38 protein-coding genes are annotated in these 43,472 nt (G+C 71.4%); 21 read left to right on the top strand and 17 right to left on the bottom strand.

The genetic code is table 11. From position 1 onward, the window contains the following. The coding region (locus HG543_RS16865; RefSeq protein ID WP_169345805.1) for a CHASE2 domain-containing protein at positions 1 to 525 on the bottom strand (525 nt) is incomplete at its 3' end. 402 nt (positions 526 to 927) lie between these two features. Between HG543_RS16865 and HG543_RS16860 the strand changes: the two genes are divergently transcribed. After that, complete coding sequence (locus HG543_RS16860) at positions 928 to 2,133, top strand: hypothetical protein (RefSeq protein WP_169345804.1); 1,206 nt, start codon at positions 928 to 930, stop codon at positions 2,131 to 2,133. Between the two features lies 1 nt (position 2,134). After that, positions 2,135 to 2,914, top strand: coding sequence for a ferritin-like domain-containing protein (locus tag HG543_RS16855; RefSeq protein ID WP_169345803.1), 780 nt, complete (start codon positions 2,135 to 2,137; stop codon positions 2,912 to 2,914). Positions 2,915 to 2,919: 5 nt separating this feature from the next. Here the strand turns inward: HG543_RS16855 and HG543_RS16850 are convergent, their stop codons facing one another. Beyond that, positions 2,920 to 3,483, bottom strand: coding sequence for a DUF924 family protein (locus HG543_RS16850; RefSeq protein WP_169345802.1), 564 nt, complete (start codon positions 3,481 to 3,483; stop codon positions 2,920 to 2,922). A 127-nt stretch (positions 3,484 to 3,610) separates the two neighbouring features. On the opposite strand from HG543_RS16850, the gene HG543_RS16845 reads away from it, so the two are divergent. From HG543_RS16845 to HG543_RS16830, 4 genes are all read left to right on the top strand, one after another. Beyond that, complete coding sequence (locus tag HG543_RS16845) at positions 3,611 to 4,159, top strand: TspO/MBR family protein (protein ID WP_169345801.1); 549 nt, start codon at positions 3,611 to 3,613, stop codon at positions 4,157 to 4,159. A 183-nt stretch (positions 4,160 to 4,342) separates the two neighbouring features. Further along, positions 4,343 to 4,903, top strand: coding sequence for an RNA polymerase sigma factor (locus HG543_RS16840; RefSeq protein ID WP_343073380.1), 561 nt, complete (start codon positions 4,343 to 4,345; stop codon positions 4,901 to 4,903). Continuing rightward, positions 4,900 to 7,938: a CHAT domain-containing protein gene (locus HG543_RS16835; protein WP_169345799.1), complete on the top strand. Its 3,039-nt coding sequence runs from the start codon at positions 4,900 to 4,902 to the stop codon at positions 7,936 to 7,938. Before HG543_RS16840 ends, HG543_RS16835 begins: the two co-directional genes overlap by 4 nt. 96 nt (positions 7,939 to 8,034) lie before the next feature. After that, complete coding sequence (locus HG543_RS16830) at positions 8,035 to 8,619, top strand: hypothetical protein (protein ID WP_169345798.1); 585 nt, start codon at positions 8,035 to 8,037, stop codon at positions 8,617 to 8,619. Positions 8,620 to 8,720: 101 nt separating this feature from the next. Here the strand turns inward: HG543_RS16830 and HG543_RS16825 are convergent, their stop codons facing one another. After that, positions 8,721 to 10,085: an alginate export family protein gene (locus tag HG543_RS16825; RefSeq protein ID WP_169345797.1), complete on the bottom strand. Its 1,365-nt coding sequence runs from the start codon at positions 10,083 to 10,085 to the stop codon at positions 8,721 to 8,723. 210 nt (positions 10,086 to 10,295) lie between these two features. On the opposite strand from HG543_RS16825, the gene HG543_RS16820 reads away from it, so the two are divergent. Both HG543_RS16820 and HG543_RS16815 read left to right on the top strand, forming a co-directional pair. Further along, the gene (locus tag HG543_RS16820) at positions 10,296 to 11,105 is read left to right on the top strand and encodes a hydrolase (RefSeq protein ID WP_246357084.1); all 810 of its coding nucleotides are present in this window, start codon (positions 10,296 to 10,298) and stop codon (positions 11,103 to 11,105) included. A gap of 40 nt (positions 11,106 to 11,145) precedes the next feature. Further along, entirely contained in the window at positions 11,146 to 13,038 is a 1,893-nt protein-coding gene (locus HG543_RS16815) for an amidohydrolase (RefSeq protein WP_169345796.1), read from the top strand. Here the strand turns inward: HG543_RS16815 and HG543_RS16810 are convergent. The 4 genes from HG543_RS16810 to HG543_RS16795 all read right to left on the bottom strand — a co-directional run bounded on the left by HG543_RS16810 (position 12,993) and on the right by HG543_RS16795 (position 19,200). Next, positions 12,993 to 14,069, bottom strand: a complete 1,077-nt coding sequence (locus HG543_RS16810) for a DUF3616 domain-containing protein (protein WP_169345795.1) — start codon at positions 14,067 to 14,069, stop codon at positions 12,993 to 12,995. The genes HG543_RS16815 and HG543_RS16810 overlap by 46 nt on opposite strands. 4 nt (positions 14,070 to 14,073) lie before the next feature. Next, positions 14,074 to 14,247 carry a hypothetical protein gene (locus HG543_RS16805; protein ID WP_246357083.1) on the bottom strand — a complete coding sequence of 58 codons (174 nt, stop codon included), beginning with the start codon at positions 14,245 to 14,247 and terminating at the stop codon, positions 14,074 to 14,076. Between the two features lie 196 nt (positions 14,248 to 14,443). Next, on the bottom strand, positions 14,444 to 16,390 hold the full coding sequence (locus HG543_RS16800; protein ID WP_169345793.1) for a PAS domain-containing sensor histidine kinase: 1,947 nt from the start codon (positions 16,388 to 16,390) through the stop codon (positions 14,444 to 14,446). Positions 16,391 to 16,590: 200 nt separating this feature from the next. After that, positions 16,591 to 19,200 (bottom strand): M1 family aminopeptidase, encoded by a 2,610-nt coding sequence (locus tag HG543_RS16795; RefSeq protein ID WP_169345792.1) that lies wholly within the window; start codon positions 19,198 to 19,200, stop codon positions 16,591 to 16,593. A 162-nt stretch (positions 19,201 to 19,362) separates the two neighbouring features. On the opposite strand from HG543_RS16795, the gene HG543_RS16790 reads away from it, so the two are divergent. Next, entirely contained in the window at positions 19,363 to 19,878 is a 516-nt protein-coding gene (locus HG543_RS16790) for a DUF421 domain-containing protein (protein ID WP_169345791.1), read from the top strand. 7 nt (positions 19,879 to 19,885) lie between these two features. Here HG543_RS16790 and HG543_RS16785 read toward each other — a convergent pair whose 3' ends face one another. The 3 genes from HG543_RS16785 to HG543_RS16775 all read right to left on the bottom strand — a co-directional run bounded on the left by HG543_RS16785 (position 19,886) and on the right by HG543_RS16775 (position 22,155). Beyond that, complete coding sequence (locus HG543_RS16785; RefSeq protein ID WP_169345790.1) at positions 19,886 to 20,866, bottom strand: endonuclease/exonuclease/phosphatase family protein; 981 nt, start codon at positions 20,864 to 20,866, stop codon at positions 19,886 to 19,888. Between the two features lie 115 nt (positions 20,867 to 20,981). After that, on the bottom strand, positions 20,982 to 21,392 hold the full coding sequence (locus HG543_RS16780) for a DUF3037 domain-containing protein (protein ID WP_169345789.1): 411 nt from the start codon (positions 21,390 to 21,392) through the stop codon (positions 20,982 to 20,984). Next, positions 21,370 to 22,155, bottom strand: coding sequence for a HipA family kinase (locus HG543_RS16775; protein WP_169345788.1), 786 nt, complete (start codon positions 22,153 to 22,155; stop codon positions 21,370 to 21,372). Before HG543_RS16775 ends, HG543_RS16780 begins: the two co-directional genes overlap by 23 nt. A 130-nt stretch (positions 22,156 to 22,285) precedes the next feature. Here HG543_RS16775 and HG543_RS16770 point away from each other — a divergent pair, with 130 nt between their 5' ends. The 3 genes from HG543_RS16770 to HG543_RS16760 all read left to right on the top strand — a co-directional run bounded on the left by HG543_RS16770 (position 22,286) and on the right by HG543_RS16760 (position 24,048). Further along, a complete protein-coding gene (locus tag HG543_RS16770; protein ID WP_371876487.1) occupies positions 22,286 to 22,762 on the top strand; it encodes a MarR family winged helix-turn-helix transcriptional regulator in 477 nt (158 codons plus the stop codon). Positions 22,763 to 22,781: 19 nt separating this feature from the next. After that, positions 22,782 to 23,222, top strand: a complete 441-nt coding sequence (locus HG543_RS16765; protein ID WP_169345787.1) for an organic hydroperoxide resistance protein — start codon at positions 22,782 to 22,784, stop codon at positions 23,220 to 23,222. Between the two features lie 271 nt (positions 23,223 to 23,493). Next, positions 23,494 to 24,048, top strand: a complete 555-nt coding sequence (locus tag HG543_RS16760) for a GNAT family N-acetyltransferase (RefSeq protein ID WP_169345786.1) — start codon at positions 23,494 to 23,496, stop codon at positions 24,046 to 24,048. A 59-nt stretch (positions 24,049 to 24,107) separates the two neighbouring features. Here HG543_RS16760 and HG543_RS16755 read toward each other — a convergent pair whose 3' ends face one another. After that, entirely contained in the window at positions 24,108 to 24,428 is a 321-nt protein-coding gene (locus HG543_RS16755; protein WP_169345785.1) for a DUF4286 family protein, read from the bottom strand. Further along, entirely contained in the window at positions 24,425 to 25,678 is a 1,254-nt protein-coding gene (locus HG543_RS16750; RefSeq protein ID WP_246357082.1) for a DUF6068 family protein, read from the bottom strand. The genes HG543_RS16755 and HG543_RS16750 overlap by 4 nt, the downstream gene beginning before the upstream one ends. 102 nt (positions 25,679 to 25,780) lie before the next feature. On the opposite strand from HG543_RS16750, the gene HG543_RS16745 reads away from it, so the two are divergent. Both HG543_RS16745 and HG543_RS16740 read left to right on the top strand, forming a co-directional pair. Beyond that, positions 25,781 to 27,775: a hypothetical protein gene (locus HG543_RS16745; RefSeq protein WP_169345784.1), complete on the top strand. Its 1,995-nt coding sequence runs from the start codon at positions 25,781 to 25,783 to the stop codon at positions 27,773 to 27,775. 103 nt (positions 27,776 to 27,878) lie between these two features. Beyond that, positions 27,879 to 28,913: a C45 family autoproteolytic acyltransferase/hydrolase gene (locus HG543_RS16740; RefSeq protein WP_169345783.1), complete on the top strand. Its 1,035-nt coding sequence runs from the start codon at positions 27,879 to 27,881 to the stop codon at positions 28,911 to 28,913. A gap of 16 nt (positions 28,914 to 28,929) precedes the next feature. Here HG543_RS16740 and HG543_RS16735 read toward each other — a convergent pair whose 3' ends face one another. The 4 genes from HG543_RS16735 to HG543_RS16720 form a co-directional block, all read right to left on the bottom strand. Next, entirely contained in the window at positions 28,930 to 29,727 is a 798-nt protein-coding gene (locus HG543_RS16735; RefSeq protein ID WP_169345782.1) for a hypothetical protein, read from the bottom strand. A 210-nt stretch (positions 29,728 to 29,937) separates the two neighbouring features. Then, positions 29,938 to 30,495 carry a hypothetical protein gene (locus tag HG543_RS16730; protein WP_246357081.1) on the bottom strand — a complete coding sequence of 186 codons (558 nt, stop codon included), beginning with the start codon at positions 30,493 to 30,495 and terminating at the stop codon, positions 29,938 to 29,940. Positions 30,496 to 30,686: 191 nt separating this feature from the next. Beyond that, positions 30,687 to 32,387, bottom strand: a complete 1,701-nt coding sequence (locus HG543_RS16725) for an amidohydrolase (protein ID WP_171817779.1) — start codon at positions 32,385 to 32,387, stop codon at positions 30,687 to 30,689. A 164-nt stretch (positions 32,388 to 32,551) separates the two neighbouring features. Further along, on the bottom strand, positions 32,552 to 33,322 hold the full coding sequence (locus tag HG543_RS16720) for a rhomboid family intramembrane serine protease (protein WP_169345780.1): 771 nt from the start codon (positions 33,320 to 33,322) through the stop codon (positions 32,552 to 32,554). 132 nt (positions 33,323 to 33,454) lie between these two features. Here HG543_RS16720 and HG543_RS16715 point away from each other — a divergent pair, with 132 nt between their 5' ends. Further along, positions 33,455 to 34,366, top strand: a complete 912-nt coding sequence (locus tag HG543_RS16715; RefSeq protein ID WP_169345779.1) for an alpha/beta fold hydrolase — start codon at positions 33,455 to 33,457, stop codon at positions 34,364 to 34,366. Between the two features lie 112 nt (positions 34,367 to 34,478). Continuing rightward, entirely contained in the window at positions 34,479 to 35,003 is a 525-nt protein-coding gene (locus HG543_RS16710; protein ID WP_169345778.1) for a hypothetical protein, read from the top strand. Between the two features lie 3 nt (positions 35,004 to 35,006). On the opposite strand, the gene rnz is transcribed toward HG543_RS16710, so the two are convergent. Next, a complete protein-coding gene (rnz, locus tag HG543_RS16705) occupies positions 35,007 to 35,930 on the bottom strand; it encodes a ribonuclease Z (protein WP_169345777.1) in 924 nt (307 codons plus the stop codon). 135 nt (positions 35,931 to 36,065) lie between these two features. Between rnz and HG543_RS16700 the strand changes: the two genes are divergently transcribed. From HG543_RS16700 to HG543_RS16680, 5 genes are all read left to right on the top strand, one after another. Next, on the top strand, positions 36,066 to 36,767 hold the full coding sequence (locus tag HG543_RS16700; RefSeq protein ID WP_169345776.1) for a DUF2293 domain-containing protein: 702 nt from the start codon (positions 36,066 to 36,068) through the stop codon (positions 36,765 to 36,767). A gap of 300 nt (positions 36,768 to 37,067) precedes the next feature. Further along, complete coding sequence (locus HG543_RS16695; protein WP_169345775.1) at positions 37,068 to 37,880, top strand: M57 family metalloprotease; 813 nt, start codon at positions 37,068 to 37,070, stop codon at positions 37,878 to 37,880. A 262-nt stretch (positions 37,881 to 38,142) separates the two neighbouring features. Beyond that, entirely contained in the window at positions 38,143 to 38,883 is a 741-nt protein-coding gene (locus HG543_RS56345) for a TetR/AcrR family transcriptional regulator (RefSeq protein WP_343073379.1), read from the top strand. After that, positions 38,880 to 39,986, top strand: a complete 1,107-nt coding sequence (locus HG543_RS16685; protein WP_169345773.1) for an efflux RND transporter periplasmic adaptor subunit — start codon at positions 38,880 to 38,882, stop codon at positions 39,984 to 39,986. Before HG543_RS56345 ends, HG543_RS16685 begins: the two co-directional genes overlap by 4 nt. Before the next feature lie 36 nt (positions 39,987 to 40,022). After that, entirely contained in the window at positions 40,023 to 43,148 is a 3,126-nt protein-coding gene (locus HG543_RS16680; RefSeq protein ID WP_169345772.1) for an efflux RND transporter permease subunit, read from the top strand. Positions 43,149 to 43,472 lie beyond the last annotated feature (324 nt).

The following is a 43,472-nucleotide window of genomic DNA, read 5'->3' as shown; positions in this document are numbered from 1 at the left end:
GCCGGGGGCCGCGGGAGGCGGGGCGCTCCAGTCCACGCGGGGCAGGGACTCGGCCGCCGCGTGCGTGGACACGCCCAGGAAGAAGGGCACGGGTGAGTCCCGCAGCGCCTGCGCGAAGGCCAGGTCCATGGCGGGGTCCGTGGAGCGCTCGTCCATCACCGCGTCGAAGACGATGGCGCGCGCGCCCTCGGCCTCGAGCTGCTCCACCACGCGCGCCCACAGGTTGCGGCTGTACGGCCAGTTGCCGAAGTTGCGCGCGTAGCTGGGGTTGGCGCGGATGGCATCCAGGCTGGGCTGGTCGATGGTCAGCACCACCACCTGGGACGACTTGCCGCGACCGTCCGTGAAGGTGGTGACCATCGTGTCGTAGGCGCCGCGCTCGGCCTCCCCCAGCCAGCCGCCCAGCGAGTCCCCCAGCACCTGACACACGGCGGCCAGCGCCGTGGCCAGCACCGCCACGCCCAGCATCTGCCGCCAGTGGTTGCTCCACCTCGACCGGATGAGTTTCCAGCGCTCCGACGCCACGGCCCCCCTCTTGTGAAGCGTGAGATGCGGCACACTACCGCACTCCCCACCCGGCCCGGCAGACGTGCCTCCCGCGAGCGCCATCCACCACCGGAACCTCCCGTAAAACCACGAATCCCCGCTGCCCCCCCACCAGCCGGGCAGGCGTACCCCGTCGCACGTGCAGACAATCGCCGTTCCCCTCGCGCCACCCGTGGCGGCGGAGCGCTCCGAACGGTCCGAGGCCCGCCCGCCGCCAGTGTCGCGAGAGCAGGCGGACAGACGAGCCGCCGCAACCCCTGGCGACACCCTGGCGGCGGCGCATCCGCGGTTTGCCGGCCTCGGCGTGCGACCGGACCTTAAGCGCCGATGCGGAAGGCAGGGCGCCTTCCTCAGAGATTGCCCCGCGCAAAGGAGTCAGACGTGGCCCTGGATATCTTCCAAGAAAAAGGAGTCCCACTCGACCGGCAGGTCTTCACATGGAAGGACCTCGTCCGACGTCCGTACAGCAAGCTGGATGATGACGCCTTCACCCGCGTGTGCGTCATCTACATGAACGGCATCATGGCGGACGCGCTGCGCACCAAGCACGCCATCGCCCGCATGAACCGCGGCCTGCGCGAGCAGCTCGCCATCGTCCGCCGCATCGAGCAGTTCGAGCAGACGCTCATCAACTGGCTGAACCCGGCCGACCAGACGCCGCTGGAGACCACGCTCGGCTTCGAGCAGGTCGCCATCGAGGTCACGGCCAGCGTCGCCCTGCGCGAGCCGGACCCGTACCTCGCCCAGACGTACCGCTTCGGCCTGCTCGAGGACTTCGACCACCTGTACCGCTACGGGGCGCTCTACGACCGGCTCGAGGGCAAGGACCCCAACAACATCACCCAGTCCTATACGGACATCATCCCGGGCCGCCCCACGTCGGTGGAGCACCGCTACCCGGTGGATGACCTGCGCCGTCCGTACGACAAGCGCACCGCGCACCCGCTCACCAAGATTCACGCGATGAGCATCACCGCGGCGGAGAACCAGACGCACGACTACTACATGACGGTCGGCCCGTTCTTCCCGGACCCGGCGGCGCGCCAGCTCTACGCGGAGATCGCCGCCATCGAGGAGCAGCACACGTCCATGTACGAGTCGCTGCTGGACCCGGACGAGAGCATCCTGGAGAAGCTCGTCCTCCACGAGGCGATGCAGGTCTACAACTTCTACTCGTGCCTGGCGTACGAGAAGAACCCGCGCATCAAGGAGATCTGGCAGCGCTTCACGGACTACGAGCTGGGCCAGCTCCACCACGTGATTCAGCTCTTCCAGGCCGCGGAGGGCCGTGACGCGCGGGAAATCCTGCCCGCCACGCTGCCGGACCCCATCGGCTTCAAGGAGCACCGTGAGTTCGTCCGCAAGACGCTGAACCAGGAGGAGGACCTCGCCTCCAACGGTCCGGACTACGTGCGCATGTCCGAGCTGCCGCGCGACCACCGCTCGTTCGTGTACCGCGACCAGCTCAACTCCGAGGGCTCGCCTTCCGAGACGGTGGCGGCCGGTTACCAATGGACGCCGGGGACGGAGCTCGCCGCGCGCGCGCAGCGCATGGGCTCGGTGCTCGCGGGAAAGAAGGTTCACTGACATGAAGAAGACGACCAGCGACATCGGCATGAACAAGACGGGCATCGGCACCTCGCCCATCGACAGCGCGGACATCACCAAGGCGGCCCAGGAGCGGCAACCCAGCCACCTGGGTGACGACACGCTCATCCTCAAGGTCCGCCAACAGTACGCGCTGGAGTCGGGCGGCGTCGGCAGCGTGCCGCCGCCCTCCAGCCTCAAGGGCGTGGCGAAGACGGCGGTGGACATGCTCAAGGGCTCCAAGCCCACCGTCTTCATCGACAAGCTCGGTGAGCGCGCCGCCTTCGAGCGCACGGGCACCCGGCTCTACCAGGGCGCGCTCGCCAAGTTCGAGGTGCTCGGCAGCTGGGAGGGTGGCCCCACCCGCGAGGGGCTGGAGCGCATCCTCAACGACGAGCTGTCCCACTTCGGCCTGGTGACGGAAGCCCTGGTGAAGCTGGGCGCGGACCCCACGGCGATGACGCCCTGCGCGGACGTCGCGGCGGTGTCGTCCATGGGCCTGCCCGCCGTCGTCAGCGACCCGCGCATGAACCTGCGCGACACGCTGCACGCGCTGCTCGTCGCGGAGCTGACGGACAACGCCGGCTGGGAGATGCTCATCGAGCTGGCGCGCGGCCTGGGCCATGACGAGCTCGCCGACCGCTTCCAGATGGCCCTGGACGCGGAGGCGCAGCACCTGGCCATGGTGCGCGGCTGGCTGTCCGCCGGCGTCACCCTGGAGGCCCGCGCCAACCCGGTGCCCCAGGCCGAGGCCACCAACGCGCCCACGCCGTTGGTGTAGCCCGCTCAGAAGGACGAGCCCGGCTCCTGGAGGAAGCGCTCTTCCTCCGGGGTGGACGGGCGCCCCAGCGCGACGTTGCGGTGGGGGAAGCGGCCGAAGCGCTCGATGACGTCCCGGTGCCGCCGGGCATAGTCGAGCGACTCGAGGCTGTCCGGATGGTACAGCGCGAGCATCTCGAAGAGGGCCACGGCCAGACGCTGGTCGTGTGCCTCCTCGCTGTGCTCGAAGGGCAGGTACATGAACCACCGCCACACGGGCGGCAGCGTCACGTCCAGCCCCCGCGCCAGCGCGTGACGCGCCACCTCGCGCGCGAGCGCGTCCGTGGCGAAGGCCCTGGGCGTGCCCCGGAAGAGGTTGCGCGGAATCTGGTCCAACAGCAGCAGCAGCGCCACGCAGCTTCGCGGCTCGTCGCGCCAGTCGCGCAGCCGTCCGGCCGCGGCGTCCTCGTGCGCGGCCAGGAAGCGGCGCCGGCACTCCTCGTCGAAGGCCTCGCCGCCCATGAACCACTTCTCCTGGGGCTGGTCGCTGTCGCCGAACCAGAACCCGAGGACTTCCTCCGCGCTCGCCATGACTCGCCTCCGGGGCCGTGTGAGTGAGCTTTCTTCTACCTCGCCGCCGCGTGGACTGGCCGCTGGGCGGAGCAGGCACCACCTTCCAGCGGACAGTGGCGGGGGTGTGGGCCACGGGAGGATTCGCATGGAGACGACGACGCTGGAGCCGACGACGCGGACGGTGCCGGGCCCGGTGAAGCGCACGGCGCTCAACCCCACGCTGCGCACCGAGTCCGTGGTGGCGCTGGGCACCTTCGGCGCGCTCACCCTGGGCGCGGCGACGCTGGGCGCGCGGCAGAGCTCCGCGGACCAGCTCTGGTACCGGCGCCTGCGCAAGCCTTCCTTCCAGCCGCCGCCCAAGGTGTTCGGCCCGGTGTGGACGGTGCTGTATGGCCTCATCGCCGTGTCCGGCTGGCGCGTGTGGACGGCCCCCGCCGGACCCGCGCGCTCCAAGGCGCTGGGCTGGTGGGGCGTGCAGCTGGGCCTCAACGCCGCCTGGTCCTGGCTCTTCTTCAACCGGCACCAGCCGCGCCGCGCGCTCGCGGACAACGTGGCCCTGCTGGCCAGCATCGGCGCCTACGTCGCCAGCACCCGGAAGGTGGACCGGCCCGCCGCCTGGCTGGTGGCCCCGTATCTGGCGTGGGTGGGCTTCGCCAACGTGCTCAATGCCGAAATCGTCCGCCGCAACGGCTAACCCCCTGAAAGCAGGGGCGGAATAATCCCCCCGGAAATTCGCCGGGAAGATGGGCGGGGCGGGTCGTTGTGAGGAGCGACCGCCATGAATGCTTTCGCCCTGCAACCATCCTCCCTGTTCACCAGCTCCCTGCGGACGGGGAGCTTGACGGGCCAGGACCGGCCGGGTCAGCCTGCACCCCGAGTGGAAAGCAGGCCCCTTTCAACCCCCCCGACCCTGGACAGCCGGTGGTTCGCGGCGTTCGCCCGGGAGCACGAGGCGGCGCTGCATGCCACCGCGATGCGCCTGTGCGGCAACGCCACGGACGCGAGAGACCTCGTCCAGGACACCTTCGAGCGCGGTCTTCGCAACCTGGCCCGGTACAAGCCCGGGACGGACGGGCGCGCGTGGCTCCTCACCATCCTCCACCACCTGTTCATCGACCGGTGCCGCTCGCGCACGCGGGAGCGCCGCGCGGACGTGTCCGCCGAGGACGTGGAGGAGCGCATCGCCGCGCCCGAGGTCGAGGCCGCTCCCGCGTGGGCGTCCATCAGCCCCGAGCAGCTGCGCGAGGCGCTGGAGAAGATTCCCGAGGAGTTCCGCACGGTGTACCGGATGCACTCGCTGGAGGGCCGCTCGTACATCGAAATCGCGGAGAAGCTGGGCATCCCCAAGGCCACGGTGGGCACGCGCCTCATCCGCGCGCGCCGCCGGCTGAAGGAGCTGCTCATGCCCCAGCCCCCGGGTGAGGCGGAGGGCACATGAGCGCGCCCGACCCCATGGACCTGCACGACCAGGTACAGGCCTTCGCCGACGGCGAGCTGTCCCAGGAAGAGGCGGACACCTTCCGCGAGCACCTCGCCACGTGCGCGCAGTGCCAGGCGGACCTGGACGACATCCTCCAGCTCCAGGCGCTCTCGGGGCGGCTGGTGGACCTGGAGGCCAAGGAGGCCGCCGACGCGTCCGAGACGCCCGTCGCGGCTCCGCCCATTCCGCTGGCGCCGGCGCGGCGCGCGCATGTGCCGGAGCCGGGCCGTGACGCCGATGGCTCGCGCTCCTTTCGTCCGGCCTGGAGTCAGCGGCGTGGCCGGGTGGCCGCCGCCGTGCTGGCGGGCGCGCTCGCGGCTGTGTTCGCGCTGGTGGCCATCCGCGCTCCCGTTGGGGTGTCGGACTCCGGTTCGGAAGCCCTGGCCCTGGCGCCCACGCGCTCGCTGGAAGCGCGGCTGAGCTGGTCCGGCGCCAGCGCGCACCGGCCGTACGGCGTGCTGCGCTCGGGCGAGGAGCGCCCGAAGGAGCTGGTGCCGCTGAAGGAGCTGGCGAAGCTGGAGGAGGCGGGGGACCTCCACGGGCTGGCCACCGGGCACCTGCTGCGCGGCGAGCGCGAGCAGGCCGCGGAGTACCTCCAGCGCGCGCCGTCCACGCCGGACGTGGACAGCGACCGCGCGGTGGTGGCGCTGGCGAAGGGCGAGCTGGAGTCGGCCCTCATCCTGCTGGACGGCGTGCTGGAGAAGGCCCCCCAGCACCCGCAGGCCCTGTGGAACCGGGCGCTGGTGCTGCGCGAGCTGGGCCTGGACGCGCTGGCGGCCGAGGCCTTCGACACGGTGTCCTCCCTGCGCGAGCCGGGCTGGGCCGAGGAGGCGAAGGAGCGCGCCGCGGCCCTGCGCCGTGGGCTGGACGGCCGGCGTGGCACGTGGGACGAGGCGCAGAAGGCGGGCAAGGCGCTGGCGCTGCAGGGCACGCCCTTCCCGGACGCGCTGGCGCGCGCGGTGCCGGGCTCGGCGCGCAAGTGGCACAACCTCGCCGTGTGGGCGGCGCCGGACGCCGAGCGCGTGAAGGCGCTCCTGCCGCTGGCGCGCCTGTTGGACGCGCACTACGGCGGGGACACGCTGGAGCGCTACACCACCCGCGTGGCCGGCCTGGACTTCAAGCGCCGCGCGCCGCTGGCCGCGCGCTTCCGTCAGGTGCTGGAGGGCACCTTCGACGCCTCGGGCCTGGACGCGTACGTGCGCGAGCTGGAGGGCTCGGAGAACCAGGACCTGCTGCTGGGCGTGCTGCCCCTGATGGGCGTGCACCCCACGCGTCTGGACACCTACGAGAAGGCCGCGAAGGCGCTGGGCGACCCGTGGGTGCTGCTCAACTCGGAGCGCGAGCGCGCGCTGAGCGAGTACCGGAGCGGCGACCTGGCCGGCGCCGAGGCGCGGCTGTTGCGCGCGGTGGCCGAGTGCAACCGCGTGAAGGCGGACGTGCGCTGCGGGCAGCTCGAGCACCTGCTGGCGCACATCTACAAGGACGAGCACCGGCTGGTGGAGTCGCGCGAGCACGTGCTGGCCGGCTTCCAGTGGGCGCAGCGCACGCAGGAGTGGGAGCTACAGACGGACCTGCTGCGGGTGATGGGCGACCTGGCGCGCTTCCGCAACGCCTTCGCGCTGACGCGGGCGTACCTGGGCGAGCAGGCACTGAGGGACAGGAGCTGCGAGGCCGGGCACCACGTGCACGAGAGCCTGGCGGCCATGCACATCTTCGCCCTGCGTCCGGACGCCGCGCGCGCCGAGCTGGCGAAGGTGCCCACGTGCGAGGTGCCCTTCTTCCTCAACGGCGCCTACGTGCTGGCGGACCTCGCCCGCCTGGCGCCGCGCCCGGATGACGTGGAGCGCGTGCGCGACGGCCTGCGCAAGCTGCGGGAGGGCGGCTGGCTGCGCCCCGGCGAGCAGGTGCTGGCCACGCACATCGAGGGCCGTGCCGTCCTCACGAAGGACCGCGAGGCGGGCCACGCGCTCTTGCGCAAAGCCATCGCCGACGGGGCGCGGCTGGGCGCCGAGGACCCGGTGGCCGTCAAGGCCCGCGCGTACAGCTACTCGTCGCTCATCCAGGACGCCGGCTTCGCCAACGACTGGGCCGGGACGCTGGCCCTCTTCGCCGAGGAGCTGGGCACCCGCGAGCCCGGGCGCTGCGAGCTGGGCGTGGAGGTGCACGACGAGCGCACCGTGGTGGCCGCGCGCGGGCCCGCGGGTGAGCTCCTCGGCCACGCCGACGCGAGCCGCCGCTCGCCGGACTTCGACGTGGCGACGCTGGTGCCGCCCCAGGTGGTCTCCGCCCTGAAGCCCTGCGAGCACGTGCGCGTGTTCGCCCGCTATCCCGTGCATGGACAGGCGGGGCTGCTGCCGGCGGACCTAGCGTGGAGCTACCAGACGGGCGCGAAGCCCGTGGCTCCGGCGGCCGCATCCGCGCCGCGGCCCCTCGTCGTGTACGACGTGGAGGCGCCGGCCTCACTGAACCTGCCCCGGCTGCGCAGCTGGGAGCTGTCCGGGGGTCCTTCCGCGCGCCGGGTGGAGCTGACGGGCGCCGCCGCCACGCCGTCGCGGCTGCTGGCGGAATTGGCCGAGGCCACCGAGGTGGAAATCCACGCGCACGGCCTGGTGAACCTGGGTGTGTCGGACGCGTCGCTGCTGGTGATGGCGCCGGAGGCGGATGGCCGCTACGCGCTCACCGCCGGTGAGGTGCGCAGGCAGAAGTTCAAGGGCGCGCCGGTGGTACTGCTCGGCGCCTGCCAGGCCGCGAGGACCGCGCCCTACCTCCACGCGCCGTGGAGCCTCCCCGTCGCCTTCGCCGAGGCGGGCGCGCGCGCCGTCATCGCCTCGCCCATCGACATCCCGGACGCCGAGGCCGGACCCTTCTTCGCGCGGGTGATGGAACGCATCCGCGCCGGCACCCCCGCCGCCGTCGCGCTCCGGGATGAGCGCCTGCGCGTGCTGTCCGCACGACCAGAAAGCTGGGTGAAGACCGTAGTGGTCTTCGAGTAGCCCCGCTCCAGCACCCCTCAGTCCGAAGTCCACGTCACCCGGCCCCGAAAAGGGCCGGGAACGCCCGAAGTGTCACCTACACACCGAGGTCACATCATGAAGGCCCTTGTCCGCTCGCTGCTCTTCGTCTCCGCCCTGTCCTCCGCCGCGTGCAACGTCACTCCCGAGGAGGCCGCCGCCATGGAGGCCGAGGCGCTCGCCACGCAGGAGCAGGCGGCCACCACCAACATCTACAACTACTGCCCCAACACCATCCCCGGACCGCCGGCGCTGCCCACCACCGCGCCCGTCCCGCTGTCCAGCCTCCCCACGACGCGGCCGCTGTACCCGCCCAACGCGGGCCTGATGAGCGCGTACACCGTCATCGTCGCCGACCCGAGCGACACCAACCGGTTCATCGCGTTCGGCTTCGACGTCGTGGGCCACCGGACGCAGTTCTACGTGTCCGGCGACCTGCGGACGGGCGAGCTGCGCCGGCTGAACGTCCAGATCGCCAACGACATCGAGGTCATCGAGCAGACCAGCGGTTACGACCCGGGCTTCTCGTGGGGCTCCAGCAGCCAGGTGGGCGGCCCCATCATCCCCCGGCCCACGGTGCACGAGGGCGCGTGGAAGACGGCCTTCAACAACCGCTACCAGCTCAATGAGATCATGATGCGGCCGACCACCCCGGTGCCGTGATTCAGACGTGACGTCCGTCATCCTGCCCCCCGCCGTCAGGCAGCGTGGGCCCGCGGCGGGGCGGGGGCGGGTCGCGAAGCGGACCGCTGGCGGGAGTCGGGTCAGAAGCGCAGCGACACCTCGGCCTGGAGGAAGTCGACGTCGCGCGAGGAGCCCGTCTGCCGGAGGAAGGTGCCGGCGAAGAAGCGTGACGCGGTGGCGTACACGTTCATGTGCCGGCCCAGCGTCCAGTCGGCCACGAAGTTCACCTGATGCCCCACCCAGCGGCTGCTGCTCCCGGCGGGTGGTCTCACCAGTGCGCCGCTCGGACCGTAGAGGCCATCCTCCACACGCTGCCGCCAGAAGCCGGTCCACTCCGCCGACAGCACGAGTGAGGCGCTGGGGTGCAGGCGCAACACGGGGTGGAGGTCCATGAAGTTGTAGGGCCCCAGCAGGGCAATCTCCCCGAAGTAGCTGCCGCGCGGGAAGAGCGGATTGAAGGTCCCGAGCGACGGGTCCTCCGCGTCCGGGTCCCCGGAGGCGATGTCCGCCATCACCCCGAGTCTCGGGGACAGCGGCGAGTGCTCGAAGGTGAAGCCGGTGTCGCTCGCCACCGTCCAGGCGAAGAGGGGGGCTCCGGAGAAGCGGCCCACCTGCACCACGGCTTCGAGGTTGTAGTCCCATGGCCTGCTCCTCCCCCACCACCGGGTGCCGAAGGAGTGGCGCTGCTCGCGGCCCTCGCCCTGCGCGTAGCGGGCCTCGCTGTTGGTGCGGCCGAGGTAGTAGAGGTCCACGCTCCCGCCCGAGAGGACGGGCAGGGGATGCACCGCGTACAGGCCCCAGAAGCCCTGGGTGCGCAGCCGGCCGTCATCGAAGACGCCGGGGTTGGTGGCCACGGGCCGCACGGCGAAGGCGGACAGGTCCCACCGGTGGGCTCGCAGTCGCGTGTGCACCCCATCGAAGGAGAGGCGCACGTTGGGGCCCTCGCGCACGGACACGAGGCGAGCCGAGCCGAATTGCAGCTCCTGGCGCCCCAGCCGCACCTGGAGCACCTCGTCCTCGCGCTCCCAGGGGCGTGCCTCCACGAAGGCCTGGTGCACATCCAGCCGGTCCTCGTCCGTGGGGCCAGGGCCTCCGTAGCGTCCAATCGTCCATCCGCTCTTGAGTTGGAGGAAGACCCGGGCCCGGTCCCACAGCCACACATCCCCGTGCAGCATGTAGCGCTGGAGCCAGGCGGTGTCCGTGGCGGGTATCTCGGCCCACTCGGGATGGCGGTAGTACTCCACCCGCTGGCGCAGGTCGCCCCCCAGCGAAAGGAACACGGAGCCCTCCTCGTCGAGCGGGAGGTACTTCAGCCCATCGAGCGGCGCGCGAGGCGCATCCGGGGCGCGAAGGTAGCGGTAGTCCTCCTCCGCGCGGAGCATCTTGAAGGGGGGCGGCGAGGGGGCCTGTGCCCCAGCGCGCCCGCCCACGAGCAGCGCGAGCACGGTCCATCCGAGAGAGGGCAGGCAGCGCATTCGGCCGGGGAGAGAGGGTGAGGCACCGTCTTATCGTCCCCGTGGCAGGGCGTGTCGCGCTTCGACGCTCCCGTGTCCACGAGCGCACGAGCGACTGGCATCGCCGGCTCATTTCCCACGCGGTGGGGCGCGGCTAGACCTCCCCCCTTTCCAGGGCTGCTTCCCAGAAGGAGGGCTGAGATGAGGTCACGAGACATGAAGCGCGGGGTCGTCCTGTCCAGCGTGGCATTGACCGCGCTGGTCGGGCTCGGCGTCCTGATGCGAAGCCCTCCCGCGCTCGCGCAGGCGCGGGACGCGGCACCCGCCGCGCCGACGCCGATACCGGGCCTCTCACGGCAGCCCAGCGCCGCGGCCGCCCAGGCCCTGCTCGACCCCAACGACACGGTCCTCCTCCTGCTGGACCATCAGTCCGGCCTGTTCCAGACCGTCAAGGACGTCCCCCTCCCGGAGCTGCGCGCCAACACCGTGGTGCTCGCCAAGATCGCCGAGCTCGCCAAGGTGCCCATCCTCACGACCGCCTCGGAGCCGAACGGCACCAACGGCCCGCTGATGCCGGAGCTCGCGCAGGCGGCGCCCAGCGCGAAGTACATCCCGCGCAAGGGCGAGGTGAGCGCGTGGGACAACGCGGACTTCGTCAATGCCGTCAAGGCGACCGGCCGGAAGACGCTCATCATGGCGGGCGTCTGGACCAGCGTGTGTGTCGCCTTCCCCGCGCTCCAGGCCAAGGCCGATGGATACAAGGTCTACGCGGTGATGGATGCTTCCGGAGACATGAGCGAGATGGCCTCCCAGACCACGCTCGCGCGCATGACACAGGCGGGCATCGTCCCCGTGACCACGAACGTGGTGCTGTGCGAACTCCAGCGCACGTGGAACCGTCCCGACGCCGCGAGGTGGGGCGCGCTCTACAACGAGCTCGTGCCGAACTACCGCGCCGTGGCCGAGAGCTACCAGCGAGCCCAGGAGGCCGCCAAGAAGCCCCAGAAGTAGCCGACGGTTCGACCCGGCCATTCTCTTCGAGGAGAACGCGATGCGCCTATCAACGGTCCTGGGGGCGGCCAGCGTTGCGTGGGTCGTCCTGCTCACGGGGTGCGCGACCCGGCCCGCGAGCACGGAGGCGACCGCGGTCGCCCGGCAACAGCCACCCGCCGACCTCATCGTCACCCACGCCAGCGTCTTCACGGTGGATGCGCGGCAGCCGCGGGCGAGCGCTTTCGCGGTGAAGGACGGCAGGTTCATCGCCGTTGGCGGCGACGCGGAGGTGGCGGCGTACCGCGGCGAGAAGACCCGCGTCATCGATGCGCGGGGGCACACCGTCATTCCCGGACTCAACGACTCGCACGCACACGCCGTCCGCGGCGGGCGCTTCTACAACCTGGAGCTGCGCTGGGACGGCGTCGACTCGCTGGAGCGCGCACTCGCCATGGTCCGTGAGCAGGCCGGGCGCACGCCCGAGGGCCAGTGGGTGCGCGTCATCGGCGGCTGGTCTCCCTATCAGTTCAAGGAGCGGCGCATGCCGACGGTCCAGGAGCTGAATGAGGCCGCGCCCGAGACGCCCACCTTCGTCTTGTTCCTCTACAGCCAGGGCCTGCTCAATCGCGCCGCGGTCCAGGCGCTGGGGCTCACGGAGGCAACCCCGGCGCCGGAGGGCGGGCGGTTCGAGTTCGTGGACGGTGGCGCGATTCTCCATGCCGAGCCGAACCCGTTGATTCTCTATCAGATGATTGCCAGGCCGCCGCAGCTCTCGGCCGAGGAGCAGCTCAACTCGACGCTCCACTTCTATCGCGAGCTGAACCGGCTCGGCATGACGAGCGCCGTGGACGCGGGGGGCGGCGGACACGCGTTCCCCAAGGACTATGGCGCCAGTCAGGCTGTTGCCCATCAAGGCCAGATGTCCGTCCGCATCGGCTACTACCTGTTCCCGCAGACGCCGGGGAAGGAGGCGGAGGACTTCCGCCGCTGGACCCACGAATATCAGGCTGGCAGGAGCGAGGCGGCGCGGCTCGAGCACGGCTTCGAGCTCGAAGGCGGCGGGGAGTTCCTGGCGCACAGCGCCGGTGACTGGGAGAACTTCCTGGCCCCTCGTCCGGACCTGGGGGCGCGCAAGGCCGCGGGCCAGGACCCGGCCGGCGACCTGTACACGGTCGCGACCCTCCTGGTGGGAAACGACTGGCCCATCCGCCAGCACGCGACGTACGGCGAGAGCATCAAGGTCATCATGGATGTCTTCGAGCAGGTGAATCGCGAGCAGGGTCGGTTCGCCCCGCGCTGGGCGATTGACCATGCCGAGACGGTGCGAGACGAAGAGTTGCGCCGCATCCATGCGATGGGGGGCGGCATCGCGATTCAGGGCCGCATGGCCTACGCCGGCGAGTCCTTCGTGGACCGCTATGGCAAGGACGCGGCGAGGTATGCGCCGCCGGTCCGCAAGATGCTCGGGATGGGGATTCCGGTCGGAGCGGGCACCGACGGCACGCGCGTCAGCAGCTACAACCCCTGGCCGGCGCTCTACTGGCTGGTGTCGGGGAAGACGGTGGGCGGCACGCAGCTCTTCGCGGACGACAACAGGCTGACGCGCGAAGAGGCCCTGAAGCTGTTCACGGTCGGCAGCGCGTGGTTCTCCCGCGAGGAGACGGTCAAGGGCCGCATCGCGCCAGGGCAGTACGCCGACTTCGCCGTGCTCAGCGACGACTACTTCACCGTCCCCGAAGAGCGGATCAAGAACATCGAGTCGCTGCTGACGGTGGTGGGAGGAAGGGTGGTCTACGCGGCGGAGCCATTCCAGGACGTGGCGCCGCCAGCGCTGCCCCCGGTGCGCCCGGCCTGGTCGCCGGTCGCGCACTTCGGTGGCTACCAGAACCCGAAGCGGGAGTCGGCTCAGAACAGCCGGAACACGTCCGCCAGCACGCCGCACGGCCCGTAGCGCCGCTGAGGCGAGGGCGAGTCGTAGACGATGAGCACCGAGTCGTCCTTCTCGAAGTAGGAGAACAGGGCCACGCCCTCCGCGTGGTCCGTCTTCTCCGTGCGGGGAATGTCGAAGAGGGGCTCCAAATCCCCCGGGGCCTGCTTGTGGATGGAGTCTTCGGTGAGGTGGAGCCCGCCGCGCAGCCGGTACAGGCGGATGGTGCCGTCCAGCGGCAGCGTGGGCCCGGCGAGGATGAGCAGGTCGTCCCCGTGCCGGCTCAACTCACGAATGCCCAGCCCGTCCAGGTCGAGGAAGTGCTTGCGGTAGCCGCCGCCCTTCTTCTTGCGCTTCGGCTGGAGGAAGCCGCCGCCGGCCTCCTCCACCTCCACTTCCAGCATCACCGCCCAGCCGCGCAGCACCGGGCCGCGCAGCCCGAGGAAGACGCGGTCGCCGTGGACCGCCAGTCCCTCGATGTCCAGCCCGTTGTCCTTGCTGGGAATGGCCAGCGCTCCGGGCGGAGCGCCCTTGCCCGCCGGCACGAGGAACGGGCCCAGGTGCTCGTCGTCGCGGAGCATGTCCACCAGCGCGTTGCCGGTACCGGAGGGCTCCAGCTTCGCCGCGCCCTTCTTCTTCGACCTGGGCGCGTCGAAGGTGGGCAGCGGCAGGCGCGCCAGCATGAAGCGCGCGGGCTGGTGCTCCACGGTGGCCAGCCGGGCCAGGTCCTTCGCCACGCCCTTGCCCTTGGGCTTCTTGCGCACGGCGCTGTGCGAGCCGACGAGCCACAGGTGGCCGTCCTGCATGTCCAGCGCCTCGATGTCCATCTCGTCGCCCGTCTTCACTCCCAGCAGCGCCGCCACGTCATGGCGCTGCTGGTGCGAGAAGACGCGCGGCTCCTCGGGGCTGAGCCGGTGCAGCACCCCATGCTCGTCGGACGCGACCCAGACGCTCCCGTCCGGCGCGCGCGCGGCGGCGGACAGGTCGTCCGGCACCGCGGCGGCGTCCGTGTCGAACTTCAGCAGCAGTCGCCCGAGAAGCTGGGGTGTCTCCATACGCCTAGTTCCGCAGCCGCGGGTTCGCCGGCTTCGGCGGGTTCATCGCGAGCACCGCGGCGAAGTAGCGCGCCTGGTTCTCGCTCGTGCAGCGGACCTCCTGGATGCGTCCGCCCATCCTCACTCGGACGACCCAGCCTTCGTTGTCTCGCGTAAATGCGGGCGTGTCCGTCGTCATGGTGTCCATCCTTTCGGTCATCCTCCCACCGGGGCATGGAGCAGCCGCCGTGCCAACACCCGTATCGTGAAAATCCAGTCGCTTCCGTTGTCGGCTCGTGCACGCGAGCGTGAGATTCCAGTCGCTTGGGGTGCCCCGCTGGCCAATGGAGGACAGCCGGGCCTGTACTTTTTGCGAGCCCGCGGGTGACGGAGCTTCAGTGCACGTGGTGGTCCGGCTGCTCCACGGGCGGCTGCGTGGCGGCGCCCTGCAACAGGGGCAGCGCGACGTGGAAGGTGGAGCCGCGGCCCACCTCGCTCTCCACCCAGATGCGGCCGCCGTGTCGCTCGACGATGTCGCGGCTGATGTAGAGCCCGAGCCCCAGCCCGCCGTACGAGCGGGAGGAGACGTTGCGCGCGCGGAAGTAGCGGTCGAAGAGCAGCTTCTGCTGGTCCGGGGGGATGCCGATGCCCGGGTCCGCCACCGACAGCATCGCCAGCTCGCCGCGCTGACGGAGCTCCACGCGAATGGTGCCGCCGTCCGGGCTGTACTTGAAGGCGTTCTCCACCAGGTTGGCGATGACCTGCTCCAGCCGGTACGGGTCCGCGCGCACCAGCACGGGCTGCTGGGGCCGCTCGAAGTGGATGGAGTGGTCGCCGCGGTGGACCTCCATGGCCTGGAGGACGTGCTCCACGAGGCTGTCCAGCCGCGTCGTCTCCGGGTGCAGCGCGAGCCGGCCCGCCTCGATGCGCGAGGCATCCAGCAAGTCATTGATGAGGCCGGTGATGCGCAGGAGGTGCTGGCGGGCGTGGCGCAGGGTGGCCGGGTCCACGTGCTCGCCGCGCTCCAGCTTGCGCTCCAGCGTGGCCAGCCGGAGGCTGAGCGGGGTGAGGGGCGTCTTCAGCTCGTGCGAGGCGATGGAGAGGAAGTCATCGCGCACGCGGATGGCGTCCTGGGCCTCGCGGTACAGGCGCCCGCGCTCCTCGTCGGCGAGCTTGCGGTCGGTGATGTCCTGAATCATCACCCCGATGCCGAGGATGCGGCCGTCCGGCGCGCGCACCGGATAGAAGCTGCCGGCCAGGTAGCGCGGGGGGCCGGGCATGCCCAGCTCCTGGGAGGTGGCCTCGCGCTTCTCCAGCGGCTCGCCCGACTGGAGCACGCGCCGCAGGGCCTTCTCCACGGCCATGCCGGTGGGACCCAGCACCTCGCGCGGCCGGCGGCCGGCGTGCGCCTCGGGGGAGCTGCCGTTGATGGCGGCCAGCACGTCGTTGACGCGCACGTAGCGCAGCTCGTTGTCGAGGAAGCCCAGGCCGATGGGGGCGGTGCGGAAGAGGGTGGTGAGCTGGGCGAGGCTCTCGTCGCGCTCGCGCTCGGTGCGGCGCCGCTCGGTGATGTCCTCGACGATGCCCACGCCGCCCTCCACGCGGCCCGCGCCGTCGCGGATGGGGGCGAAGCGGATGTACACCGGCGTCAGCTTGCCGGAGGTGACGGAGCGGTACTCGCCCTCGTAGTGCGCGTTGTGTCCGGCGAGCGTCTCGCGCACGCAGTACATGATGTGCTCGTCCCGGATGGTGAGCAGGTTGAGGCCGACGAGGATGCGCTTGGGCGTGCCGATGATGCGCATGAAGCGCTCATTGCAGGCGGTGATGACGGGCGTGGTGTCGAAGTGGAAGATGCCCAGCGGCGCGTGCTCCACCACGACGCGGTAGAGCGAGTCGCCGTTGGTGCCGCTCTCCGCCGGGGGCCGCGCCTCGGCCGGATGCAGCGACTGCTCCACCGGCTCGTGGACGGTGTCGATGACCTCGTGCAGGCGGCGGAAGTTGATGACGATGCGCTCGTCCGCGCCCTGCCCGCTGGCGCCCACCGTCAGCTCCACGAGCACCTCCACGCCGTCCCGCCGCCGCGCGAGCACGCGGATGGCCCGGCCACCCAGCGACTCCCGGCGCGACAGCAGGTAGCGCAGCAGGCTCTTGCCCGCGTAGTGCTGCAGACGCTGGGGGAAGAGGCGCGAGACGGGCTGTCCCCGCAGCTCCTCGCGCTTCCAGCCGAGCAGCCGCTCGGCCGCGCTATTCAGGATGCACACGCGCTCCTCTGCGTCGCAGGCCACGAATGGGTCCACCGCGGCGTCCAGCCAGGCACTGAGCTCGTTTGTGGCTCCGGCCATGTTCTCCCCTGCGCTCGTCTGGCCCTGTATGGCCGCGGCGTGCTGGGACATGCAGGCCCGTGCGCCCGCAATGCGGAGGGCGGCGGGCGCGTCCCCTTTGCATACAAGTAGCCATTGGAGGCGCGGCTTGCGCCTCCCAGCACACAGCCTGCTCATGGTTCTGGTAAGTCCGTGCGGCAGGCGGGCGGGCGAGCGCCGGGTCAGCGCTTCTTCGCGGGCCTGGCGGGGGCCTTCTTCTTCGCGGCGGGCTTCGCGCTCCGGCCGGACGAGGGCTTCGGGGCCTGCTCCCTCAGCGCGAGTCCCTCCAGCCGCTCGCGCAGCGCGCGGGTTTCCTCCTTGAGGCGGTCCAGCTCCTCGCGCAGCGCGGCCACCTCGCGGGCCTGGGGCTCGCCCTCGCGCAGGGTGCGAATCGTCTCGCGGGCGGCGCGGCGGGCGCGCGGGTCCTCCAGCGGGGTGCCCTCCAGCGCGGCGATGAGCCGCCGGTCGCCGAGCGTGCGCCCGGCCTCGAACACCCCCATCTGCACGCGGAAGAGCGGATCCCTCAGCAGCTCCGCGAGCAGGTCCACGGCCTCGCGCTTGCGGCCGGCGACCTCCGCCAGCTTCGCCACGGCGTTGGTGGCGGAGCGGCGCAGGCCCCGGGGCTGGCCGTACGCGGTGCGCGCCACGGCGATGGGGAAGGCGGCCGGGTCCTGGGACTCGGCGAGCCCGTCCATGGCGCCCACGGCGATGACGTCCTGGAACGAGGGCCGGGCGGTGACGGGCTCCAGCATGGCCACGGCGTCCGGGGCGCGCACCTTGCCGTAGCTGCGCGCGGCCTCGGCCTCCACGAAGTAGCTGGCGTCGCCCCCCTGGACGAGCGCGCGCAGGCGCTCCGTCACCTCCGCGTCTCGCCGGAACTCGCCCAGCGCGGCCACCACCGCGCGGCGCACGCGGGGGTGCTCCGTGGTGAGCGCGGCGAGCAATCGCGCGCGGGCCTGCGGCGTGCGCAGCCGGCCCAGGGCCTTCGCGCACGCGGCGCGCACGCCCCAGAAGAGGCGGGTGTCGGCGAGCACGTCACCCAGGGCCTCCACGGCGCGGAGGCCGCCGTGCTTGCCGAGGGCATTCGCGGCCTCGATGCGGGCACGGGACTCGGGCGCGGCGCGCAGCTCCTCCAGCCAGAGGCCGGCGGCCTTGTCCACGTCCAGCGTGCCGAGCACGTCGCGTCGCGGGTCCACGCGCACCTGCGTGGGAGCGGCGGGGCAGGGCAGCAGGAAGGAGTGCTCGGCCTCCGTCACCTCCAGGCGGTGGAGCGTGTCGCGTCCGTCGGTGGTGACGGCCACGTCGAGCGGCAGGCGGAAGACGGGCGTGCCGCCGTCGGTGCGCTGCATCTGGCGGACCTTGATGCGCAGGCGGGCGTCCTCGGCCTCGTAGCGCACCTCCACCTTGAGCTCCGGGTGGCCGGGGGCGAAGACGTACTGGTCGAAGAAGGCGTCGAGGTTGTGGCCGGTGGACTCCTCGAAGGCGCGGGAGAGGTCCACCGTCTCCACGGTGCCGTGGCGGTGGCGGGCCACGTAGTGGCGCAGGCCGCGGAAGAAGAGGGCGTCGCCGAGGCGGCGGCGCAGCTCGTGGAGGACGAGGCCGCCCTTCTCGTAGAGGTGCCGGTCGAAGACGTCCATGGGCGCGTGGAAGCGGCGCGCGACGATGGGGCGGGCGTAGCGCTCACGCGTCTCGCCCAGGTAGCTGTCGAGCTGGGTGGCGCGGTGCTGGTCCGCCTCGTCCTGGCCGTCGGCGCGCTCCTTCCAGAGCACCTCGCACCAGGTGGCGAAGCCCTCGTTGAGCCAGCCGTGGGGCCAGTCGCGGCAGGTGAGCAGGTCGCCGAACCACTGGTGCGCCAGCTCGTGGGAGATGAGGGGCTCGGCGTTGTAGTCAGGCTGGGCGCGCGCGTCGTGGAGGACGGTGTCGGTGAGGCTGGTGGCGGTGGTGTTCTCCATGCCGCCGAGGATGAACTCGGTGAGGAAGACCTGGGCGTAGCCGCTCCAGGGGAAGGGCTCGCCGGTGAGTTCCTGGAAGGCGCGCACCATCTCCGGGGTGCGGCGCACGCAGCGCAGCGCGTCCTCGCGGCGCCCCTTCGGGAAGAGGTAGCGCAGGGGGACGGTGCCGGCGGAGTCGGTGGCCTCCTCGAACTCGCCCACCGCGAGCGTGACGAGGTAGGGCGCGTGGGGCTGCTCCATCCGGTAGTGCTGGGTGCGGCGGGCGCCGTCGGTGCGGTCGCTGACGAGGACGCCGTTGGAGAGCGCCGTCATCTCCGCGGGGAAGGTGGCGATGATTTCGGACGTGGCCTTCTGGGCGGGGGTGTCGAGGCTGGGGAACCAGGCGCGCGCGTCGATGTCCTGACCCTGCGTCCAGGCCTGACGGGGGCGGTCGGGGTAGCCGGCGTCGGGGCCCCAGAAGTAGAGGCCGCGGCGGGGGCGGCAGGCGTAGTGGACGGCGACCTCGCGGGTATCACCGGGGGCGAGCTGCGCCGGGAATTCGACGCGCAGGTGGGCGCCGGAGTTGGAGAAGCGCGTGGGGCGGCCGTCGACGAGGACCTGGGAGACGTCGAGGTCCACGGCGTCGAACGTGAGGGTGGAGACGGGGCGGATGGCGGCGATGCGGGTGGTGCAGACGCCGGAGAGGCGGTGCTCGTCGAAGTCGAGGTCCAGCTCGAGGCGGACGTGCTCGGCGCGGACGGGGCGCTCGGCGGCGTAGTGCTCGGTGGCGCCGGGAAGGGAGAAGGGATGTGGGTCGGAGGCGGCGGCGGACCCGGCGGCGTGACGGTGGCAGCAGCGCATAAGCGATGGGGACTCTTCCGCAAGCCCGCGCGACCGTCGAGTCGCACGGGCGCGCTTCCCGGCTTCCAACGGTTGGGCTGTGCGCCACCGTGCAGTCCGTCCGCCCGCCCGCCCTCCGGCCGGTCCATCCATGGCCCGCCGAGCCGTGCCCAACTTGGAGGCATGAAGCCCTTTGACTGGCCAGGCCTCTGGACGCCGGACCTCCATCCGCTCGAAGTGGTCTTCCGCGCCACCGCCGTCTACCTCTTCGCGCAGCTCGTGCTGCGGATGGCCGGGCGCAAGGAGTTCGCGCGCTCCTCCACGTTCGACATCGTCCTGCTGCTCATCATCTCCGTCTGCCTGCGCAAGAGCATCGTCGGGGATGACGAGAGCCTCACCTCGGCCTTCCTCGGCCTGTCCACGCTGGCGGCGTGGGACCGGCTCTTCTCGTGGATGGCCATGCGCAGCCACAAGGCGGCGCTGGTGCTGGAGGGCCGGCCGGTGGAGCTGGTGCGCGAGGGCCGCATCAACGAGGACAACCTGCGCAAGAGCCTGATGTCCCGCGAGGAGCTGCTCAGCCGCCTGCGCGAGCACGGCACCGAGTCCGTCCGCAAGGTGCGCCTGGCCTACCTGGAGCCGGACGGGAAGGTGACCTTCCTCATGAAGAAGGAGGGCGGCGAGGGCTCCTCCCTCCAGTGAGCCGCCGTCAGCCCACCGGCGGCGCTGCCATGCCCGGCGCGCCGTCCAGGGTGAAGCGCGCGATGATGGGCATGTGGTCGGACAGTCCGTGGAAGCGGCTCGTGATGTCGCCGAAGGGCCGCGTCTCCTCGGTGTCCAGCCAGCGCACGCCGGGACTGGAGAACACGTGGTCCAGGTGCATGCGCATGTGCATGAAGCCGGCGGTGGGGAAGCCGCGCGACATGCCCGGGTCAATCTGTCCCACGGCCGCCTGGGCACAGGTGAGGCACGCGTCGCCGGTGAGGTAGCGGAACACGGGCGAGGACGGCGGCGAGTTGAAGTCCCCGCAGACGATGAAGGGCTCGTCGCCCGAGTGGGCGCGCATGAACTCCGCCAGCTTGCGCGCTTCGTGGAGCTGGTTGACGCCGCAGCCCATCTTGTCCTTCGTCGCCCAGAACTCCCTGGCGAACGGGGTGGGCAGGCTGAGGTGTGTGTTGAAGATGTGGAAGGCGCGCCCGTCCGAGCGCCGCCGCAGCCGCATGTGCGCGCAGATGCGGCTCTGCTTCCTGTCCTTCAGCCGCTGCACGTGGTGGTGGGTGATGTGCTGCGGCGCGTCCACGTTGTGCGTGTCCACCTCGATGGTGCGGGTGTTGACGAGCACCGCCAGCCCGGTGGTGTAGAGCGACACCTCGCCGAGCTTGTAGTGGTGGGCGCGGAAGTAGAACGCCTCGTAGGGCATGTCCCGCGCCTGGACGGAGAAGATTTCCTCCATGCGTCCCATGAAGGCCGCCAGCTGCGTCTCGCCCGGCTGCTTGGGCCGGTGGGCGATGGTGCTGCGCAAGGACGAGGTCTCCACCTCCTGGAGGCAGACGACGTCCGGCAGCGGGTCCAGCGACGCCAGCGCGGCGGCCACGCGGCGCTTGGGGCCCACCGTGCTCGCGAGCCCGCGCAGCATGTGGCCGAAGTAGCGGACGTTGTACGTGACGATTCGCAATGCGGAGTCGTTCATACGAGGGGCTTGGGATGAAACTACCCACCGTGGGCGCCCGATGCCGGGGTTGGCGCGGGGCCCGTTCGGTTTTTCGGACATCCTACCGCCTGTCCGCCCGCCTCCTCCCCGCGCCCTAGGCGGGCCGCTTCACGCGCACCACCGTGTCCAGCAGGTGCTCCAGCGCCTGCTTCGGCTCGGGGCTGGGGCCCTTGCACAGGCCGGAGTGCACCGGGCCCGTCTGGATGATGGTGCTGCGCGGGGCCACCAGCCAATGCCAGCGCTCCTTCTGTGGCAGGCGGCCGATGGGGCCGGAGTCCTTCCCGCCCTCGCAGATGCGGCGGAAGCTCTCCAGGTGGCCGCGCACCGCCTCCACGTCCACGTCCGGCGAGAGCGCCCGGAGCCGCGCCTCGTCCAATTCCACGAGCGCGCCAAGGAAGCGCTGCGTCGTGCAGAAGAGGACGACGCCCGCGTTGATGAACTCCTCGCGCTCCACGCGGGGCACCACGCGGATGATGGCGTAGTCAAACGAGCTGGGCGCGGGCACGGGCCGCCTCCTCGAGGAAGGCCGGCAGCGCTTCCACGCGCCTGCTCAGCCAGGTGACGTACGCCGCGCGGTGCGCGTGGGCGGTGGGGAAGGGGGACTCCACGGAGGTCAGCCACTCCTCCGGGATGGCGGCGACGGTGCGCTCCACCACCTCACGCGTGAGGCGCTCGCGCATCGAGGACTCCTGCGCCGCCAGCGCGGTGGCCCACGGCAGGAGCACGTGGTCCTTGATGGGGCCGAAGCGGCTCTGGCTGCGCGCCTCCCAGTCCTCCCACGAGTGGTGGAAGTAGAGCGCCGCCCCGTGGTCGATGAGCCACAGGTCCTTGTGCCAGCTCAGCATGTTGGGGTTCTTCGGCGTGCGGTCCACGTTGGTGACGTACGCGTCGAAGCCGACGATGGTGGAGGCCTCCTCCGCGCTGGGGAAGGGGCCGGCCAGCGGGTCGAACGTCACCGAGCCGGGCAGGTAGTCCAGCCCCAGGTTGAGGCCCGCGCTCGCCTTGAGCAGCTCGCGGATTTCGGAGTCGGGCTCGTTGCGGCCCAGCGCCGGGTCCAGCTCCACCAGCACCAATTCCGGCACGCGCAGGCCCACCGCCCGCGCCAGCTCCCCGGCGATGAGCTCCGCGATGAGCGCCTTGGCCCCCTGGCCCGCGCCCCGGAACTTCACGACATACAGCCCCGCGTCGTCCGCCTCGATGATGGCCGGCAGTGAGCCGCCCTCGCGCAGTGACGTCACGTAGCGCGTGGCGGTGACGGTCCTCAACATCCAGTCCTCCTGTTCTCGCCCGGCCCCTGTCCGTGCGCGCCGCCGTGTAGCACGGCGCGTCACCTCCCGGAATGTGCGAATCCGGACCGGAGACCGCCACGCGTCCGAATGGGTTGCGCACAATTGAATCGTGTCCTATTCATTGGCCATGTCGGTGGATGACTCGCTCAAGTTGGACATGCAGCTGTGCTTCCCGCTCTACGCGGCGGCCCGGGCGGTGACCCAGGCCTATGCGCCCCTCCTGTCGAAGCTTGGACTGACGTACCCGCAGTACCTGGTGATGTTGGTCCTGTGGGAGACGGATGGGCGGACGGTGAAGGAGCTGGGGGAGCGGCTGTTCCTGGACTCGGGGACGCTCACGCCGCTGCTGAAGCGGCTGGAGGCCCAGGGGATGTTGAAGCGCGAGCGGTCCACCGAGGATGCGCGCTCGGTGCACATCCACCTCACGTCGCAGGGGCGGGGCCTGCGCCGCAAGGCCGTGACGATTCCCGAGGACATGGCCTGCAAGATGGGCCTGTCGCTGGAGGAGCTGTCACGGCTGCGCGACGAGGTCCGCCGGCTTTTCGCAATGCTGTCTCATCCGCAGTCTGAACCCTCGAAGAAGTAACCCTCGAAGGAGCACTTCCATGGCCACCACTCCCGTCGCCACCCCGCTGTACACCACCACCGCCACCGCTCACGGCGGCCGCAGCGGCCACGTCAAGTCCACGGACGGCGTCATCGACCTGCAGCTCGCCATGCCCAAGGAGATGGGCGGGCCGGGCGGCGCCAAGGCCAACCCGGAGACGCTCTTCGCGGCGGGCTATGCCGCGTGCTTCGAGGGCGCGCTGCGCCTGGTGGCGCGCACCCAGGGCAAGACGCTGGGCGACGGCGTGGGCATCACCGCCTCCGTCACCATCGGCAAGACGCCGGACGGCGGCTTCGGCCTCGCGGTGGACCTGAAGGGCATCCTCCCCGGCATGCCGCGCGAGGAGGCCCAGAAGCTGATGGAGGACGCGCACAAGGTCTGCCCGTACTCGCGCGCCACGCAGGGCAACATCGACGTGAAGGTCTCCGTCGCGCAGTAGTGGTGAGTACGTAGGCGGTGCCGGGTCTCACCTACCGGCACCGCCTCGTGACGTGTGTTGGCCAGGCCACACGTGGCCCGCCTGACACGGCGCACGGCGCGGATTTGCCGGACATCCGCGCGTTTCGTGAAGACGCGCGATCCAACGCTGACTCCCCTCGTCAATGACCTTTGACGCACCCGCTCCCTCGGAGTGCGTTGATGTCAGTTTGCCATTGAATAATGGCACGACCTTTGAAGTCACGAAGGTGCCCAGAGGGGGGCAAAATCTCATGCGTGAGCGCCAGCTGATTCCCATCGAGGTCGCCGGAAGTGCCATCTCGAGCGCGGTGCGCCTGCTGCTGGAGGACCCGGACATCGCCGAGGTCTTCGGGTGGCTGCGGCCGGAGCCGGACGCGCGGCAGTGGAGCGGCGCGGAGGACACGCGGCTGTTCGCGGTGGCGGAGCGGGGCAGCGGCATCATCGGCCTCGCCGCGCTCTCGGACATCCGCCGCGAGGAGCGCTCCGCGCGGCTGAGCTGCGCGGTGGCGGCGCCGTACCGGCTGTCGGGCGCGGGCCACTGGGCCGCCACGGAGGCCATCCGCCGCGGCGTGCGGCTGGAGGACCTGCGTCACGTGGACGCGTACGTCCGCGAGGGCCACGACACCGCGCGACGCGTGCTGGAGTCGCTGGGCTTCCGCGCGCGGCAGGAGGGCGCTCCGGAAGGGCACCTCCACCTGCGCCTGGACCTGCCCAATGACTCGCGCGGGCACTTCCTCATGGCGCCGGCCGCCGTGCCCCACAGGGCCTCGTACGGCAGGGCAGCCTCGGCGGCTCTCTCCGCTTGAGCAGGACGCACGGGGCCGTCTCAGTTTCCGCGACCCCGTGAGAAAATCCTTCTCATTTCTTAGAAACGTTTCACCTCGGTGAGAACCTGGCGGGAGTGGCGGGTGACGGTGCCGAAGCGAGACTCCGACTCGGCCCTCAGACGCCTGGCTGCCTCGCCGCCCGAGTAACGCTTCAGCGCCTCCAGGTCGCTCAGCTCGTAGTGGCACACGTAGCGGGCCCAGCCATCCTTCGCGGGCTCGGTGTCGCGCCACTTGCGGCAGGAGAGGAAGCCCGGCTCGTGCAGCACCTCGGGCACGTGGATTTCCTCGTGCCAGCGGTTCCAGGCGGCTTCGGCGCCGGGCTCCACCTCGATGACGACGGTGTAGAGGGCGGCCGTCACGGCTTCGCCCCTGGCACCCAGGCGCCCCAGCCCGTCAGCTTCGAGCCCTCCACGTACTGGCGCTGGCCGGTCTTCTGGGTGCGGTAGACGGTGTCGCTGAGCGGCTGGAAGCGGGCCTCATGGGCCAGCCCCGCCAGCGCGCCGTCCCACGGGTCGGCGGCGAACGCGGTGGCGCGCAGCGCGGGCGAGCCGTCCAGCTGGTCGACGACGTCGAAGCGCAGCGCCGGCACCTGCTTGCCGGAGGTGGCCACGCTGTCGCGCACCGCGGGGGCGGCGCCCTGGGGCCGCGGCGGCCACTCCTTCGGCGCGCCCACGGCCTCGGAGATGAGGGCGAGCACCGCCTCCTCCAGCGGCTGGACGTCCGCCTGCGAGAGGTCCGCGCACGGCGCGGCGCCCTCCACGGGGGTGCCCACCTGGCGCAGCACGAAGCCGCGCTCGGCGCCGAGGCAGGTGCGCTGCACGGACGGCGTGCCGCCCGCGTCCGTCCGCAGGTCGTACCAGGTGCCCGGGCCCATGGGGTGCGTCAGCGCGGGGACGGCGCCGGTGGTACCGCCGCCCTGGCGGACCTCCGTGAGGGTGAGCTGCGAGCCGCCCGCGTCGCCGAAGCCAGACAGCGTGGTGCTCGCGTCGAGCAGGCCGTTGGTGAGGTACAGCGGGCCGGGCTCCATCGCGTAGAGGCGGTTCTCCATGGGGCCGTCCGCGGGGCGCCGGTCATCCAGGTAGCGCTTCGCCTCCCACGTGCGGCCGGCGGCGGTGGACCGCTCGGTGCTCTCCGCGCCCTGGCGGGGCGCTTCCAGGGTGCGCGTCACGTCCATGCGCACCGGCACCACCAGCGGCTGCGCCAGGCGCGGCTGCGGCAGCGGCGCGCCCCCGTCTCCCGTGAAGGAGACGTGCAGCCACGCCCAGGGGGCCTCCACCGCCACCACCTCCAGCGTCACCACGCCCGCCACCGCCGTGGTGGGCCGCTGGAGACGGCCGCCGCCGCGGTTGGCGGAGAAGGAGTAGGCCACCCGGTCGCCCACGCGGGCGCGCTGCCAGGGAGACTCGCCGCTTCCGGGCGGCGTCTGGGCCGTGGCGCCGCCCTGCGGGGTGGCGTCCGGCGTGGGCTGGGCCCCGGTGCCCTCGCCAACGGTGGTGCCGTCGGAAGGGCGGGCGGTTTGCGGCTCCACGCTCTTGCAGCCGGCGCCGAGCGCCAGGGCCGCGCACAGCAGCGCGGGACGGGACAGGAAGGAAGCGGTGGGCATTCGCATGGCGTGCGACCTCGTGGAAGGGCCTGGGATTGCGCGACCCCTGGCGGGGCTTGATACACCGTGGCCCTGGCCGTTCCCAACTTTCCTGGAGTTTCGCGCCTCATGCCCACGAACCTGCCCATCCGCCGCGTCGTCCTGTACAAGCATGGAGTCGGCTACTTCGAGCGCCTGGGGAAGGTGAGCGGCAGCGAGACGCTCCACCTGGACTTCAAGGCGCGCGACATGAACGACGTGCTGAAGTCCCTGACGGTGCTGGACTTGTCGGGCGGCTCGGTGTCGGCGGTGAGCTACGACTCCACCAAGCCGCTGGAGCAGTTGCTGGCGGAGGCCACCATCCGCATCCCCGCGGACGGCAGCCTCACGGCGTTGCTGGGGCAGATAAAGGGCGCGCGGGTGCGGGCGCGCGTGGGCGGCGGGCAGGTGGAGGGCTCCATCATCGGCCTGGACTCGCTGGCGGTGGCGGCGGGGGAGACCAGCGTCATGCGGCCCTTCCTGTCGCTGCTGGTGGGCGGCTCGCTGCGCACGTTCGACGTGCTGGACATCTCGGAGCTGGAGTTCCTCGACGAGGCGGTGCGCAAGGATTTGGAGTTCTACCTGGCCACGGTGCTGTCCTCGTACAAGAAGGACAGCAAGCGGATGGCCATCCTCACCAACGGCCAGGGCGAGCGCGAGCTGTTCGTCAGCTACGTGCTGGAGTCGCCGGTGTGGAAGACGAGCTACCGCATCCTCCTGGACGAGGGCGAGCCGCCGCTGCTGCAGGGCTGGGCGCTGGTGGACAACACGGGGGACGAGGACTGGGTGGACGTGCGGCTGTCGCTCATCGCCGGGCTGCCGGTGTCCTTCGTGCACGACCTGTACAACCCCCGGTACATGAAGCGGCCGGTGGTGGAGGTGAAGACGGAGGCGGCCGCCGCGCCGGTGATTCCGGAGGAGGGGTACGGCGGCGCCATGGACATGATGGCCGCGGCGCCCGCGATGGCGGCGCCTCCGGCCCCCGCGCCCGCGATGGCGCCCCGCAGGGCGCGCGCGGAGAAGGCGCTCATCGGCGGCCCGGGCGGCGGCGGCCCCCGGCTGCGCGAGGTCGCTGAGCAGAGCATGGCGGTGACGACGCTGACGAAGGAGGTGGGCGACCTCTTCGAGTACGGCGTGGACCGGCCGGTGACGGTGCACCGCAACCAGAGCGCGCTGGTGCCCATCCTCCACAAGAGCTTCGAGGGCCGGCGGGTGCTCCTCTACAACCGGGCCACGCGCGAGAAGAACCCCATGGCCTGCATCGAGCTGAAGAACACCACCGGCCTGACGCTGGAGGGCGGGCCGGTGACGGTGACGGAGGACGAGCGGTACGTGGGCGAGGCGATGCTGGACACCATGAAGCCGCACGACAAGCGCTTCGTGCCGTACGCGGTGGAGCTGGGCTGCGCGGTGTCGGTGGAGGACCGGACGGAGGACGGCCCGGTGTTCCGCACGGTGGTGAGCCGGGGCACGCTGGTGGTGGAGTACTTCCACGTGCGGCAGACGAAGTACCTCGTGCGCAACAAGGCGGCGCGGCCGCAGGTGCTCTACGTGGAGCACTCGCGCACGGGCTGGGAGCTGATGAAGGACGCGCCGGAGCCGGCGGAGACGACGGACAGCGCGTGGCGCTTCAAGCGCGAGCTGGCCCCCACCTCGCAGGACGAGCTGGTGGTGACGGAGCGCACGCGCGGCAGCCGCCAGTACCTCCTCTCCAGCATGGGGATGGACGAGGTGACGTACTTCGTGTCGTCGCGCTACATCGACCGGCAGGTGGCGGACGCGCTGCGCGAGGTGGTGACGCTGCGCGAGCGGGTGACGGCGCTGGACCAGGAGGTGCAGCGCCTGACGACGGAGCGGGACGAGCTCTTCCGGGACCAGGAGCGCATCCGCTCCAACATCGAGTCGCTCAAGAGCGGCGCGTCGCAGCGCGAGCTGGCCGAGCGCTTCGTCACCAAGCTCAACGAGCAGGAAGACCGGCTGGAGGCCATCGCCCGCGAGCAGCAGCGGCTGACCAAGGAGCGGCAGACGGCGCAGGAGGAGCTCAACCGCCGCATCCAGTCCCTGCGCTACACGGCGGAGCTGTAGCCATGGCGCGCTCGCGAAGGCGACACGGAGGCGACAGAGCGGTGTCCCGCGTTCATCGAGGATTCATGCAGGTGGTGCTTCACGACACGGAGGCGAGATAGCCATGGCGCGCGTTGCACAGGGAGCCACGTTGCCGGTGCTCCGCTTCACGGGCGGGCACGAGGCGCTGGGGGCCGCGGTGGGTAGTGCCTTCCGCGAGCACATCCAGACGGCCGCGCGCTCGGCGCTGGAGGGGCTCGCGGGGCAGGGCATCGACGCGGCCACGCTGCGCGAGCGCATCGCCCCGGCGCTGGACGCCGCCGAGCGCTGGACGCCGGGGTACCTGGCGGAGCTGCGCGCGTGGGCCCGGGCGGCGGACGTGCCGCTGGAGGTGCTCTCGTACCTGAGCAGCGCGGGGCTGCCGCCCGTCTCGGCCGCGCACGGTTGCACGAGCCTCGCGGTGCGCGGGCCGCACGGTGGCATCGTCGTGGGGCACACGGAGGACTCGATGGCGGCGGTGGCGGAGGAGGTGTTCCTCCTGGACGCCACGGTGACGGACGCGGCGCGGCCGGGCCGGTTCCTGGCGCTGTGCTACGTGTACGCGCTGCCGGGCTGCTCCGCGACGCTGAACGGGCGCGGGATGGCGGTGCTGATGGACTACCTGCCGGACCCGGACGCGCGCGTGGGCCTGCCCATGGACTTCGTGACACGGGCGCTGGTGGACGCGCCGTCCATCGACGCCGCGCTGGACTTCCTCGCGGCCACGCCCCGCGGAGGCAGCGGCAACTGCGTGCTCGCCCAGGGCGGGCGGGTGGTCAACGTGGAGCTGACGTCCACGCGCATGGCCGTCACCGAGGCCACGGACGCCGGGGCCTGGGTGCACACCAACCACTTCCTGGACCCGGAGCTGGCGCGGAGCGTGGGCGAGCCCCAGGCGGACTCGCCGCCCCGGCTCGCGCGCGGCAGGGTGCTGGCCCGGGCGGGGCTGGACGTGCGCGGCGTCATGGACCTCCTCGCGGACCGGCAGGGCTTCCCGGACAGCATCTGCCGGGAGCGCACGGTGGCGGGCTTCGTCGCGGACACGGCCGCGGGCGAGGTGCGCGTGTGCTGGGGCGAGCCGGCCCACGGCACGTGGACGGCGCACCGGCTCCAGGGGTGAGGAGCCCGCGCGCCCTTCAGCGGACGTCGTCGCGCGGGGATGGCCCCTGGCACTCGGGCCACATGCGCTGGAGGAACTGCGTCTCGCCGCCCTGGCACCATGCGGGGGACGTGTCTCCGGCGTTGCACACCTCGCGGTAGAAGGCGTGCGCGTCGTCCGGGCCCGTGCAGGTGTCGTACGCGTCCGCCAGCGCCACGCCGTACCACTCCGCGGTGCTCTGGATGCACGCCTCGATGCGAGAGGCCACACCCACGTCGCAGGCCGCGTAGAGCGCCGCGTCCACCTCGGGCGCGCAGGCGCCGTTGATGCAGTCCAGCTGCAGGCGGAACTGCTTGCCCGCGCCGCCGTCGGCGCTCACCACCGCCAGGTACTCGCCGCCCCGGGACAGCGCCAGCGCCGCCACCTTGCTGAGCTGCCCGTGGCCCGCGTCGTCGTCCCGCGCCAGCACCGCGCTGCCGTAGCTGCCGTCCGCCTGGCGCGGCCCGTACACGAGCAGGTGCGTGTCCAGGTGCGGGTTGCTGCCCAGGTGTGTCACCTCCAGCTTCACCTGCGCGCCCGCACGCACATTGAAGCCGAAGGACAGGTGCCCCGGGCCCGCGGTGAAGCGCGTCTGCACCGCGCCGCCCAGCTCCACCCGCCCCATGTACGCCGTGCTGTCCACGATGTTGCCGTTCACTGGCGTGGGAGGCGCCACCCACTCCTGCTGCGCGCCCTCGTCCACGGAGGCCGTCTGCGAGGCTTCAGGCGAGGGGCCACAGCCACCCATCACCAGCACCGGCATCAACAGACACGCCTGCCACCGCTTGCGAAACATTGCGCACTTCCTGGGGTGTGGGTCTCGGAACGAATGAGCGTTCGGAAGGGTGGCGCGCGTGTGCCACACCCCAGGCCCCGCATTCAAGCTGCAATGCTTCATCGGCCATATCACTCACACTGTTGACGAGACCGCCACACGCGCGTCACGCACCCGGCGCGCGGGGGCACATGTCTGTGAGAGGGAATGGCGCGGCGGTGCGCCTGGCTCCTACCCGGAGCGGATGCGCCAGCGCAGGGCGCCGTCGGCCGCGGGGGCGATGACCTCCACGCGGGGGTTCTTCGCGCTCGAGCACTCCAGGTACGCCTTGAAGCCGCCGGCCAGTTCATTGATGGACACCGGCGTCTGGTAGGCGAACTGGCGCAGCGTCAGCACGCCCACGCCGTCCTCCTCCGAGTGCACCAGCTCGCCCTGGTCGCAGTACGAGCGCCACATGCGCCGCGCCATGCCCAGCACCATGGACGGCGTGGTGAAGCGCAGCACCATCTTGAAGATGGAGTGGATGTCGCGCAGCGTGACTTCGTAGCCGATGGTCTGCGCGCCCGTGGCGTTGCCCTCGAAGTGGTGGTTCACCACGTACTCGACGATGCCGAAGTACGTCTCCACCGGCACCCAGCCCACCGCGAGCGCCGTGCGCGGGTCCGTGTGCGTCCGCAGCTCTGGAGACAGCGACTCCACCGCCGCGCGCGCGGTCTCCTCCCCGAACCGCTCGCTCACATACGCGAGCAGGTTCTGGACGGTGAAGCCCTTGTAGTGAACTCCAGACAACGCAGCTGTCACGGCCAGAGGACCCTCGCGCCGTCCGGTGGGCCACGGTGGCCCGCCCGGAAAGTAATGGCGGCGCGGTATGCTAGAGCACCCGTCGAGCCAGCGAAAAGAGCTGTCCGTGAAGCCCGCGCGCTCGCGGGCGGGCGCCACTGCATTGAATCAATACAGTGGCACGAAACCTGAATCGGGGTTCACTTCGCGGGCGCGCGGTAGGCCTCCGCGCCCGCCACCACCGTCAGGAGGACCTTGCCGCCGGGAAGCTCGGAGGTGGGAGCATCCACCGGGTCCACGGACAGTGCGACGAAGTCCGCGTCCATGCCGGGCTTGAGCCGGCCGCGCTGGCCCTCGGCGAAGGCGGCGTACGCGGCGCCCACGGTGAAGCCCTCCAGGGCCTCCTGGCCGCTGAGCCGCTGGTCCGGGTACCACCCGGCGGCGGGCTGGCCCTGGACGTCCTGCCGCGTGCGGGCCGCGTACAGCCCGGGGAGCACGTCCGGGCGCTCCACGGGGAAGTCGCTGCCCAGCGCGAGCACCGCGCCGGAGGCCTTCAGCCGCTGCCACGCGTAGGCACCGCGGATGCGCTCGGGGCCCACGCGCGTCTCGGCCCACGGCATGTCGCTGGTGGCGTGCGTGGGCTGCACGCTGGCGATGAAGCCGCTCCTGCCCAGCCGGTCGATGTCCTCCAGCCGCATCACCTGCGCGTGCTCCACGCGGTGCCGGCCGTCCTTCGTCCCGGTGGCCTCGGCCGCGCGGGTGAGCGCGTCCAGCACCAGCGTGTTGGCCCTGTCACCAATGGCGTGCGTGCACACCTGGAAGCCGCGGGCCATGAAGGCCTTCACGCGCGCCTCGTACTCCTCGGGCGTCAGGAGCAGCAGGCCCTTGTGGCCGGGCTCGTCGCTGTAGTCGTGGTGCAGCGCCGCGCCGCGGCTGCCCAGCGCACCGTCCAGGCTGAGCTTCACCGCGCGCATCGTGAGGTGGTTGCCCTGGAAGGGGCCTTCCTTCAGGTACGTCTCGCGCTCGGCGGACTGCCCGTCCGCCATGACGTACACACGCACGGGCAGCTTGCCCTCCTTGTCCCAGCGCTGGAACAGGCGGAAGGTGCGCAGGTCCATGCCCGCGTCGTGCACGCTGGTGAGGCCCGCCTGGGCGGAGCGGGCGAGCGCCGCGGCCAGCTGCGCCTCGTGCTGCGCGTCCGTGGGCGGCGGCAGCACCGCGAACACCAGGTCCATGGCGTTGTCCACGAGGATGCCGGTGGGCTCGCCGTCCGGGCCGCGGAGGATGCGGCCGCCGGTGGGGTCCTTCGTGTCACGGCCAATCTTCGCGCGGCGCAGCGCCTCGCTGTTGACCCACAGCGCGTGCCCGTCCACGCGGCTGAGCGCCACCGGCGTGTTCGGGTGCTTCGCGTCCAAATCCTGCCGCGTGGGGAAGGTCCGCTCCGGCCAGTCGTTCTGGTCCCACCCGCGGCCGATGAGCCACTCGCCCTGGAAGGCCGTCTGGGGCGCGGCGGCGACGCGCGCGAGCGCCTCCGCCTTGGTGGCCGCCTCCTCCAGGTTCACCGTCACCAGCCCGCTGCCCAGCCCGGACAGGTGGCCGTGCGCGTCGGTGAGGCCCGGCACCACCGTGGCGTCGCCCAGGTCCACCACGCGCGCGCCCGCGCCGGCGGCGGCCATCACCTCGTCCTTCGTGCCCGTGGCCAGCACCTTGCCCTCGCGCACGGCGAGCGCTTCCACCACCGGCCGGTCCGCGTCCAGCGTCCGCACGCGCTTCGCCACGTACACCGTGGTGCCCGTGGCGGGGCCCTTGCCGCCCTCCGCCTCCGGCGCGCGCTTCGCGCAGCCGGCCATGCCCGTCAGAAGGAGCACCGCACCGAAGAGTCCACCGAGTCGTCGCAGCATCGTGTCTCGCACCTGCCTCGAAGTCCGCCCCGTCCCCCGGGGCTGGCGGCGCGGCACTCTGGCGCACCCGGTGGCGGAGGGCCAGCGCTCCACGGGCGCGCCGCGCCGCGGCGTGAGCGTGCCACCCCGCCGCCGGTGCGACTTCACGGTGCGGGAGGCGGGGCCTACGGGTGGTCCGGGTGCAGCCGGTGCCGCCAGGAGGTGCGCTTCGCGGTGTAGCGCGGGTTCTGGAACAGCTTGATGAGCACCACGCCGGCCACGAAGCCGCCCACGTGCGCCCAGACGGCCACGCCGCCCGTCACCTGCTCCACCGTCATCAACTGGGGCAGGCCGCTGATGACCTGCACCACGAACCACCACAGCAGCACCGCCCAGGCGGGCACCGGGATGATTTGAATGAAGATGAAGATGATGAAGAGCATGTTCACCCGCACGCGCGGGTAGAGCACGAGGTACGCGCCCATGACGCCGGAGATGGCGCCGGAAGCGCCCACGGTGGGCACCGGCGACGTCGGGTCCACCAGCACGTGCGCAGCCGCCGCGGCCAGGCCACACGCCAGGTAGAACACGAGGAAGCGGAAGCGCCCCATGCTGTCCTCGACGTTGTTGCCGAAGACCCAGAAGAAGAGGCAGTTGCCCAGGAGGTGCATCCACCCGCCATGCAGGAACATGGAGGTGAGCGGGGTGAGCCGGTTGATGGTCTCGTTGTCGATGCCGCACCCGATGCCATCACCCATCTTCAGGATGAACCCGAGCGGCGCGCGGCCCGTCAGCTCGCCGGGCACCATGCCCAGGTTGCACACGCTCTCCGCGAGCTTGTAGGCGTCGAACCCCGCGCCCTGGACGAAGAACCAGGTGACGAGGATGGCGCCGAGCAGCAGGTACGTCACCACGGGGGTGCGCAGGGTCGGGTTGTCGTCGCTGATGGGAATCATCGCTGCCCTCCATCATGTGCACGGCCCGCATCCCCGGGCACGGGAATGAGTGTCCGCCGGTGTGCGGCGCGCGACGCATGGCGCCACGCGGGCCACGCGCGCCCCGCGCGGCATGCCTAGGGTGGGCCCCGTATGGCTTCTCCCCAGACTTCCACCTCGCGCTCCATTCCCCTGAACTCGCTGCGCATGCAGGCGCTGGAGGCGGGCCCCTCCGGCGGTCCGCTCGTCGTCCTGCTGCACGGCTTCCCGGAGCTGTCCGAGAGCTGGCGCGACGTGCTGCCGGTGCTCGGCGCCGCGGGCTACCACGCGGTGGCCCCGGACCTGCGCGGCTATGGCGGCACGGACCGGCCGCGCTCCGGCTACGACACCGACACGCTGGCCGGCGACATCGTCGAGCTCATCCGCTACCTCCAGCCCGGCCGGCCCGCGCACGTGGTGGGCCATGACTGGGGCGGCGGCATCGCCTACCACGTGGCGGCCTGGCACCCGGACGTCGTGGACCGGCTGGCCGTCGTCAACTGCCCGCACCCGGCCGTCATGGCGAAGCGCATCTGGTGGCCGCCCCAGCTGGCGCGCTCCTGGTACATGTTCTTCTTCCAGCTGCCGGTGCTGCCCGAGCGCCTCCTGTCCGCCCGGGGCGGCGCGCTCGTGCCCCAGCTCATCCGCCGCGCCATGGTGGACCCGTCCCGCGCGAGCGACGAGCGCCTGGCGCCCTACGCCGCCCACTTCGCCCACCCGGACGCCGCGCGCGCCGCGGTGGACTACTACCGGCAGGCGGTGCGCGGCCTCTTCACCCCCAAGGGCGCCCGGCGGATGCTGCGCGAGTACCCCCGCATCCGCGCCCCCTTCCGCCTCGTCTGGGCCGAGGAGGATGTCGCCCTCGGACGCGAGCTGACGGTGGACCTGGAGCCCTACTTCGAGCGGCCCCCCGACGTGCGCTACCTCCCCGGGGTGGGACACTTCGCGCCCCTGGAGGCCCCGGCCCAGGTCGCCTCCCTGTTGCTGGAGCATCTGGGTTCAGCGGACCCTACTCCCACACGCTGAGCGTGGGTGGGACACAGTTGCGCCAGGAAACCATCCCCGGGGGCCTCTTGGCGGCGGGTGGCGGGTGAGGGGTATGGTTGCGCACCTCACACTCCCGGGGAGTCCTGAGAACATGAACCTGTCGTTGTCCCGTCGCGGCGCCACGGCGCTGCTCCTGCTGGCCGCCGTCTCCCTCACCACCGCTGGCTGTGCCGGCCGCCGCAAGGAGGCCTTCCTGCACGACAAGGCCCGCGAGCACGTGTACCGCAAGCCCATCGCCGAGGTGTGGCCGCAGGCCCTGGCGCTCATCAAGGAGAAGGGCTTCTCCCTGCGCGGTGGCAAGGAGGGCTTCGAGGTCCAGACGGAGTTCAAGATGGCGGGCGCCCCGTCGTCCCTGGGCACCACCTGGGAGGCCTACCTCATCCGCGGCATCCAGAAGGGCCCCGGCCAGTGCTCCATCGAGTACTGGAAGCGCATCTCCACCGAGTCGCGCCCGGCCGACAACACCACCGGCCGCACCAACGAGGTGAACGACTCGGGGCCGCGCACCGACACCGGCAACTTCAACCGCGAGGAGGAGCTGGAGTGGGAGCTCATCCAGCGCATCGACACGGACTCGGCCAGCGCGCTGAAGGCCCAGGCCGAGACGATTCAGTAGCGCTCAGTCCCGCAGGGGCAATTCGACGGTGAAGCCGTCGAAGGCCACCTCCGCCGGCCCCTTGAACTCCTCGCGCGCCTGCGCGAGCAGCCTCGCGGGGTCGGTGTCGTGGCGGCTGGACAGGTGGGTGAGCACCAGCCGCCGCGCGCCCGCCTCCCGCGCCACCCGCCCCGCCTCGCGCGCCGTGGAGTGGCGCGTCTCCAGCGCGCGCTCCTGCTCGTCGTCGGAGAAGGTGGACTCGTGGACCAGCAGGTCCGCGTCCTTCGCCGCGCGCACCACGGAGGCGCACGGGCGCGTGTCCCCGGAGATGACCAGCCGGCGCCCGGGCCGCGCCGCGCCCAGCACGTCCTCCGGCCGCACCTGGCGCCCGTCCGGCAGCGTCACCGTCTCGCCCTTCTGCAGCTTCCCGAAGCTGGGGCCCTCCGGCACGCCCAGCGCGCGCGCCTTCTCCAGGTTGAAGCGCCCCGGCCGGTCATCCTCCACCAGCGCGTACGCCAGCGCGTTGATGCGGTGGTCCACCCCCACCGCGTGGATGGCGTAGCCGTCGCGGCGCACCACGTCCCCGTCCTTCACCTCGATGATTTCCACCGGGAAGGCCAGCGACTCCAGCCCCAGGTGCACGGCCTGGTGCAACAGCCGCTTCGCCGGGGGCGGGCCGTACAGCCGCATGGGCTGGGCGCGCCCCATCATCCCCAGCGTGCGCAGGAAGCCGATGATTCCCAGGTAGTGGTCCGCGTGGAAGTGCGTGAAGAACACCGCGTCCACGGTGAAGCCGGTGCCGAAGCGCACCATCTGCCGCTGGCTGCCCTCGCCGCAGTCGAAGAGGAGCAGATCCGCGTCCGCCTTCACGGCCAGGCCGGAGAGGTTGCGGTGCAGCGTGGGCTGCGCGGCGGAGGTGCCGAGGAAGGTGAGCCTGAGGAGGGACATGCCGGCGCTTCCCACGCGAAAGAGGACCTCCTGCGCCAAGGTGCGGCGCGAGGCGGCCATTTACCAGGGTTGGACGCGCCCGTGCTTCCCTGACTGACGCTCCCTGCGCTATGAGGCCGCCCCCCGGACACTCTCATGCCTGACTCCCTGACCGTGGGTCCTACCGCGGACCCTCGCCGCGTGCGCACCCAGGATGGCCGCTTCCTCACCGTGCCCGAAGGCTGGGCCCTCCTGCCCCCCGGCGACGCCGGCCTCACCCGCCGCGTGAAGGCCGCCGGGCCCTCCTGGACGGTGCAGGAGAAGGTGGGCCGCAAGCTCTTCTCCCGGGGCGTATGGGCGCCGGAGGCCCACATCGTCCAGGCCCGCGCCGCCCTCGACGCCGAGCGCGCCACCCCCGCCTACGAGAAGAAGCTGGCCGCCGGCCGCGCCCGCCGGGCCCGCGAGCAGGAGGAGTACGAGGTCGACTTCGCCAACGCCGTGCTGCGCTTCCTCGCCTTCTCCCCGGCGTGGCTGCCCCACGCCAAGCGCATGGCCGTCCTCGTCGCCGCCCACGCCACCCCCGTGGGCAGCGGCACCGTGGCCCGCACCGAGCGCATCCCCATTGAGCGCCGCGCCGAGGCCGCCGTCATCGCCTGGATGCGACACCAGACGACAAGCTACGACGACATGCGCATCGCCCGCGTGAAGGGCGCCCGGCGCGAGGTGCGTCGCGAGCTGGCCGACATCTCCCGCGCCGTGCTGGACCTGCACCGCCGCGACACGCCCCACGGCTCCGCCTCGTGCCCCCTGTGCACCGCGCTGGCCGCCCCCGCGAAGCCGCCCCCCGCCGGCACCTGACGCCCTGCGTCGGTGTCCGGGGTTCGAACAACCCTGTTCGAAGTCGGGACGAGGCGCGAGTGCCCGTAAGCCCCTGACTTCTCGGGGCTTCATTCCTGTTTTGTAAAATCTTTTAACGAAACGGGAAACCCGGACTGGGGCAGTGACGCACCATGACTTCGTAAGGGATTTCCACAACCCTTGAGACTTCCTGTGCTGGCGGAGCTGGCGCGGGGCTTGCTCTGGAGGTCCGCCACGCCGGGCGGGAGGGACGCGCCTTCCTGCCCGGGGCAACTCCTCGCAGTCCCTCAAGGAAGACCGATGCTCAAGTTCCGCTCCATGGCCCTGTTGGCGGGTGTGTCTCTTCTCGGCACCGCGTGCGGTGGGTCCGAGGCCCAGTCGCCCAAGGACACCCGCGAGATGTCCTTCGACGAGTTCCGCCAGCTGGCCTACCAGGAGCCGGAGACCGGTGTGTTCATCGCCTTCGGCGACCAGGCCTACGAGAGCGAGGCCCTGCTGCGCGACGCCTTCGAGCAGGCGAAGTCCGGCGTGGCCACCACCCAGGACGGGCTGGCCGTCTATTCCACCCGCGGCAAGGACATCAAGTGGACCGCCAGCGAGGCCCTGAACCTCACGTACTGCGTGAGCACGGGCTTCGGCGGCAACTACAGCAAGGTCGTCAGCGCGATGAACACCGCGGTCAGCGCCTGGGAGGGCGCGGCGCGCATCAACTTCATCCACGTCACCGCGCAGGACCCCAACTGCAACGCGCGCAACGGCAACGTCGTGTTCGACGTGAGCCCGGTGAACGTGGGCGGCCAGTACCTCGCCCGCGCCTTCTTCCCCAACTCCAGCCGCCGCAGCCGCAACGTCCTCATCGACAACTCGTCCTTCTCCGCGGGCGCCCCGGGCCTGGACGGCATCCTCCGCCACGAGCTGGGCCACACGCTCGGCTTCCGCCACGAGCACACCCGCCCCGAGGCCGGCGCCTGCTTCGAGGACAACAACTGGCGCGGCCTGACGCCGTACGACTCCAGCTCCGTCATGCACTATCCCCAGTGCAACGGCACCAACACCTGGAGCCTCACGCTGACCACCCTGGACAAGCAGGGCGCGGCCATCCTCTACCCGTAGTCCCCACGGCCTCGAGGGCCAGCGAACATTCACACGGGCGGCTCCGCGTCTGGCGGGGCCGCCCGTTGTCTTCTTCCCGGAAGTAGGCGTGGGCCTACACGCACCCGCGGCCAGGGCCGGAGACGGCGACTTCACTCCCCGATAAGAGGGGGTATGGATTTCTGACCCGCGGTTCAGTCACATTTGCGCCGTTACTGACCCATGGGTTAGTAACCGCGCCGCCATGCCACGCCCCGCCGACCCCCATGCCCGAGATGCCCTGGTGAGTGCCGCCCGGGCGGAGTTCGCCCGCCGGGGGCTGCGGGGCGCTCGCATCGAGGACATCACCGCCGCGTGTGGGCTGTCCAAGGGCGCCTTCTACCTGCACTTCCCCTCGAAGGAGGCCCTCTTCGGGGAGGTGGTGGGGGCCTTCCAGTCGGAGATGGACGCGCTCAACGCGCGGCGCCTGGAGGCCGTGGAGCGCTTCGTCGAGGCGCACGGCATCCCCGGCCCCCGGGACAGGGTGGAGCGCAGCGAGCGCTACCAGCGGCTCGTCGACCTGGAGACCGCGTACGACCTGGAGGCGCTGGAGCTGGTGTGGGCCTACCGGGACGTGTCGCGGGTGCTCGTCGGCGGCAGCCAGGGCACCGAGTTCGAGTCCCTGCTGTGGCAGGTGACGAACACGCAGGTGTCGCGGGTGGCCCAGAGCTTCCGGCGCCTGCAGGAGGCGGGCGCGGTGGACCGCGAGATGGACCCGGAGCTGTTCGGCTCCGTCATCGTCGGCGCCTACCTGCTCTTGTCCAACCAGATGGCCGGCATGGAGCAGAAGCCGGACCTGTCGGCCTGGGCTCGTACGCTCCAGAAGTTGTGCCAGGAGGGCACCATGCCCCGCCTGGAAGTGCCTCGGTCCGTGCCGGGGCTCGCCGCCCCCGCGCGCGCGCCGCGCCCCCCAGCTCCTTCCACGCGCCGGCCCCAGGCCCGCGCGAAGACCCGCAGCACCCGCACCCCGAGGAATCGCCCGTGAAACCGACCAGGAAGCCGTCCTCCCCCCGCGTGCTCGCCGTGAGCGTGGCCACCGCCGCGCTGCTGCTGTCCGCCTGCCAGAAGGCGGATGCCTCGTCGTCCAAGCCCGCGGAGGCTGCCTCCGCGCCCGCCGCCGAGACGGCGGTGAAGGTCGTCGCCGCGCGCACCGTGCAGGCCGCGCCGAGCGAGCAGGTGACGGGCACGCTCTTCCCCGCCCAGGGCCTGCAGGTGGGCTTCGAGGTGGGCGGCCGGCTCGCGGCCGTCAAGGTGACCAAGGGCCAGGTGGTGAAGAAGGGCGACGTCATCGCCCAGCTGGACCCGGAGATCGCCGACGCGCAGGTGGCCCAGGCGGAAGCCGCCGTCGCCGCCGCCGAGGCCGCCGCCGCCATCGCCGCGGACGTGGCCGCGCGCAACGCGAAGCTCCAGCAGGAGGGCGGGGTGAGCGACCTGCAGAACCGCTCCACCACCGCGCAGGCCGAGCAGGCCAAGGCGCAGGTGCTGGCGGCGAAGGCGCAGCTGGCGCAGGCCCGCGCCGCGCGGCGCCGGCACGACCTCAAGGCGCCCTTCGCGGGCACCATCGTCGACGCGCCGGAGCAGACGGGCGCCACGGTGGGCCCGGGCACGCCGCTGTTCACCCTGGAGCGGCTGGACACGCTGCTGCTCAAGACGACGGTGGCCGAGTCCATGCGCTCGCGGCTGAAGCCGGGCACGAAGGTGCGCGTGGAGTCCATTGGCGCGCGCGCGGGCACGCTGGAGGCGGTGGTGCGCACCATCCTCCCGTCCGCGGACCCCGCCACGCGCCGCGTGCCGGTGGAGCTGAGCGTGCCCAACGCGGACGGCCAGTTCGTGGCGCACACGCTGGCGCGCGCGGTGCTGCCCATGGGCGAGGCGCAGGCGGCCCAGGTGGTGCCGGGCACCGCGCTGGCCTCCAACAACGGGGACCACGTCTGGGTGGTGACGGGGGGCGAGGTGCGCCGCGTGGACGTGCAGGTGCTCGAGCGCCGCGAGCGCGAGGTGGTGGTGCTGGCCCCCAGCCCCCTGGAGTCCGTCATCGATTACCCGACGCCGGGGCTCGCCCAGGGCACCCGCGTCTCCGTGAAGTAGCCGCCGGTCCTTTCAAGGCCCACCTGGAGCCTCCCCATGCTTCTCAGTGACGTCTCCATCCGCCGGCCCGTCTTCACGGCCATGATGTCGCTCTGTCTCATCGTCCTGGGCCTGATGGGCCTGGGGCGCGTGGGCACGGACCTCTATCCCGACGTGTCCTTCCCGGTGGTCAGCGTCCAGACCGTCTACAAGGGCGCCGGCCCGGGCGAAATCGAAACGCAGGTCGTCAAGCCCATCGAGGACGCGGTGGCCGGCATCAGCGGCGTGGACAAGATCCACTCCTTCAGCCGCGAGAACGTGGGCGTCATCTGGGTCCAGTTCAAGCTGTCCACCAACCTGGACCGCGCGGTGCAGGACGTGCGCGACAAGGTGGCCAGCGTGGCCAACAAGCTCCCGCAGGACGCGGACTCGCCCGTGGTGGGCCGCGTGGACCTGTCCGCCACGCCCATCCTCACCTACGCGGTGTCCGCGCAGCTGCCGTCGCAGGAGCTGCGCCGGCTCATCGACGACCGCATCAAGCCCGCGCTCGCGCAGCTGGAGGGCGCCGCGGAGGTGCGCGTCACCGGCGGTGACACGCGTGAGATTCAAATCGACATCGACCTGGACAAGGCGCGCGCGGCGGGCGTGTCGCCGCTGGACATCGCCCAGCGCGTGGGCGCGGAGAACCTGGACCTGCCGGCGGGCCGGCTCCTGCTCGGGCCGAGCGAGCTGACGGTGCGCTCGCTGGGGCAGTTCCGCGACGTGGACGAGATTCGCGCGCTGCCGGTGGCCAGGAGCCGCACGGGCGCCCAGGTGCGGCTGGATGAAATCGCCACGGTGACGGACGGCGTGGCGGAGCGCCGCACCCTGGCGCGCCTCAACAGCAAGGACGCAGTCATCCTCGAAATCGTCAAGCAGCCGGGCTCCAACACCATGGCGGTGAGCGACGCGGTGAAGGCGACGATGGCGAAGATGGTGCCCGCGGTGGGCAACGGCTTCGAGGCCACGCTGCTCATCGACCAGTCGGTGCTCATCAAGGAGAACGCCCACGAGGTGTGGATTGCGCTCGTCTTCGGCGGCGCGATGGCGGTGCTCATCATCCTGATGTTCCTGCTGGACGCGCGCGGCACCTTCATCTCCTCGCTGGCGCTGCCCACCTCCGTCATCGGCACGTTCTTCGTGATGTACGTGCTGGACTACACGCTCAACCAGATGACGCTGCTGGCGCTGTCCCTGGCCATCGGTCTGCTCATCGACGACGCGGTGGTGGTGCGCGAGGCGATTACGCACCGGCTGGAGAAGGGCGAGGACCCGATGAGCGCCGCGGCCAACGGCACGAAGGACGTGGGCCTGGCGGTGCTGGCGACGACGATGTCGCTGGTGGCGGTGTTCGTGCCGGTGGCCTTCATGCCCGGCATCGTGGGCCAGTTCTTCAAGCAGTTCGGCATCACCATCTGCGTGGCGGTGCTCGTCTCGCTGTTCATCTCCTTCACATTGGACCCGATGCTGTCGTCGCGGCTCGCGAAGACGCGCAAGCCGGGCGAGGTGCACCGGGACAACGCGGTGGCGGCGGTGCTGCGCCGCTTCCTGGACGGCACCGAGCGCGTGTACGAGGGTATCCTGCGCTGGGTGCTGGCGCACAAGTGGGCCACGGCGGGCATCACCATCGCGGTGCTGGTGCTGTCCTTCGGGGCGGCGAGCCGGCTGGGCGCGGAGTTCATGGCGGCGGAGGACCGCTCGCAGTTCCTGGTGGACCTGACGCTGCCGGACTCGGTGAACCTGGCGGAGACGGAGGCGCGCACCGCGGAGGCGGAGGCGCTGCTGAAGAAGATTCCGGAAGTCACGGACGTCTACTCCATCGTCGGCACCAACGGCGACGTGAACAAGGCGCGTCTGCGCGTGCTGACGGTGGACAAGAACGCGCGCGAGAAGGGCGTCGCCACGCTGAAGGAGGAGGCGCGCGCGCTGCTCGCCCCGGCGCTGGTGGCCACGCGGGTCAACCTGATGGACCCGCCGATGCTGGAGGGCCTGGGGGACTACTACCCCATCATGGTGCGCGTCACCGGCCCGGACCTGGCGCGCATCAACCAGGAGGCCGAGCGCGTGGCGGGCATCCTCCGCGGCCTGCAGGGCACGGCGGACGTGCGCGTGGAGTCCAACCCGCCCAAGCCGGAGATGCAGGTGCGCATCGACCGGGCGCGGGCGACGGACGCGGGGCTGAACGCCTCGGCGCTGGCGCTGCAGCTGCGGCTGGCCATCAGCGGTGACGTGGTGGCGAAGCTGCGCGAGGGCATCACCGAGACGGACATCCGCGTGCGGCTGTCGGAGAAGGACCGGGCCACGCCGGAGCGGGTGCGCGAGCTGGAGGTGTACACGCCGCGCGGCCTCTTGCCGGTGTCGGACGTGGCGTCGGTGGAGATGCGGGACGGGCCGAGCGTCATCGAGCACGACAACCGCGAGCGGCAGATTGCCGTGTACTCGCAGCTGGCGAAGGGGGCGGCGCTGGGTGACATCGCGGCGGCGCTGAAGGCGGAGGTGGCGAAGCAGCCGCTGCCAGCGGGGTATGCGATTACGTACGACGGCCAGATGAAGAGCCTGGACGAGCAGAACAGCGCGTTCGGCATGGCGTTCCTGTTGGCGTTCGTCTTCATCTACATGGTGCTGGCGAGCCAGTTCGAGTCCTTCAAGCACCCGTTCACCATCATGGTGTCGCTGCCGCTGGCGCTGGTGGGCGCGCTGTTGAGCCTGGTGGTGACGGGCTACCACCTGTCGATGGGCGCGATGATTGGCGTCATCCTGCTGATGGGTCTGGTGACGAAGAACGCCATCCTCCTCATCGACGGTGCGCTACAGCACCTGCGCGAGGGGGACTCGGTGGACCAGGCGCTGATGAAGGCGGGCCCGCGCCGGCTGCGGCCGATTCTGATGACGAGCGCGGCGATGGCCATCGGCATGGTGCCGACGGCGGTGGGCACGGGCACGGGCTCCGAGTTCCGCGCGCCGATGGCGATTACCGTGATTGGCGGCGTGATTACGTCCACGTTCCTGACGCTGCTGGTGGTGCCGGTGGTGTTCGCGGCCATGGAGCGGATCGGCTTCTTCCGGCGTCGCGGTGGAACGGAGACGGTGCCGGCCACCAACGCGCTGCCGGAGGTGACGCAGGAGCCCGGCCGGGCGGCGTGACGTAGCGGTCCACTGTGTTGAAACACGTGGGGCCTCCACACCGGGTTCGGGTGTGGAGGCCCCACGTGTTTTCAGGGCACGATGCCGCTCCCGACGTAGGTCATCGCGAGTAACCGGAACGGCGGTGAGCGCGAGCGGATCGTTCTGGCCGTCAGCGCCCCGGCGGTGGCGGTAACGACTGCTGCTCGGGCGCGGTCGGAGTCATGGAAGGCGGTGGCAGCGCAGGGGAGGGGAGCGGCGCCTCGCCCTCGGTTCCCGGGGACTGCTCCGGAGCAGGTGTGGGTTGCTCGGGCGGGGAAGGGGCTGTCTCTTATACCCATCTGA

Origin of the sequence: Pyxidicoccus fallax, assembly GCF_012933655.1 — a bacterium.
Lineage (GTDB): Bacteria > Myxococcota > Myxococcia > Myxococcales > Myxococcaceae > Myxococcus > Myxococcus fallax.
The sequence above is the reverse complement of the archived record's forward strand: the minus strand, read 5'-3'. Positions and strand labels throughout refer to the sequence as shown.

Excerpts from the sequence above, each read along its gene's own strand:
- HG543_RS16855 (WP_169345803.1), top strand. The coding sequence starts at position 2,135 with ATGAAGAAGACGACCAGCGACATCGGCATGAACAAGACGGGCATCGGC.
- HG543_RS16850 (WP_169345802.1), bottom strand. The coding sequence starts at position 3,483 with ATGGCGAGCGCGGAGGAAGTCCTCGGGTTCTGGTTCGGCGACAGCGAC.
- HG543_RS16845 (WP_169345801.1), top strand. The coding sequence starts at position 3,611 with ATGGAGACGACGACGCTGGAGCCGACGACGCGGACGGTGCCGGGCCCG.
- HG543_RS16835 (WP_169345799.1), top strand. The coding sequence starts at position 4,900 with ATGAGCGCGCCCGACCCCATGGACCTGCACGACCAGGTACAGGCCTTC.
- HG543_RS16830 (WP_169345798.1), top strand. The coding sequence starts at position 8,035 with ATGAAGGCCCTTGTCCGCTCGCTGCTCTTCGTCTCCGCCCTGTCCTCC.
- HG543_RS16820 (WP_246357084.1), top strand. The coding sequence starts at position 10,296 with ATGAGGTCACGAGACATGAAGCGCGGGGTCGTCCTGTCCAGCGTGGCA.
- HG543_RS16815 (WP_169345796.1), top strand. The coding sequence starts at position 11,146 with ATGCGCCTATCAACGGTCCTGGGGGCGGCCAGCGTTGCGTGGGTCGTC.
- HG543_RS16810 (WP_169345795.1), bottom strand. The coding sequence starts at position 14,069 with ATGGAGACACCCCAGCTTCTCGGGCGACTGCTGCTGAAGTTCGACACG.
- HG543_RS16805 (WP_246357083.1), bottom strand. The coding sequence starts at position 14,247 with ATGACGACGGACACGCCCGCATTTACGCGAGACAACGAAGGCTGGGTC.
- HG543_RS16800 (WP_169345793.1), bottom strand. The coding sequence starts at position 16,390 with ATGGCCGGAGCCACAAACGAGCTCAGTGCCTGGCTGGACGCCGCGGTG.
- HG543_RS16795 (WP_169345792.1), bottom strand. The coding sequence starts at position 19,200 with ATGCGCTGCTGCCACCGTCACGCCGCCGGGTCCGCCGCCGCCTCCGAC.
- HG543_RS16790 (WP_169345791.1), top strand. The coding sequence starts at position 19,363 with ATGAAGCCCTTTGACTGGCCAGGCCTCTGGACGCCGGACCTCCATCCG.
- HG543_RS16785 (WP_169345790.1), bottom strand. The coding sequence starts at position 20,866 with ATGAACGACTCCGCATTGCGAATCGTCACGTACAACGTCCGCTACTTC.
- HG543_RS16775 (WP_169345788.1), bottom strand. The coding sequence starts at position 22,155 with ATGTTGAGGACCGTCACCGCCACGCGCTACGTGACGTCACTGCGCGAG.
- HG543_RS16765 (WP_169345787.1), top strand. The coding sequence starts at position 22,782 with ATGGCCACCACTCCCGTCGCCACCCCGCTGTACACCACCACCGCCACC.
- HG543_RS16760 (WP_169345786.1), top strand. The coding sequence starts at position 23,494 with ATGCGTGAGCGCCAGCTGATTCCCATCGAGGTCGCCGGAAGTGCCATC.
- HG543_RS16750 (WP_246357082.1), bottom strand. The coding sequence starts at position 25,678 with ATGCGAATGCCCACCGCTTCCTTCCTGTCCCGTCCCGCGCTGCTGTGC.
- HG543_RS16745 (WP_169345784.1), top strand. The coding sequence starts at position 25,781 with ATGCCCACGAACCTGCCCATCCGCCGCGTCGTCCTGTACAAGCATGGA.
- HG543_RS16740 (WP_169345783.1), top strand. The coding sequence starts at position 27,879 with ATGGCGCGCGTTGCACAGGGAGCCACGTTGCCGGTGCTCCGCTTCACG.
- HG543_RS16735 (WP_169345782.1), bottom strand. The coding sequence starts at position 29,727 with ATGTTTCGCAAGCGGTGGCAGGCGTGTCTGTTGATGCCGGTGCTGGTG.
- HG543_RS16725 (WP_171817779.1), bottom strand. The coding sequence starts at position 32,387 with ATGCTGCGACGACTCGGTGGACTCTTCGGTGCGGTGCTCCTTCTGACG.
- HG543_RS16720 (WP_169345780.1), bottom strand. The coding sequence starts at position 33,322 with ATGATTCCCATCAGCGACGACAACCCGACCCTGCGCACCCCCGTGGTG.
- HG543_RS16715 (WP_169345779.1), top strand. The coding sequence starts at position 33,455 with ATGGCTTCTCCCCAGACTTCCACCTCGCGCTCCATTCCCCTGAACTCG.
- HG543_RS16710 (WP_169345778.1), top strand. The coding sequence starts at position 34,479 with ATGAACCTGTCGTTGTCCCGTCGCGGCGCCACGGCGCTGCTCCTGCTG.
- rnz (WP_169345777.1), bottom strand. The coding sequence starts at position 35,930 with ATGTCCCTCCTCAGGCTCACCTTCCTCGGCACCTCCGCCGCGCAGCCC.
- HG543_RS16700 (WP_169345776.1), top strand. The coding sequence starts at position 36,066 with ATGCCTGACTCCCTGACCGTGGGTCCTACCGCGGACCCTCGCCGCGTG.
- HG543_RS16695 (WP_169345775.1), top strand. The coding sequence starts at position 37,068 with ATGCTCAAGTTCCGCTCCATGGCCCTGTTGGCGGGTGTGTCTCTTCTC.
- HG543_RS16680 (WP_169345772.1), top strand. The coding sequence starts at position 40,023 with ATGCTTCTCAGTGACGTCTCCATCCGCCGGCCCGTCTTCACGGCCATG.